Source organism: Flagellimonas algicola (genome assembly GCF_005937185.1).
In the GTDB taxonomy this organism is placed as follows: Bacteria; Bacteroidota; Bacteroidia; order Flavobacteriales; family Flavobacteriaceae; genus Flagellimonas; species Flagellimonas algicola.
In genome coordinates this window covers 115,343-173,013 of the sequence record NZ_VCNI01000002.1, presented here as the reverse complement: position 1 = coordinate 173,013, position 57,671 = coordinate 115,343, and the positions used below count along the sequence as shown (strand labels likewise).

The window sequence follows — 57,671 nt, the reverse complement described above, 5'->3', positions numbered from 1 at the left end:
TTAAACTTCGAATCTTCAGATAGAGCAACCTCCTTTTGTGGACATACTATTTTGCAAGATGATATATTAATTATCGAAGATACCTTGGAGGATGAACGTTTTTATGACAATCCCATGGTTGTAAACGAGCCAAACATCCGTTTTTATGCAGGTCACCCTTTATCTAGTGTGATGGGAAACAATATCGGTTCGCTCTGCATAGCAGACAGCGTACCCAGAAAACTCAAGCATACGGAGTTGTCCATTTTCAAGATGATGGGAAAGTTGTTGAATGAAAGGATTCGCATGTATAAATTGGTAGATCTTCAAAAGCAAATAAGAGCGTCCAAGAACCATTTGGAAGAGCTTAATAGGGAACTATTGGAATCCAATCAGTTTTATAAGAATTTGTTTGGTCAATATATGAGTGAATCCTTGCTGCAAAAAGTGGTGAAAAATAAAAAGGAAACGCAGTTGGGTGGGGAGGAACGAGATGTGACCGTTTTGGTAAGTGATATTCGTGGTTTTTCACCAATTTCTGAAAAGTATAGTGCAAAAACCGTTATTGAGGTCCTGAATATCTATTTTGAAGAAATGATAGATATCATTCATCAACACGATGGTTATATCAATGAAATATTAGGGGATGGCATTTTGATGATTTTCGGTGCACCGAACGAAATCAAAAATTCTGCCCTTAATGCGGTTCAATGTGCTAGAGCAATGCAAAAAGGGATGAGGAAGGTGAATGAAAAACTTGGAATTAGAGGTCTGCCAATTTTGCAAATGGGCATAGGCATAAACAGTGGAAATTTGATTGTGGGCAACATCGGTTCCAAACGTAGAATGAAATACGGCGTAGTAGGTGAAAATATAAACATCGCTTCAAGAATAGAAGCTCTTACCATTCCGAAGCAAATATTGATATCTGAGGCGCTTTATGAAAAAATCTCAGACGCTATACAGCCCATTGGAAGCATTCGGACTAAAATCAAAGGGTTTCATAAATCCATAAAAATATATGATGTGTCAGAAGTTAATGAGCATTAACATAGATAGTGCTTTACTGGGATATGGTAATTTTAATCACCGTCGCCATTTCATCTATGGTATTTTCAGGCATCGTTATGGAAAGTCCGTTTTCCGATAATTCCCATTCAATCTTGCTTTCACTTCCCAATACTGTCACAGTTTCTATGGCAGGTACGTCCAGAACTTTTTCTTTGGCAAAAGATTCCAACATAATTTGCTGGTCCGGAGTGGTCTTGCCCATTACCATAGCATAAATCGTATAATCCTTTGTGGTATACCGAACATCTTTACTCGAGTATTTAATTTTGTGAAATAGGTCATGATTTTCGAAGTGACCTGTAGGTTCTTTAGTGGGTCCTTCACCAAAGGTGTACCAAGCTTCCGTGCCATAAATGGCTTCTCCATATTTTTTTAACCAATCTCCCATTTTCAGGAGACCTACCACCTGATTGTTTGGGATGGTACCATCTGCCTTGGGAGAAATGTTCAAAAGCAGCACTCCATTTTTACTCACTATATCAATGAGCATATGAAGGATATCCTTGGATTCCTTAACACCAAGATCTTTGGTATAACACCAACTACCATCACTAATGGTGGCATCCGTCATCCAGGCCTTGGTTCCAATAGTGTTCTTCCGGGATTGCTCCAAATCCTCCACACTCATGTTCAAGGGTAGGTCGTGCTGTTTTCTCACAATTACCGCTTCTTGGTCTTTTTGGTTTGCCGCGTTAAGGTAATAGGCTGCAAACTCCTTTCTGTACGCTTCCGGAATGTCTCCAAGCACATAATCAAACCAAACAATATCGGGGCTATAGTTATCAATTACCTCCTTTAATTTTCCCAACCAGACCTCCTTATACCATTTCTCATGTTCTATATTTCCATACATCAACTGAAGGTCTGGGTCAGCCGAAGTAGGAGGCATACCCTCAAAATATGGAAAATGACTTATGCTAATATCTTGACCAATGGTGGTGGCCCGCTGCAAGTTTTTGGCATGGTGAAATGCGGTAATGAATTTGAGACCTTTTCCCTTGATGGATTTTTCCAGTTCACCTGTTATGTCTCTCTTTGGACCAGTTGTCATGGTGTTCCAAGGGGTAATTTTACTGTTCCACATAGCATAGCCATCATGGTGTTCTGCAACAGGCCCCGCAAATTTAGCACCTGCATCCACAAACAGCTGTGCCCATTTATCTGAATCAAACTTTTCTGCTTTGAAGAGCGGGGCAAAATCGTGATAACCAAATTCTGAAGGGTGACCATAGTTTTCCAAATGATACTTGTACACAGGGTGATCCTCAAAATGCATATGTCTGGGATACCATTCGTTGTCAAATGCAGGCACAGAATAAAGTCCCCAATGGAAATAAATCCCCAATTTGGCTTCCTTAAACCAGTCAGGAGCTTCGTTATGACCACCTAAGGAGGACCAATCTTCACTATAACTTTCTTGGGTTTTTGACATCTCGGGTTCCGAAGATTGATTCTCATGTCCTACATCTTTGCAAGAAGTGATTGATAATAGAATGCCAAGAAGCAAGATTTTTGGTAAGGCTAGTTTCATGATTTGACTGGTTTTTGAATACGGATGAAGTTTGCCAATGCGTCCTTCATGCCATTGTTGATTATACGTTTTAAATAGCTTGACACGGTCCCATGAACACCTTCAATTTGGTTTAGGTCCAGTCCCCAAAATTCCACTTTGGATAGTGTACCTAGAACAATGTTGTCCAAATTATCCGATGCCCATTGGTGCTTAAAAAATTCGAGAATCTTTGGGTCGTCCTTCAACGGAATTGCTTCCCCATCCCTTTCCCCTTTATAAAAGGCTATCAGGGAAGCAAGCGAAAACAGCAAAGGGAGGGGTAGTTCTTGTTTTCTCTTGATATATTCCAAGAGTGAGGGCAAGACCCTAGTTTTAAATTTGGAAACGGAGTTGAGGGAAATACTTATAAGTGCATGTTGCAAATACGGATTTCTAAATCGGTCCAGGACATCATTGGCGAATTGATGCAATTCATCCTCCGGTAAATCTAGGGTAGGACAAATGCATTCAAAAATGGCCTTTTGCAAAAATCCTCCTACCACGGAATCTTCCAAAGACTCCCTTACATGGTCAATCCCGTACAAATATCCTACTGGAACCAAGCTGGTATGCGCACCATTGAGAATCCTTACTTTTCGTGTTCTGTAGGGTTCCATATTGTCGGTAAAGACAATATTCAGTCCGCTTTCCTTTGATGGAATTAGGTTTTCGAGAAATTTAGGTCCTTCAATGACCCAAAGATGAAATTGCTCACCTTCGACCACTAAATTATCCGTATACCCAAGTTCTTGGGTAATGGTTTCCATTTTGTCTTTGGGATACCCGGGCACAATTCTGTCCACAAGGGTGTTACAGAAAACGCAATGGTCGTCAATCCAAGTTTTGAAATCTGCGTCCAGTTCCCATTGTGCTGCATATTTATGAACAATGCGTTTTAGATGGTCACCGTTCCTATCAATGAGTTCGCAAGGAATCACAATCAAACCTTTTTCCGCATCCCCATTGAATATTTGAAATCGCTTAAATAACAAAGCGGTCAGTTTGCCTGGAAAACTGTTTTGCGGAGTATCTTCCAATTGGTCGTTGGGGTCAAATGAAATTCCAGCTTCGGTGGTATTGGATATGATGAACCTTAAATCCGGATTTTCGGCATTGGCCAAATACCCCTCGAAGTCCTTGTATGGGTCAATACTCCTTTGAATACAGTCAATTATGTCATGCTCACTAAGGACTTTTCCATTTTTAATCCCGTTGAGGTACAGGGTATATAAACCATCCTGCTGGTTCAGCAGATGGACCAATCCTTGTTCAATAGGTTGAACCACCACCACGCCTGCATCAAAAGCAGATTTTTTGTTCATCTCATGGATCATCCAGTTGGCAAAGGCCCTTAAAAAGTTGCCTTCTCCAAATTGCAGCACTCTTTCGGTGTAGGTTGGTACAGATACTGTGTTTCTATTTAGTTGTTTCATGAATAGCTCTTATAAAGAAATCCCTCTTTTCCAAGGAATGAAATCATTATGGCCTTTTACTACCGATTTAGCTTCAACCAAGCCGCTAGCCACTTGGATTATATGGTCCAGTATTTTCTCCCCCATGGATTCAATAGTGTCTTCGCCGGTAATTACCGTCCCGGCGTTCATATCAATAATGTCGTTCATTTTTTGGTACAGCTTGGTATTGCTCGAAAGCTTTAGAACTGGTGCAACCGGGTTTCCTGTTGGTGTTCCCAAGCCCGTTGTAAACACAATGATATTGCACCCCGACCCTGCAAGGCCTGTGGTGCTTTCCACATCGTTCCCAGGGGTGCAGAGAAGATTCAATCCTGGTTTGGTTATTTTTTCCGCATAATCCAACACCTCCACAACAGGAGAGGTTCCCCCTTTTTTGGCCGCTCCGGCAGATTTCATCGCATCGGTAATGAGGCCATCCTTGATATTTCCAGGAGATGGGTTGCTTTCAAAACCGGAACCTACGGCGATGGCAGATTCTGAATATGCCTTCATTAGGGACGCAAATTTTTTGGCATCCTTTTCATTTTGACATCTATCTATAAGATTTTGCTCGACCCCGTTCAATTCCGGGAATTCAGCTAAGACTGGTGAGCCACCCAAGGCCGTCAACAAATCAGATGCATAACCTAAGGCGGGATTGGCAGAAATGCCTGAGAATCCATCCGAACCACCACATTCCAAACCGAGGGTAATTTGGCTCAAAGGCGCCGGTTCGCGTTGAATTTTGTTGGCTTCCATGAGTCCAACAAAGGTTAATTTAACGGCCTCTGCAATAAAATCACGTTCACTTTTGCTTTGTTGTTGTTCCAGATAGGACACGGGTTTCGCACCGTTGGGGTTTATGGTTGCAATGGCTTTTTGCAGCATTTCAATCTGGGCATTTTGGCATCCCAAACTCAGTACGGTTGCACCTGCAACGTTGGGGTTACTGATATAACCGGCAAGCAGGTTGCAAAGTACTTGGGCATCTTCACGGGTTCCCCCACAACCCCCATCGTGCCGTAGGAACTTAACCCCGTCCACATTGGGGAACAATCTGTTTTTTGATGTTTCTTCCCTAGATAGGACAACAGGAGTATCCAAAATTTCTCTGGCAGTTGCGCCTTTTTTGTACTTCGAAATCAAGGCATCGGTATCTACGCTGTAATCCTGCTTGGTTTGATAGCCCAGTTTTTCGAGTAAAGCAGCTTCCAAAATGTCAATATTCCGGTTTTCACAAAAAGTCAAGGGAATCACCAGCCAATAATTGGCCGTACCATAGCTACCATCCGCTCTGGGATATCCCAGGAAAGACCGTTGTTTAAATCTGGAAATATCCGGTGGGCTCCATGCGATTTTTTTTGTGGGAGTTCCATAATTGGCCGAAGCGTGCACGACATTTTGTGTTGTGATGGCCTCTCCTTTCTTGATTGAAACCACAGCTTTACCAATCAGCACTCCATACATGTAGATTTCATCTCCTACATTAAAATCTTGTGAAGCAAACTTATGTTTGCTCTTGACATTTTCCCGCAGTACCGTGGTGCCTTCATCCAAGTCTATGGACATTCCTTGGGGCAGGTCGTTTATGGCAACAATAATGTTGTCACGCGGGTCAATCTGCACATAATCTTTTGCCATAATGTTGTTCTATTTGAAATGTCCTGTATTCCTAATGGACAATCATTTATTGTTAAAATGTACCACAGCTTTAATAGTGCCATATTCCGGATCTAACCAACGGTCAAAGTTGGTAATCATTTCAGTATATGGGACTTTATGAGTGATAAAGGACGCCGTAGGGAATTGGCCCATTATGTTGATCACTTGTTCAAAATCTTCCATGGTGGCATTACGACTACACATGATGGTAGCTTCCTTAGCATGAATTTTGGGATGATTGTAAGTAAGATCGCCGTTGGACAATCCCACGAGAACAAACCTTCCTCCATGGGCCATATACTCTGGCCCGTTTTCCAAAGGGAATTTAGCACCTGTGGCGTCAAACACTGCGGTGCAAAGATTTCCATTTGTGATGGCCTGAATTTTTGCTAATGGATCTTGAGAGGCGTTGATGGCATAATCGCAGCCAATGGTGTTCTTTACGTATTGGAGTCGCCCTTCATTTATGTCCATTGCAATCACTTTTGCACCCATGATCTGGGCCTGCTTTAGAATTCCAATACCTATGGGGCCACACCCCATTACAGCGATGGTTTCGCCACGCCGTAGCTGTGCCCTTCTTAAAGCATGGGCGGCAATGGCCAAGGGCTCAATGATGGCTATTTCGTCATCTGTCAAATTTCCAACAGGCAATAGAATATTTGAGGGAACCACAATTTGCTCTTGCATTCCACCATCCGTATGTACCCCAAGGACGTGAATGCTACTACAGCAATTGCTCTTATCATTGGTACAGGCTATGCAGCTGCCACAACTGAGATAGGGCATTACGCCAACTTTATCGCCAACTTTTATGTTCTTGGAATTCGCACCAATTTCCAACACCTCTGCGCATAATTCATGACCTAGAATTCTAGGATAGGTGAAAAATGCTTGATTACCTGTGTACGCATGCAGATCAGTGCCACAAATTCCAACACTTTTAATTTTTAGCAGCGCTTCATTTTCCTTGCGTACGGGAACGCTTTTTTCCTTTAGCGCAAATTGGCCAGGTTTCTCACAAACTATGTAATGCATATGCTTTTAGGATAACACCAAAATAATAACAATGTAATCGATTACGCAAAAGTAAATAAATATAACTATCCCGCATCGAATCCTGTTAAAGACTTTCAGAAAAAAGATGGAAATAGCCTGATTTGCAAGTTACAAGACGGTTAAATAACTTAAAAGTATCTGGGATGAAATCCACAGCACATTGGTTTTTTGCTATTTTTCCCAAATTTGATAATGCCCGTCCCTAATCTTCATCTTAAAACCAATCTCTTTTAAAATTCCCTCACATTCCTGGGCTTCTTCTTGGGTTAGGATTCCGGCAAAAGGGTGTATCTCAAAAAAGATGTGTTTAAACGCTGCAATCTCCTGTTTAAAATTGCGTAGTAGGCTCAGTTCCCCACCCTCTATATCCATGACCAAAGTGTCAAAGTCGATGTTGTATTTTTCTTTAAGCTGCGTTATGGTAAGACCTTTGATCTCGGTTTTTACGGGAGTTTCTCGTTTGGTGCTTCCGCCCACAATTAGCTTATGGATATAGAAGATATTGCTCTCATTGGGAGAGATAATGGAATTTTCCAAATGAAAATGACACGCATTGGCTTCCCTATTTTTTTCAATCCATGGGATGAGATTGGGATTGGCCTCAAGTGCCACATGTTGATCTTTTTGGGCAAGAATGTTGTTGACAAGGCAAGAAACATAGCCCAAACAGGAACCCAGTTCAAGAACTCTAGCGTTTGGTGACAGGTATTTTGAAAGGTATTTGGCCTCTTCTTCTTCATATAAATCCAGGGCAAAACGGCCTCGGAATTTAAAATCGGTAAGGTCAAAAGGAATATGCAGTACCACCCCAGCATTTTTATAGGTCTTGGTGAAAAGGGAGAAATAGATACCGCCAAAAAGCAATCGGATTTTCTGAATTCTTCGTTGAATCTTGTTTTTTGCATAATCCAACCAAGCGGGGGTTCCTTTACTCATGTATCAAAAATTTCTGTGCATACAGTTGGTAAACCAAATGACATAACTTGGGTTTAAAGGTACAATAACTAACATAATTGCCTTCTGATGGTACCTCCTTTTAAGTCATTTATATGGATTGAGATGGATGTTCAATGCCCCTATTTCCAGAAGTTCAAATTGTCAAAATTAAAATCGTCGTTTGGCACGTCTAACCTAAACCCAATGATGTTTAGATTTTCATCTATTTCAAACACCACCTCTCCCAAGGGCAAAAAAGGATCCTTGAATTTTATCTTAAACCTTAATTTGTCTAGATAATAAAGCTTGCCGGATAGGTTGTCCTTACTTGGCAATAATTCAAGGATGGCATCTGAATTTACCATTTTCACTTGGGCTTGCCCATACACTTTGTCTTCATACAACCCTTCATATCTTTGGAAATCCGTTGGAATATTGGGGGCAATCTGAATGCTTTGAGGATTATCCCAGCTATAATTGAAATAGGTGAAGTACTTTCTATTTTCGGACCAATCCGTTAGCTCTGGTTGTATGAGATAGCTGGAAATCATGGTTACCAACCCTTCGTTGATCATGGTAATTTTATTGGTTAGGACTACAATACCAATACCATGTTCCGGATAAAAGGTTACCATGGATTTATACCCAGGCATTCCACCCCCATGATAGAGTACTTTTTGCGAATCATCATAATCTATATACCATCCAAATCCATAGCTTCCGGCACCTTGATTGTCCAAGGGTATTTTCGGGCTTGTCATGGTCTCAAAGTTATTCTGGGAGATTACCACTTTCTTGCTCAATGTCCCCTCATTAAGGCACATTTGAAGCCAAAGCAACATATCTTCAATGGAGGAATTAATACCACCTGCCGCGACCGCATTGTCCAAACTCACGGGTACAATGGGTTTGTCCGCAATATGTGGTCGGACATATTTTGAACTTTTGACCAATTCTGAGTATTTGGCAGAGCTGCTTTGCATTCCAAGTACATCAAAGATTTTGGTTTTCAGAAACTCATCTAAACTCAATCCGCTGACTTTTTCAATAATTCTTCCCGCAACCAAATACATGACATTGTTGTAATTAAAATCCAATCGGAAAGAACTTTTAATGGGGTAGTACTGTATTTTTTCAATAACTTCTTGGGTAGTGTGGTTTGTGCCGTACCATAGTAAATCGCCATCAAATGCCCTTAACCCAGATCTGTGGGCCAATAGATCGCTTATTCTTATTTCTTTAGTAATCCATGGGTCACTGAGTTTAAATTCCGGTAAATGTTTGATTACTTTATCGTCCCAGTTCAATTTACCTTCGTCCACAAGTATTCCCACTCCCGCGGCTGTAAATGCTTTGGTACAGGATAGAATAGGAAAAACAGTTTTGGTATCTATAGCGAGACCTTGCTCCAAACTTGTATAACCATATCCCTTTTTGAAAATAACCGAGTCCTTGTGTATAACACCAATAGCAAGCCCAGGTATATCATATTCATTAACTAGTTTGGATATATATGCATCCAACGAATCTACAGCTATCGACTGACTCCATATGGAAATGGGCAATAGTAGGAGCAATGTTTGCAGTAACTTCATTTAAACTGTTTTGGTTGAAAGGCACCAAGCATGGTTATGTTCCGGATTGATATCACGCTATTGATCATATGAATTCTGAATCATTTTTGTTGAGACTTATTTAAACCATCTTTTCCGTCGGTTAACCAATGTAAAGAAAAGCGGGTAAATACACTTTCCTGATATTCGTCTTTTTCAAAGAACAGGCCAATATCCCCATTGTCCAAAACGGTCATCGAAGAGTAGGCCGAACTCCCAGCATAAATGGTCTTCCCATTAGACCAGCTCTTTCCCTCATCATAACTGATGTGCACTGTTAGATTTTTACGCTCATCCTTGTCGTTGGCGTGAGCAAACAGCAATCTGTTTTTGTCGTCCCCATCCTTCTTGGAGCTATATCTAATGATGCTTGCGTTACAACCCGGATCCACCAAAGTAGCATCTGCAACAGAAGTCCAAGTTTTACCTTTATCTGAAGAGGTATGGACATATCTAATGCCCTTGCCATTGACACGGCTATTGACCATCCAAGAACCATCGTCCAGTTCCATTACCTTGGATTCATCTCCAGGAGAAATGGGGGTATCAATCAGATACCAACTTTTCCCGTGGTCGTCGCTTCCAAAAAGATGAAGGCCTTTTTCCAAGTTCACCAGGGTGTGCAAAAGTTTGCCACTCCGGGTTTGAATGCCTCGGCCGGAAGTGATAAACTTAAAATCGTTATGCCAGGCCGATTTTGAAATCTGGGAAGTGATGTCCGTATGGGAGCTCCAAGTTTTACCGTTATCAGTACTCTTGATGTATTTTAAATAATAGATATCTTTTTCCTTATCCAAATCCATAAAATTGAAGAACATAAAAATTGAACCGGTCACCTTGTCCACCATTAAGGATGGATCCGAAGCCGATTGCCCTAAGGGATAATCCACCACGCTTTCAATTTGTGTCCATGAATCCCCGTTGTCTGTACTACGTCTAATAACGATATTGATATCCTTGCTCCATTTTAGATCGCCACAGGATGGTACTCTTTCGTCTATGGCAGCAATCAAATCCCCATTGGGTGCTGTTATCAATGCTGGGATTCTATAGCATGCTATTTCCGCCTCGTTTTTGGAATCAAACAAGTTCTGAAACTGGAGAAACTTAGGGTCAGTGGCAATTTTTTCACCCTGGGTCAGAAATTGAAGGCTCTTCCTTAGAAAAACTTGCTGGTTTGCACCGGTTATTGGGATATGTCCGGTATTGGGGACGACCCACAATTCAGATTGGGGCAGGTTTTTATGTAGGGTAAGGGCAGGTTCAAGGCCGAGGATTTCATCGCCATCTCCTTGAACGACCAAAGTCCTGATGTTCATTCCTCTCAAATCTCCATCTTCTAATCCTATACTATAGTTAAGATTGGGATTAAACAAGGCCTTAATCTGATTTTCTCCTCGGAAATGGGTTCTGTTCAGTTCTTCAATGAATGTAGGTGGGAGGTTTTCATAAGAGAAAGTGGTATCCGGCATGTTATTTCTACCATCATAATGGTGCGAAGCTCCAATCAAAACCATCGATGCCAATCTATCCGGATGTGAGCTGGCCAATTCCAAGAGCGTCAAACCTCCATAACTTAATCCAATGGCATGTACTTTTTGGATTTTCAGCGCATCCAAAAGCGCCAAAACATCCTTGGACGCTTTTTTTATGCTGAAATCGGAACTAAGCTGGGAGGATTTTCCATGTCCGCGAAGATCTAGTGCGTGCACTTCAAAATGCTTGGCATAGCTTGGAATGTAATCGGACCAAAACTTGGACGATTGCGTCCAGCCATGGAGTAGTAGTAGTGGCTCTCCACTTCCATAAACCTGATAGTGGATTTCAGTGCCATTGACCTTAATGGTTTCCGATTTTTTGGGTTTTTGTCCTAAACAGCACCCGGAAATCATCGCAAGCAATATGTAAACCAAAAACTTGTGCATATTATTTAGAATGCCGCTGTGGATTTTATTGGATCACGCTTCATAACAGCATCACTAGGGTTTGCAGTTAATTTTCGTAAATATCGTATTCGGCAGAAACGGCTTTCATGAGTTCGACATCTGCAAAATCACTGTCTGACATCTGGGATAACCTTTCCAAGTATTCATCAAACCGCCCGTTTTTAAAAATGGTGAGCATTTTGCCTCCTTTTTCGCATTTGGCAGCATGCCAGACATGGGGTGGGGCGGTAATGGTGTCACCTGCCTTGGCCATAATGGTCTCATCGTCAAAAACAAACTCCACTTCGCCTTCTAGAATATAAAATACCTCAGTCATGATTTTGTGGTGGTGCCTGGGCAAATAAAATCCAGGTTTTAGGGTATCCTCCACAAAACAAAGTTCTCCCTGGGTATGTTTGGAAGCCAGTTTAACAAAACAATGGTCTTGGGAATAATTATAGTTTTTGCCCTCTCCGTTTCGGATGATTTCTTTTGTTTTCATTTTTGGATTTTAATTTAATGATTTGTAGTATCATTTGTTTGGTTTTTGCTTTTGTTGGGGCCATTTTATTTTTACGGCGGATATATTGTCCAATTCCAACCTGTTGGCGGCTAATTTTTCAAAGCCATTTTTAAGATAAAAATTTAAAGGGGAATGGTAAGATTCTCCATTTTTCTTTTTGTCCCTGTTGTGGTCAATTACCCAACCGTTCAATTCGTTCTCCCTTTGTTTGGCAAGCCCCAGAATTTTGGTGCCAATGCCTTTTCCGTGAACCTCCGAGTTCAAAATTATTGCAAACCACTTTTCATTCTCACGTTCAAAATCAAAATACCAGCCCTTGATTCGTTTGTTCTCGTCAATCAACAATATGTGGGATGGATCTTTTAGATTTTCGAGGTACGCCTCAAATGCTGCAATGGACTTGTATCCTAGTTTTTCTGGATATTCAATGTTCCACAACGCCATAAGCTGAAGTTTTTCAGACATGGATAAGGAAGAACGTTGGATGAATTCCATTTTTTGGTATTTGGTTCAGTTGGCCGTAGCTATTTCTGCTGTGATTTCCCCGTGCGCTGATTGTCGGTATAGATTATGGCCAATTTTCTGTGCCGCTATTTTATTTTATAAGTATTTTTTGATCACTTTTTCCACGCGTTTTCTTTTGGTTTCTTTCTCAATATCCTCAAGTCTTGAAGTTAGTGTTTTTACAAACCGATCTTTGTTTTGGTCGTTAATTATTGGCATTGCCCTTTCGGCATACATTGGGAGTTGATTTGTGGCGCTTTTCAAAAGTTGTTCCAACAGTAAAGGGAAGGTGTTTTCCTCATATTCTTCAATAGCGCACAGTTTAATCAAAATATTTACAGCCTGGTCTTTGCTAATTACAGAACCTTTGTCCGAAGCTTCAAGAATGGTCGGTAAATAGTTGTATATCTCTTTTGGTTTTTCGTTTGCTATGGTACCAAGTGCGGTCATTGCTCCCCATTGAAGTCGGTTATTTTTACTGTCCAAATGCGAAACAAATTCGTCAATGTAGTTGGCAATCAGCTTTGGGTCTTGTTCACCAATTTCGTAAAGTACTTTAATGCAATCGTTTTGAATGGCTTTTGTATTGGTTAAATTGTCAACCAATTCTTTTATGGCCTTCTTGTCCTGTGCAAGTATAATTTCTTTGGCTAGTTCTTGATTTGGAACTTCGTCTCTTCGATTGCGGGAAGAGGCTAACTTATTTATAATGTTTATTTTGTTTTCCATCTTTCGAGATCAGGATTTATAAGTGCTTGCAGATGGCGGTATTGGCTATTCTCTGGCAACGTTAATTTTCAACCCCAGGTAGCAACTTATAAAGCATCAAGCCACTAATCCACCCTCCCAGAATTCCGGTGGTCAATCCTACTGTTAGCCAGAATATCATGTCATTCATTGCATTTTGCATATTCATATCAAGATTAAATGTGTTGAAAATTAAAAATAGAATGACCTCACCTATAAAACTTGCTATTGGAAAACTCAAAACTGCAATGAGCCATATCCATTTATTATTTGAAAAAGATATCTTATTAAACCACAACCCACTGCCTAATACCAAAAATCCAAACAAGATATCCCAATCTAATCCACCTGGAATAATAGTTTGATAATATCCAAACCAGAATAAGCTTATAAAAGCAATTATCAACAGAAAAATCTTTCTTGTAGATATTGTAAAATAATTTTTAAGTACCGATTTCTGGAATAAAAATAATATCAGTCCAACAATACCTAATGCGACGCTATGGGCAATGAATTGATTTGTATTCATGTCACGCGTATGGTTCCCGGTTATTCCATGTCCCACAGGTGTATAAATGAGATACCCAATAAAAAATCCCAATGTATTTACGGAAATCCACTTTTTGAGGAAAAGTTTTTTATTCATAGCTATTGATTTAATGCTGCCTAACGGTCTCGGCTATGCTTCCATACACATTTATCGTTGGGATGATTTACAGCCATTATTGTTGTGCGTTTTTCTATCTGACTTCATGATGAAAGACATTCGTTGTCACGATTTTCCAATTTCCATCTAGTTTTTTCAGTCCGTAGCCCACACTTCCTCGCACTTTTAAAGTGTCTCCTGATTTATTGATTCGAACACTATAATACTCCATTAAATAGGAAGCGGAATTTTTAGAAAGTAAATTCACATACTCATTTGAGGTATTCCATTCTAGGATTTTTTTGGTATCCTGAATAAAATTTTCCCAAATGTCACTGACTGTCTTATAATTTCCCCAGTACTCTCCATCTCCGAACAAGACATGGTTGTCTTCGTCTGCATAATGTAACATAAGCCCAGAATGATCTAGATTAGTGAGATCGTTTATATGACAACGATACATTTCGAAAATTTCTGTCTCAGGTTCAATTTCTAATGAATGTTCGATTCGTTCCTTACAACTTCCAATAAAAATAATTCCTAAAAGAATAAAAGAAAGTCTCATAACAAATTGATTCTGGTTAAAATTCACGACAACGGTCTCGGTTATGTTTCTGCCCAGTCATTTATCGCCGGGATGAGATGTGGCCATTGTTATTTATAGTCACTTGTTTCCTTTTGTTGAGCTAGAGGAAGGATTAATTTTTTCGTCAAGAATTTTTACCACAATAGCTTTCAAATCATCATAATGAAAATTCTCGTTAATAAATCCAAAAGTAGAATGAATACCATTTCTGTCCATTCCAACCGCATATCTAGGACCTCCCATTTCCAAAGAAATAGGTGAGTTTTCCGTTTGAATTGTAAACTCCGTTTTTCCACTTTCTTTATTAGTCACATAAAAAACATGCTTGTAATATAGCTCTCCTACTTTATCTGCGAACCTTTCAAACGCATAAATATGCTTGTCGTTCCAAGTAAACTGGTCAAAGCAAAATTCCTCTTTCATAGGGTCGGTTAAAACACCATGTTCATAGGCCTCATACAACTTTGCTTTCAACATCTTGACTTTATCATATTCCTTTTTTCCATAATAGACTTGAATTAATTTGGAATGAGTATGAAAGTCGTTCGGGGTCAGTTCGATAAGTTCTGAAAAGGCTCTTTCGGATTTATCGTATTTTTTGTTCAGATATTCATAAAGCCCAATATTGTAGAGGGCATTTAGATATGAATCGGATGTCTCGGAAATTGTTTGTTTTGATATATAGTAAGCTTCCAAAGCCTTATCCGGTTGATTCAGCTCCGTATAAATTTGTGGAATCATTGTAAATGGTCGGTCAATTGGCTTATCTTTTTCAATGGCTGTCTTGTAAGCCGAAAGCGCTTCTTCATATTTTTTTTGACTTACATAAGAATCACCTAGTCCGCTAAAATAATTTGAATTGGTTGAATCGATTTTGATTGCTTTATTAAAAGATTCTATGGCTTTGCCAAACTGCCCCATATAGTTAAATGTCATTCCTTTAATGAAATAAGTGTCAGGGTCGGTTTTGTCTTTTTGAATTGACAAATCCATCAATTCCAATACTTTATTGTCATTGGCTTTCATGTAGTAAGCCATTGCCACATAGTAAACTGCCTTTGCGGGATATTCACTAACTTTTTGTGAATGCTCGGCAATAATTAAGTCATATTTTTCGTCCTCATAAGCTTTTCCCAATTCTGATGTAACTGCTTCTTGGGCATATATGCTCAAATTCAAAAAGCAAATTGTTAATATTCCAAATATCTTCATAATTGTAATCAACTCGTTTACCTCCCCAATTTACCCCATTTACTCAAAAATCCTTCCCCTATTTTCAGATATTTCCCACCATTTTATTTTAAAACGTATATTTATCACGTCAACGCATTCTGAGTATAAGCAACGCCAGTTTGGTCACGTAACCAAAACACATAACCTATGGCAAATCAGAATGAACAAAACCACTGCCCGCATTGCCATGCGGCACTTGCGCCCAAAGGCGCAGCCCCATTTTCCCAACCCTCCCCAGCACAACAAGCACTCCTGGAGTATGTAAGCCCTTTAGACGGCCCAGATAGGGTTAAAGCCCTAAAATTGGTGCACGATATTGTGGTCTACCACTCCGAGGAAATCTTGGACGGGGAAGAAAAACGCGCCCTCTACCAAGTAAAGGTGCTTTGGGACCTGATCGAGGAAACTTTTGAGGAAGAGTAACAAAAAAAGGGGAAGCTGTGCTTCCCCTTTTTGTTTTACAATGGTGGTACTTTAGCAGCACCCACCGTCACTCTGGCAATTTTCAGTAGCGGTTTTACAGCTACACTGGCCACCGCAACATTTGTCTTGATTTTTCATGTCTTAATGTTATGAAATGTTATTGAAATTATTTTCACCCCTATAGACGGGGCCTTAAAAAAAAGACGCAAAAAATCAGCAGCTGCAATCTTTTTCTTTGGCAGCTATGATGTTCCCATACCGATCCGCCTCAATGGCACAACATTGGTTAAAGAGTTGGTTCAATTGTTTCCGGGCACGCTGCATGCGGGATTTGGCCATGGAATACGTAAGGTCATTGCTGATCGCGTATTCTTTCTGCGGTTGGTTTCCATAGGTGGTCTTCCAAAGAATGTCCTGGTACTTTTCCGGGAGCTGCCGTATAAACGGTTTTAGACATTCTGTAAAATCAAGGGTATTGGCATCTATCTCTTCCGGGAGCGAAATATCAAAATTCAGTTCTTGGGTGTTAAGCTTGCGTTTACGGTAATGGTCAATGATGGAATTTCGTGTAATCTGGTAGATCCAGCTTTCGATCTTGCTATTGTCATTAAGTTTGTGAACCCCCTTATGGATTTTGATGAACACCTCTTGCAAGATATCCTCTGCGGTTTCCTTGCTGTTCACCCGGGCCTTGATAAATCCCAGAAGTTGTTGGTTAAATGCTCTCCAAATAGTTTCTGTCATTGGGTTTTTACAAATAGGGACGGGAACTTTCCAAAAAGATGCAAAATATTTTCCAAAATATCCTGTTCATTGGCGTTCCTTGCTAAATTAACTCAAATTGAAGCTGTTGGCAAGGATTGTTCCAGAGCTATTGCCAGTTTACATTACTTTATTTGAGCTGGTATTAGCACTCATAACCCTTATCATTCAACATTAAAAATTCAGCATTGAAAATTGGCAGCAAAACTGTAGCACCAATTAACCTTAGTTTTATTATTGATAAATCCGAATATAGTCCACCACCATAGGGCTTTCGGTAAATTTGGGATCAATATCCGGTTCTATGGCAATATTGAATATGACATAGTAGTCCATATCAAAGGGCCAGGTATCCCCATTTTTCACAACTGGGTTATAGGTGTAGTGCACCTTCCCGTCCACACTGAAGGTCATTTTTTCTGAGGTCCATTCCATCACATACACGTGAAATTCGTCGGATGCTAACTCTATGTGTTGCCCTCCCAAATTTTCCACCGTATGGCCAAAACTTGATCCGTTGTGTACGGCACTCTGCACAAAATCCTGGTTCTTGCCCCAGTGTTCCATAATATCAATTTCGCCACAATGCGGCCAATCTGTGGTACCAAATCCTTGTTTTTCCCAATAGGCGCCTGCTTCGTTGATGTTCTTGTTTAGCATCCAAATGGCAGGCCAGGTGCCCACGCCTTTGGGTACTTTCGCCCTCACTTCCACCTTTCCGTAGGTAAAGGCAAATTTGGAATTAAGCCTAGCTGAGGTGTAATGCTTGGTTTCACCCTGATCTTCAAAAGTTTCTTTTTTGGCCATCAAATACAGATGTCCGTCTTTTTGATAGGTATTGGACTCCCGGTCCGTGTAATGTTGAATGAGTCCACCCCACCAACTACCGCCTGGGGGCAATTGCGTCTGTAGGAACCATTTATCGGTATCAATGGCCCCAGAGCCCTCAAATTCGTCCGACCAAACCAGGGTATCAAATGCTGTTTTATTGGTTGATAAACCGGCCCAAATAAGGTAGGACAACAGGAGAATAATACTTAAGGATATGGCGATAATTTTGGTTTGAGAGGTCATATGGTCAATAGTTCTTAACCCTCAAGGTAGCCCTTTTCCTGACACACTTTGCCTCTTGACCATAGGAAAAATCGATTCAGCTATATTCAAAAAGTTGCTCAACCGGTTTTCGCACCTTGGCCATATGTTGGGAGGCATCCTCTCGACTTCGATAACCAACGGGCACTACCACGGAGGCATTCAGGCCTTTTTGGTGCAATCCCAGGATTTGATTGTATTTCCCGGCCTCAAAACCTTCCATGGGGCAGGCATCAATGCCCAACTCGGCACTAGCGGCCAACAAATTAGCCATGGCAATATAGGTCTGGTTTTTGGACCAATTAAACTGCTCTTTCTTGGATTTTTCGCCCAATTTGGCCTTCATAAAATCCCCATAACCGGAAAGTTGGACTTTATCCAGACCTCTTGTATTAGCAGTGAGTTTAATAAACCCATCAATGTCTTGTGGATCCACTTGATCTTCATTACAAAAAACAAACAAATGCGAAGCATCCGTGATTTGTGACTGGTTCCAAGACACCTCTCGAAGTTCTTTGCGAAGGGATTGGTCTTCAATGATCAGTACCTTATAAGGTTGGAGCCCATACGAGGAAACTGAAAGTTGGATTGCCTCTTTCAGGAGTTCAATATCCCCTGGGGACACTTTTTTGTTGGATTCAAATTTTTTTGTGGCATAGCGCCAATTTTGGTGATTTATAAATTCCATTTTCAATCTTGTTTTAGTTTATAGTTCTGCATTAAAAAATCCACGGTAAAGCCCATTTTCAGGTACATGTTTTTCGCCATTGGGGAAGCCTGAAGCGTAGCCCATTCCAATCCATCTTTGATGGCTTTGTTCAGGATGTTATACATGATCTCGGTGGCATAACCCTGTTTTCGCTTTTCTGGAATAATACCCAGGGCGTGTACTCCGGCAATTTTTCCGATTTTGTATAGAATGATGGTGCCTACAAGTTCCTTATTGTGGTACACCAAGTAGTAGGGAACTTTGTCCAGGGTCTTTTCCAGCGTTCTGGCTCCAAAATCATAACCAAAGGCGGACTGAAAAGCTGTGCTCCACAAGGCAGCTTGCAAGCCAGTCTCCACACGTTTAAAATCCAAAACTTTCTGAGTGGCAAACAAGGACTTTAATGGCATACTCATTCCCGTTTGGTTAAATTGAAGTTCAAAACTTCGTTCAGTCAATAAGGGATTGTCCGTTGTGTTTGTATTAAAGTATGAGAAGGTCAATTGTGGGTTTTGTTCCATTTTATCCCGAAGTTGTGAGATCAGGTCTTCGGACAGCGGAGCCTCTGTCCAAATTTTATTGGGCCATTCAGAGCCTTGAATAAAGGAACTGAGTATGGTATTGTCCTTTTCGTATCCGATAAACTGTTGCCCGGCCAGCTTCCAAAGGCCGGTCAAATTTTCAATGTTTTCTGTTGTCTTTTTCATTTTGTATTGATTAAAAGGATGCCCAGGGTCATTGCTAGGGCGCCAACTAGTCGTTTTGTTGTGATGGGCTCAACAGGCAGGTTGAGCCAACCAAAATTCCCGGCGATCAGGGAAAATACCAATTGCCCGCAGAGGCCCAGCGCAATAATTTTGGAGATGCCAACCTTTGGGATGGCATAAAAATATAGACTAATGCCCGCCATGCTAAAAAGTCCTCCAATCCACCACAAATACCATGGAATTTCTGGAATGGAGAACATTTGGAAAGAGGGCTTGCCCCAAAAAAGGATAAACAATATTCCAAGAACTGCACTGCTCAAAGATGTGAAGATAACGGCAAGCACGGGCTGCTTTAAAAGGGAGCCCAATTGGGAGCTAAATCCCGCCTGGACAGCCAAAAATACGCCTCCCAACAATGCCAACATATATAATCCTATAAGTTTCATGCAGCAAAGTTGGCAAGGAATAAACAACTATTCCTTTACATATGTTGAGGCGGGTCTTTTTCTCTAAATTTTTTTCGGATTCTGCTCAATTGGGTAGGGGTAATGCCCAAGTGCGAAGCAATATAATGTAACGGGATTCGCTCTTCAATTCGAGGATGCGCAACAATAAAGTCCTGATATCTTTCTGACGCTTCTTTCATTACGATCTCAATTTCTCGTTTTTCTTTGTCCACCACCCAGTTTTTTTCCAAATAGGCAACGTAAAAATCTTTTAAGTCGGCATGTTGTTTTAATAGGGACTGATATTGGGCATGTTCAAAAGTGAAAACTATACTGTTTTCAACAACGGACAGAGCAAAGTTGGAAGGTTCATTTTTTAAGGCGGAAACGGTGGAACCCACAAAGTCACCTTCCAGAAATATGTTTTTGTGGTAAACGGTCCCATCCGCGCTCAAATAGTATGATACAATGGACCCTTCCAACAATATATGGATGTGTCTGGATATTTTACCGATATCCAAAAGGAGGTTGCCCTTCTCCAACTGTTGGTATTCACCCAATGAGTAAAGGGCCTCAAAGGACACATCCGAAATGGGATGGTACCGCTCAAATACTTGTTTGATATGCGATTTAAAATGATCCATTGGAACAAGTTAACAAAGATTTGACTCCCTTAGAACACCTGGACAATGACTTTTTTAATGAAGACTGGAATCCTTAAACTGCCAAAGCACGTTTACAATTTGCCATTTACCGTTGAGCTTGGCAATGTGCATATAATCAATCCAATCATCGGCAATAAGTTTTACCGAGGCCGTTTTGTCAAAGACATCCAGTATCACCACGTCTTTCTTCGGATTTTCTGGGAATTTGTCCCCATTTTGGTTGTAGGTCGCGGCCAGCAAAACCATGGCATCCGTAAAGGTTTCCCGTAAATACTCTTTTTTGGCGAATTTGTCCGTCCAAAAGGTGCGTTTAACCATTCTGGGGTGGGCGGCCCGTTCAAATTGTTCTGGTTTTACGTTGTGTTGGGATTCAATATAATCCAGAGCGGCTTGCTTAATGGCCAAGGAATCTTGTTGGGTCTGGGCGCTGAGGTAGCCCATACTTAGGGCAAAAAGGGCCGTAGCAAGACATAACTTTTTTTTCATTTGATTTCGTTTTTTGATAATTTGTTGATGCTGATGTAACCAACCTTTAAATACAAGGTCTTTAAGGGGACAAAATCTGGAAATTATGATCAATTTTCCCCAAAACTTAGTTAAAATTCTAGTGGTGATTTGGTTGCCATGGTTGGCCACTGCCCAAGTTCAGGATAAGGTAAGGGATCATACTACTTATTTGGCCTCGGATGAGCTAGGAGGGCGTGGCACGGGAAGCGAAGGGATTCGTAAGGCAGCTGCCTATATCTCCCAGCAATTTGAACAAATTGGGTTGCAAGCGCCCTATATGGACTCTTTCTTTCAAAATTTCCCTTATCCCGATTTGGAGGAAAAGGAATCCAATGTGGTGGGCTATATTCCAGCAGCAAGCACAAGTAAAAAATCCGTAGTCTTTACCGCCCACTATGATGCCTACGGAATCCGGAAGGAGGAGGGGCAGCATGATTCCATTTATAATGGAGCATTGGACAATGCGGTGGGTGTTGCTGCTTTGATAGAACTGGCCCGTATGTTCAAACAGGCATCCCCGCCTATACGCAATGTGGTCTTTGTGGCCACTGCCGGGGAGGAATTTGGGATGTATGGCAGCCAATTTTATGTAGAAAACTCCCTATTTCCCAAAGAGGATATCATAATCTGCCTAAACATTGATGGGTTTAACGTTAGTGGTCCTCGTGAGGATTATTTTGTTTTCCCCAAACAAGGGGTGGATTTTGTGGGCAAGGTTGAAGCCGTCCTCAATTGACATGGGTGGCATTACATAAGCCCTGGCTGGGAAGATGAATTGAACACCAACTTTGATACCGTCTCCTTCTTGCAAAAAGGAATTCCTGCGCTTACCATTTGGACTGGAAATCGCCTTAAAGGGGGAGGCAGGCGCAACCCATTCAGTTTGGGGGCATCCACACGCCTCAAGATGAAATCACGGACAGCTGGAATTGGAATGGCGTGGAAGATCATCTGGAACTTTACATGATTCTAGCAAATTACTTTTTGGAAAACCCGAATGGAATTAATGTAACGGACGTAAAACTATTTGATAAATAAAGGAATTTTATGATTCCTAACTTTCAACTACCTCACCTTTTTTTTTAGGGTTATCCTTAGCAACACCTTCCATGCCAAGTTCAGGGATGACCAACAATGGGGTTTGCGTATGGAAAGCCGTACGCTTCACAATGGGTTCACGGGTCATTTGCTCCATATAGCTGTGCTGGTAATTGAGCATGGCCAATAAATGAATGTTGAGTTCCTGGGAAAATAGTTCCAAAGTTTTGGAAACTGAATTGAGTTCGGACACGGTGTGCACATAGTGCTCCATGCCCTCCAAATACCTACGGAGCATGTTCAGATTAAATTGTTGCAGTTCTGAAAGGGCTTTGATACCATATTGCACATGCACAATACGGATGGTGGCTTGGAACATTTGGGCCAGCTCCAGTAAAGGGCTTAGTTCCGAGGTGGAATAAAAACGATTGAAATCCGTGGCAAAAGCTATTTCAGTGGGTGTGATAAACTCAAAGTGCTGTGGAATGGCCAACACCGGGCATTTTTTGGTGCTCTTGATAATCCGTACTGTATTGCTGCCCATAAAGACCTCTTCAATTCCAGAGGCTCCTTTGGTACCGGTAATGATCAGTTGTATTCCATAAGTATCCACCAAATCCTTAATCTCCTCTGTCAAGAGGTTAAAAGAAGAAATGGTCTCAAAGCTGTGTTGGGAATTGCGGTATTTGCTCTTTATCCGATCTACGGTCTTTTGCAGCCCTTCTTCCGAAGCGTCCCGAACCGCATCCACAATACGAACCCCATTGACCATTTTAGCCATGAACCTTCCACTGGGAATAACGGGGGTATAGGTGTTCAAGAGATAAAAGGTGCATTTCTTGTTTCGGAACAATTGCATGGCATAATCAATGGCATTCCATGCATTATCTGAAAAGTCGGTAGGTATTAAAATTTTCTGCATTCGGATAAAAATAACGATAGCGTAAAATTACCGTAACGCAAAAAGGGATACTATGACAATTATCAGTTTTTGGAACAAGGGCAGTCTAGAAGCCTTCTACAAGCTCTACGAGCTTGCGTTCGTTCTTGATGCCGATTCTTTTACCTGAAGTATGGATAAATCCTTTTTTCTTGAATTCTGAAATAATCCGGATGGCAGATTCGGTAGCTGTGCCCACCACATTGGAAATATCTTCCCGAGAAAGGGTTAGGGCCAAAAAGCCTTCTTCGTCTTCCCCAAAATTGTTCTTCAAGTAAAGAATGGCTTCCGCAATACGCTGCTTAACCGTTTTTTGGGACATGTTCACGATCACATCATCGGCTTCCTTGAGGTCATGGGCCATATGTCTCAGCACTTCCAAAGTAAAATCTGGATTTTTATGAAGTGTATGTGTAATGCTCTCCTTTGGAATAAAACAAACTTCCATATCATTTACAGCAATTGCGGAAAGATTGGTTGTTTCTTCTGCAATTACCGAGCGCTGACCAATAACCTCGCCTTTGGTGGCCAGTTTCACAATTTGATCCTTGCCATTGGCACTGAGTTTGGAAAGCTTGGAAACCCCATCTCGAACGCAATAAACCCCGTTGAGTTTATCACCTTCGTCAAAAATGGATTCCCCTTTCTTAATTTTCTTGGTGGTTTTGGTATCGGAAACCTTCTTCAACTCCTCTTTGCTCATGGCTCTCAATGAGTTGAACTGTCTGATGATGCAATTTTCACACCTGCTTTCCATAGTGTCTTGCTTTACATGCTGATACAAAATTAGTGCTTAACAATTGATCTAGAACTGATAAATGTCATATTTTTAATAAGATCGGTGTCCCAAATTTGCAAAAGGTAAAGCAAATGTAAATGGCAAATATGACATGTTATCATTGTGGTGATGACTGTGGCAGGGACAAGGTGCGTTTTGATGAGAGGGATTTTTGCTGCCATGGTTGCAAAACTGTCTATGAAATATTTACCTCCAATGGCCTTTCCAACTTCTACGAAATTGAGGCCAAGGCTGGGAACACCCCTAAGGAAGTAAGAAGCAAGTACGATTTTCTGGATAATCAGGAAATTGTAAGTAAGCTTGTGGAATTCAATGAGGAAGGAGTGCAGGTAATTAACCTAAGCGTGCCGTCGATTCATTGCAGTTCCTGCATTTGGGTGTTGGAAAACTTAAACAAGCTTCATCCGTCCATTTCAAATTCCCAAGTGGATTTTCCCAAAAAGACCCTTCGGGTCACCTATTCTTACGTGAACTTCTCGCTCAAGGGTTTGGTTTTGATGCTGAGCAGTATTGGGTATGAACCCTATATCTCCCTGGACGAATACGACAAAAAGGAAAAGAGGAAAGATCGTTCCTTGATCTATAAGTTGGGGGTGGCGGGTTTTGCCTTTGGCAATGTGATGCTTTTGTCATTTCCCGAATATTTTGAACTGCCTGCCGGCGAGGCAGGGGTGGAGGAATTCTGGCTGGAGCAATATAAACCCGTTTTTCGCTGGTTGATGTTCGCCTTTTCCTTGCCAGTGGTGTTTTATGCTTCGCAGGACTATTTTATATCAGCCTACAAGGGCTTGCGCTCCAAACTTTTGAACATTGATGTACCCATTGCCCTGGGTGTTCTCACTTTGTTTTTGAGAAGTACGGTAGATATCATTTTTGATTTGGGCTCTGGTTTTTTTGATAGCCTAACCGGACTGATCTTCTTTTTGCTCCTTGGTAAGTTCTTCCAACAGCGAACCTACTCCTTTCTTTCTTTTGAGAGGGACTATAAATCCTATTTTCCCATTGCCGTTACCCGTCTGAATCAGGATAAATCCGAAGAAAACATCCAAATCTATAAGGTAAAAGTGGGGGATAGGCTCTTGATCAGAAGCAACGAGATCATTCCTGTGGATTGCATGTTGATTAAAGGGTCTGCCCAAATCGATTACAGTTTTGTCACCGGGGAATCCCAAGCAGTGTTTAAGGAATCCGGAGAAAAACTCTTTGCGGGAGGAAAGCAACTCTCCGGACTTTTGGAAGTGGAAGTGCTTAAATCGGTATCCCAAAGTTACCTCACCCAGCTCTGGGGCAATTCGGTGTTCTCTAAAGACAAGGCGAGTGCCTTCCAAACCTTAACGGATAGCATTGGCAAACGATTTACAGCTGGCGTATTGACCATAGCCACTTTGGCAACCCTGTTTTGGTTGGTGTACGAGCCTAGCATGGCTCTAAACGTTTTTACCGCGGTTTTGATCATTGCCTGCCCCTGTGCCATTGCCTTGGCGGCTCCCTTTACCTTGGGGAATATGCTACGCATATTTGGACGGCAAAAATTGTATCTGAAAAACACCAACGCAATAGAGCGATTGGCAAAGATTGACACAGCTATTTTTGATAAAACGGGAACCCTCACTACAACAAAAAAGGATGCAATTTTATATGAGGGTGTTGAACTTACCACAGAAGAGATCGCCTTGCTCAAGACTACGCTAAGAGCATCCAACCATCCATTGAGTAGGTCATTATACGGGATTTTACAATCCAACGCGATTATGACGTTGGACGAGTTTCAAGAACATACAGGCAAGGGGATTGAAGGTAGGGCGAACCAACATTCCATCAGGATTGGGTCTGCGGGCTATGTGGGTAGGGATTCCATTCAGACTTCGGCCGATACAGCCGTTTATGTAAGCTCAGATGATGACTTTAAAGGGCGTTTTGTTTTCAAGAACAGCTACCGGGAAGGCATTTCCACGGTGTTTCAATCGCTGGGAAGTTCTATGCAAATAGGAGTTTTGTCTGGGGATAATGATGGGGAACGCAAACAACTACAAAAAATACTTCCGGTAAGGACCCAGATGCACTTTAACCAGAAACCGGAGGATAAACTGCAGCATATAGAGCATTTACAGAAGGAACATAAGGTACTAATGGTTGGGGACGGACTCAATGATGCTGGGGCCTTGGCCCAAAGCGATGTGGGCATTGCGGTCTCAGAGGATATCAATGTGTTTTCACCAGCCTGTGATGGGATTTTGGACGCCTCCCAATTTAATAAACTGTCCACTTTTATGGAGCTTTCAAGAAAATCCATTCAAGTGATTAAAATGAGTTTTGTGCTGTCCCTCTGCTATAATCTGGTGGGGCTATATTTTGCGGTAACTGGTCAATTGCAACCTGTTATAGCAGCCATTTTAATGCCCTTGAGTTCCATTAGCATTGTTTTGTTCACTACCTTAATGACCAATGCTCTTGGACGCAAACTAAATCAACCAACTAACTAAGTCATGAGCAAGAAATTAATTAATGGACTACGAGAGCGAATTGAGCCAAATGTATTGGCTATCAGTATTGGAATTGTGTATTTGTGGTTTGGGACCTTAAAATTCTTTCCACATATGAGTCCTGCTGAAGATTTGGCAAAAAACACCATTCATCAATTGACGTTTGGACAACTTTCAGATGGTATTGCCATTAATTTACTGGCATTTTGGGAAGTGTCCATCGGCATTATGTTGGTATTCAATCTTTGGAGGAAAGGTGCGGTTATTATCACCTTGGTTCATATGATATTGACCTTTACTCCACTATTGCTGTTCCCTATGGATTCATTTCAAAATCCCCCATGGATTCCGACCCTTTTGGGACAATATATTGGGAAGAACTTGATCATTGTAGCGGCGCTTGTTACCCTATGGCGGCAAGCCCAAAAAAAAGAAATATATAAATCGCTGTAAAAACTGATATATGTCATTTTTTGCCAATGGGCCTGACAGTAGTTTTACAGCCAAATTCAGGTAGGTATGAGTGTTATTTATGTGTTGTTGGCCATTAGCATTACGGTTGCGCTGGTCTTCTTTGTCGCATTTGTATTGTCCGTCAGAAGTGGGCAGTACGATGACGCCTATACCCCCTCTGTCCGAATGCTTTTTGAAGACGAACTTTTGGATCAAGAATCCAATTTAGATACAGACAAAGCAGAAATCACGCAAACTAAAAGAACAAACCAATAAATATGGAAATACAACAATTTCATTACGACAACAAAATCGTACAAAAGTTTTTATACGCCACCATGCTATGGGGTGTTGTTGGAATGTTGGTGGGCCTCCTGCTGGCATTTATGTTTTTGTTCCCCAACATCACCGACGGCATTTCATGGTTGAGTTTTGGGCGTTTACGCCCCTTGCACACCAATGCGGTAATTTTCGCCTTTGTGGGGAACGCCATTTTCGCCGGGGTGTATTATTCTACCCAACGGCTGTTAAAAACCAGAATGTTCAGCGATGCGCTGAGTAATATCAACTTCTGGGGATGGCAATTGATCATTGTGGCAGCAGCCATAACACTACCATTGGGGTACACCACCTCCAAGGAATATGCAGAACTTGAGTGGCCTATAGATTTGGCCATTGCGGTCATCTGGGTAGTCTTTGGTTGGAACTTGATTGCCACAATTTTAAAGCGTAGGCAACGCCACTTGTATGTGGCCATTTGGTTCTATCTGGCCACCTTTGTAACCGTAGCGGTATTGCATATCTTCAATAGTTTGGAGTTGCCGGTATCTGCCTTAAAGAGCTATTCGGTTTATGCTGGGGTTCAGGATGCACTGGTGCAGTGGTGGTATGGACATAATGCGGTAGCATTCTTCTTGACCACGCCATTCCTGGGACTGATGTATTATTTTGTTCCGAAGGCAGCGAATAGGCCTATTTATTCCTATAGGCTTTCCATAGTTCACTTTTGGTCCTTGATTTTTATCTATATCTGGGCCGGGCCACACCACTTGTTGTACTCCTCACTGCCTGACTGGGCACAGAACCTAGGTGTTGTATTCTCCATCATGTTGATTGCTCCTTCTTGGGGTGGTATGATCAACGGATTATTGACACTTCGTGGTGTTTGGGATAAAGTAAGAAGTGATGCTACTTTGAAATTCATGGTGGTTGCTATCACGGGTTACGGTATGGCCACTTTTGAAGGACCTATGTTGTCCTTGAAAAACGTAAATGCCATCGCCCACTTTAGCGATTGGATTATTGCACACGTACACGTGGGCGCCTTAGCTTGGAACGGCTTCTTGACCTTTGGTATGATCTATTGGTTGGTACCCAAAATGTTCAAGACCACCTTGCACTCAAAGAGCTTGGCCAATCTCCATTTCTGGATTGGCACCTTGGGAATCATTCTTTATGCTCTGCCCATGTATGTGGCTGGGTTTACCCAAGCCTTGATGTGGAAAGAATTCAACCCAGATGGAAGCTTGGTGTACGGTAACTTCCTGGAGACCGTTACCCAGATCATCCCTATGTATTGGATGAGGGCCATTGGGGGAACCATGTTCATTGTGGGGATGCTGATTATGATATACAATGTGATCGTAACGATTAGAAAAGGAAGTAGCGTGGAGGATGAATTGGCCGAAGCTCCAGCCTTGGCCAGAGTGTCCAAAAGACGTGTGGCTGGTGAAACCTTCCACAACTGGTTGGAAAGAAGACCAGTACAATTGACAATTTTGGCCACGATTGCCATATTGATTGGGGGAATCATCCAAATTGTCCCCACAATTCTGGTGAAATCCAATATCCCAACCATTACCAGCGTAAAACCGTATACACCATTGGAATTGGAAGGACGTGATTTATACATCCGTGAGGGCTGTGTGGGATGTCACTCCCAAATGATCAGGCCGTTTAGGAGCGAAGTGGAACGTTACGGTGAATATGCCAAGGCTGGGGAATTTGTTTATGATCACCCATTCTTATGGGGTAGTAAGCGAACCGGACCTGATTTGCTTCGGATAGGAGGTAAATACTCCGACAATTGGCATTTGAACCATATGTACGACCCACAAAGTACTTCATCTGGATCCATAATGCCGGCATACCAATGGTTGGTAAGAAATGAACATGATAGAAGTGATGTTCAAAGTAAGATGGAGGTCATGGTTAAACTAGGGGTTCCGTATACGGAAGAGGATATCGCTAATGCACAACAATCCATGGCGGAGCAGGCAAAGGCCATTGAAAAAAATCTCTACACCGATCCAGAATTTGCCAAAACCTATGAAGCTGACAAGAAGTATGCAGCGGACAACGGGGAAGATTTTGTGGAGATGCGAAATCGTGAAATTGTGGCTCTGATTGCCTATCTGCAGCGATTGGGAACAGACATCAAGATGCAAGACACTGAAGAACTGATATCACAAAACCAAGAATAAAAGAATCAGGATGATAGAGTCAAGACATAAGAATCAAGAGACAAGAACTCTTAGCTTGAATCTTGGCTCTTCCGTCCAAAATCTATACAAGCTATGTTGAAATTCGTAAAAAACCACATGGAAACCATAGACGGGGTAGCTAGTTATCCCATGATATCGCTAATGATCTTCTTTGTGTTCTTTGTGGCCTTGTTTTGGTGGGTATTTACCGCTACCAAGGAACATATCAAAGAGATGGGCGAACTGCCTTTAGATAACGATCAACCTAACAAACTATAATATTATGAGCACAAGAACACCTTGGTGGATCCGTATTCCAGTAATCTTCTTTCTAATCTTTGGATTGATGGAATACTTTATAGATTCAGGAGACAAACCCGCAATTATCGAATATCCGATCACTCAGTTTTTCCTGTTGTTGGTCTTAATGATTTTAATTGCCATTGAGCTGATATTGAAGTCCATTGAAAACGTAATGTTCCAAACCCTTTCAGAGGAAGCCAAAGCCAATTACTTGGCTTCAAAGAGCAAAAAGATGGAATGGGCATGGGCTAAAAATGTATACAAGCGCTTGACAAAGAGCCGCGAAATTGAAAGGGAAAGTGAAATCATCATGGACCACAATTACGACGGTATCCGGGAGTTGGACAATGTTTTGCCTCCTTGGTGGGTGTATCTATTTTATGCCACCATCATCTTTAGTGTTGTTTATTTGGTTCGCTTCCACATTATTGGGGACTATGACCAAGCCATGGAGTACGAACAAGAGGTGGCTGCTGCCAAGATTGCCATAGAGGAATATAAGAAAACAGCAAAGGATTTGGTGGATGTCAATACGGTGGAATTTCTATCGGATGCTGCTGACCTGAGTGCTGGTAAACAAATATTCACAGACAACTGTGTGGTGTGCCATATGGCTGATGGAGGAGGAGGAATTGGCCCCAACTTGACCGATGAATACTGGATTTTGGGAGGAGGTATCAAGAATGTCTTTAATACCATTTCGGAAGGTGGTCGTGATGGCAAAGGGATGGTGGCATGGAAGCAAAGCTTAAAGCCTGCCGAAATGGCCCAGGTAGCCAGTTATGTACTGACTATGGGAGGAACTACTGCGGCCAATCCCAAGGCTCCGGAAGGGGATATCTGGATAGATCCGGATGCTCCCGCGCCCGCAGAAACCGAAGAAGCTCCTAATGCGCAAGTTTCGGATTCCACGGATGTTGCCATGAATGAATAGTTGAAAACTTAACTCCTCCTTTATGGGGGAGACGTCCGAAGGACAGAGGCGGACAAACAAACTTGCAATGGAAGAAAATTTCAGGGATTCCATAGGAACCATTACCGAAGAAGGAAAAAGGGCGTGGATTTATCCCAAAAAGCCAAGTGGCCGATTTTATGCGTATCGCAAATATGTGAGCTACGGTCTATTGTTGTTTTTGTTTGCCTCTCCTTTCATCAAAATACAAGGACACCAGTTTCTGTTGTTCAATGTACTCGATCGGAGGTTCAATATTTTTGGATTTCCCTTTTGGCCCCAGGATTTTCATTTGGTGGTGATTTCCATGATCATTGCGGTCATATTTATCGCTCTTTTTACCGTGGCTTACGGTCGGATATTTTGTGGATGGATATGCCCACAGACCATTTTTATGGAGATGGTCTTCCGTAGAATTGAGTACTGGATCGACGGAGATAGAGGTGCCCAGACCCGTTTGGAAAAAGCTCCATGGAATACCAAAAAAATCTGGAAACGTTCTTTAAAATGGACCATCTTTTTTATTATTTCCTTTTTGATTGCCAATGTGTTTCTGGCCTATTTGATCGGGAGCGATAAATTGATTGCTTATGTTACGGATGGACCAATGGCGCATTTGGGTACAATGGTACCCTTGCTCATTTTTACGGGAGTTTTTTATTTCGTCTTTGCATGGTTCAGGGAACAGGTATGCATCATAGCCTGTCCCTACGGAAGACTTCAAGGTGTTCTGTTGGATGATAAATCCATCATAGTGGCCTATGACCACAAACGTGGAGAAGGGGAAGCGGGCCGTAAAAAATTCAGAAAGAACGAAGATCGAGATGCCTTGGGTCATGGCGATTGTATAGATTGCTTTCAGTGTGTAAATGTATGCCCAACTGGAATTGATATCAGAAACGGAACCCAACTGGAATGTGTGAACTGTACGGCCTGTATTGATGAGTGTGACCATATCATGGAAAGCATCAATAAACCCAAAGGCTTGATCCGATATGCCAGCGAGGATGAAATCAATAAGAAGGAAAAGTTCAAGTTTACGGCCAGAATGAAAGGCTATACAGCCGTTTTGTTCATCTTGACGGGAATCTTGATCGGAATGCTGTTCCTTAGAAATGAGTTGGAGGCCAATGTTCTAAGGCTACCTGGGCAGTTGTATGAAAGAAAGGAGAACAACATTATCAGCAATGTATATACCTATAAGTTGGTCAATAAGACCGCCAAGGATGTTGAGGATGTTAGTTTTAAATTATTGTCCCATAAAGGTGAAATAAAAATGGTCTCCCAAGATCAATTTGTGGTCCCTGCCGAAGAGCTGGCAGAGGGAACATTGTTTATTGAAATTAATGCATCGGCATTGACTGGGGACAAGGACAAGCTCAAAATAGGAGTTTATAGTGGGGATAAACTTATAGAAACCACGGTAGCTCAATTTTTGGCACCAAGAAGTTATAATTAGGCGTAAGATTAAAAGCAAGAGAAATGAAAATCAATTGGGGAACAGCAATCGTATTGAGTTTTGTGGCATTCATTGCCTTCATTCTATATTTTGTGGTTCGGATGAGCACAGATGATAGGGCCAACCACGATTTGGTCACAGATGATTATTACAAGCAGGAACTGGCCTATCAGAAAGAGATTGATGCATCCAACACCGCGGCTAAAATGAACGCCCAATTGAACATTGAAAAAACTGGGGAAGGTTTGAAAATTAGCTTTCCGGAAAAGTTTGATTATAAAAAAATTGAAGGCACTGTGTCCCTTTACAGACCGTCCAACAAGCATTTGGATACTGACTTTCCTTTAAGTTTGTCCAATACACATTTGCTCATACCTGACAATAGCTTGGTGGGCGGTCGCTGGGATATAGCCATAAAATGGTCGTATGAAGGTAATACCTTTTTACACAAAGAAAAATTGACCTATTAGATCATGTTGGTATCTGCGTTGGCATTGGGATTTTTGGGAAGCTTGCACTGCTTGGGCATGTGTGGTCCCATTGCCTTTATGCTGCCGTTGGATCGGGAAAGTAAGGCCAAAAAAATAGCCCAGCTTTTTATATATCACTCCGGAAGATTACTGGCGTATGCCAGTATTGGTGTGCTGTTTGGGTTTTTGGGCAAGGGACTTTCCCTTTTTGGGATGCAGCAAAAGTTATCCATTGGAATGGGCGTTTTAATGATTCTTTTGGTCTTGGTGCCCACTAAGATTTTTGATGCCCACAAACTGTCTAGGCCTATTTATACCCTTTTGGGAAAAATAAAATCTAAGTTAGGTAAGGAACTTCAAAAAAAGACCCCGGATGCTTTTTTAACCATTGGCTTTTTGAATGGGTTCCTACCCTGTGGATTGGTGTATATGGCCTTGCTAGGCGCAATAGCCCTGGGCAACGCATGGCAGGGTGGACTGTATATGATGTTGTTTGGGGTGGGAACTATACCCTTAATGACCACCGCGGCCTACTCCAGTTCCATTTTGAGCACCCCAATGAAATCCAAAGTACGCAGATTGATTCCGGTTTTTGTGGTGTTGATCGGGGCACTTTTCATTATCAGGGGGATGGGACTGGGAATTCCCTATGTTTCCCCAAAGCCGATGAATGCCCATATGGAATCAACAAATATAGAATGTCATCAACCTTAGCTATAAAAAAATACAAGTGAAAATAACATCAGCAGAAGAAGCAGTTGGCTTAATAAAATCAGGAGATCGTGTTTTTGTTCAAGGTGCCGCCATGACCCCCAATGAACTTGTGGATGCCCTTTGTGAACGTCATAAGGAACTGGAGAATGTGGAGATTGTTTCCATTCATACCGAAGGAAACGCCTTTTATACCGAGGAACCGTACAGCAACTCTTTCCATCTAAATTCTTGTTTTGTGGGCGGGAATGTTCGGAAAAGCGTAAACAATTCAAAATCTGGATATATCCCCATTTTTTTAAGTGAGATCCCATGGTTGTTTAAACGCAATATTTTGCCTTTGGATGTAGCTATTGTGCAGGTATCCCAACCGGACAAACACGGATATTGTTCCCTGGGAGTTTCTGTGGATGTGGCCTTGCCTGCGGTAAGGACCGCGAAGAAAATCATTGCACAAATCAATCCTTATGTACCGCGTACACATGGAACGGGAATTGTACATATTGATGAAATTGAATTTGCGATTGAGATAAATCGTCCTATACATGAACATAATCCAGGTATTATCTCCGATTTGGAGCATGAAATTGGAGCCAATGTGGCCTCTTTGATAGAAGACGGAGCCACGCTACAAATGGGTATCGGCAATATTCCCAATGCGGTTTTGGACAATCTAAAAAACCACCAACGTCTGGGCATCCATACCGAAATGTTTTCTGATGGGGTACTACCCTTGATTGAGCAAGGAGTAATCACCGGGGAGAATAAGGCCGTAAAACGTGGCAAGATTGTAAGTTGCTTTGCCGTGGGTTCCCGGAAACTTTATGACTTCATTGATGATAATCCCATCTGTGATTTTAGGGATTCTGGTTACACGAATGATACGGCTAGAATTCGTCGTAACCCCAAGGTGACGGCCATTAACAGTGCCATCGAAATTGACCTTACCGGTCAAGTCTGTGCAGATACTATTGGGAGCTATCAATTTTCTGGGGTTGGTGGCCAGATGGATTTCATTAGGGGAGCATCGCTTTCTGAAGGAGGTAAACCCATTTTTGCCATGTCAGCTGCAACCAAAAAAGGAGTTTCCAAGATCGTGCCTTTTCTCAAGGAAGGCGCAGGTGTAACGACCACCAGGGCTCACGTACATTATGTGGCCACGGAATATGGGGTGGTCAATCTATATGGAAAAAATTTACAACAGCGGGCAAAAGCTTTGACTTCCATTGCCCATCCTGATCATAGGGAGGCTTTGGACAAAGCGGCATATGAAAGATTCCATCAGTAGCTAGTATTAAAATATACAGAATAAAAAAAGGGGAGTTAAAAACTCCCCTTTTTCCATCATGTAAAACCCAATCAAATACCAATCAATCAAATTTTAAAGGTTACAACAGCCGTATTGGAATGATTGGCAATATTTTCACCTATACTTCCCATAAAGAAGTGGGACAATCCTTTTCTACCATGGGTGGGTATACCAATTAAGTCAGCAGCTACTGACTCACTATAATTTAATACTCCTTTTTCTACGGTATAGTCATTGTAAATTTGAACCTCCAACCCAACTTTGGCGAGATTCAGGAATTTGGATATTCGGTTATAAGCATCTTCCGTACTCAAGAATTCATCACCAGGGGTATTGATATACACCGGATACAGTTGGGATTTTAAGAGTTTGGCCATTTCTATTGCTTTTTGGAGGGCAGGAACACTTTCCTCCTTAAAATCGCAGGCAAAGACAAATCGTTCGGGCCTAAATTTTTCAATATCCCCTTTTATGACCAAGACGGGTATATCTGAAGTTCTGACTACGCGTTCGGTATTGGAACCAAAAAAGATTTCTTGCAAACCATCCGTTCCATGTGATCCCATAACTATAAGCTCAGCATTGTGCTTCTCTGCAACATCACTTATCTCACTAAATACCTTGTAATGCTTAATTATGGGTATGATGTTGACGCCTTTTAAATAAGGCTTATCCAAAAAGTCATTAAAGCGCTTTTCACCAATTTTGATCAGATGAACAATTTGTTCTTGGGACACATATCCAGAATCGGCCATGATAGCTGGTGAGAGTTCCAACATGTGGAGTACCAAAAGTTCCGATCCATGTGTTTTGGCAAGACCGGCCGCTACTTTTAGAGCTTGTTCGCTTTGCTTCGAAAAATCTACAGGTAAAATAATACTTTTCATCTGATTTAATTTTAATGGTTAAACGGTCATGGAAAACAGTCGGGTCTCTGGCTTTTTGCGATGTAGTTTTAAGTCAAAGGCCATGCTGATATTCCGAATAAATGGTCTTCCTTTAGGAGTTACTTTTATCTGGTTGGCGCCAATATCCACCAATCCATCCAACTCCAATTCGGTAAGGTTCTCAATGATTCTTTCAAAATCTATGGTTTGTGTTTCTCCCATTTCCCATGTAGTCTCAAACTGGCACATGAGATTTAGGATATGTCTTCGTATAATTTCATCTTCCTCGTTCAACACATGGCCTCTGAAAATGGGAATTACCCCATGAGATACCAGGTGTTGGTATTCTTCAATGCTTTTTACGTTTTGGGCAAATCCATACCAGCTATCACTAATACTCGAAACCCCCAGCCCAATCATAAGTTGGGTTTTGGAGGGAGTGTAGCCCATAAAGTTTCTATGGAGTGTTCCATTTTCCAATGCGTGGTACAAACTATCCGTAGGCAAGGCAAAGTGATCCATTCCCACATCTTTATATCCGAATTCGGTCAACATATTTTTTCCAAGCTCGTACTGCTGTTTTTTTACGTCTGAAGTTGGCAGGTCAGTTTCCTTGTATCCGCGTTGTCCGTTGCCCTTCATCCAAGGAACATGGGCATAACTATAGAAAGCAATACGGTCTGGTTTCAGCGCATTGGTCATGGTAACTGTCTGTCTTACATCCTTAAGCGATTGAAAAGGCAGGCCATAGATAATATCATGTCCAACTGACGTGTATCCAATTTCTCGGGCCCATTCGGTAACCTTCTTCACATTCTCAAAGGGTTGAATCCGGTTGATGGCTTTTTGCACAGTTAAATTGTAGTCTTGCACACCTAAACAGACTCTTCTAAACCCCACATCAAAAAGAGCCTGTAAGTGTGCTTTGGTTGTATTATTTGGATGTCCTTCAAAACTAAATTCTGGATGTGCTGCTTTGCTTCCCAATCTCAGGATTCCCTTGACCAACATTTTTAAGTGTTCCGGGGAGAAAAAAGTTGGGGTGCCTCCACCCAGATGAATTTCTTTGATGATAGGCCTGGAACCTAAAATATCACAGTATAATTGCCATTCCTTAAGAACCGATTGTATGTACGGAAGTTCTACTTCATGTCTTTTTGTTATCCGTTTGTGGCAACCACAAAAGGTACACATGCTTTCACAATAAGGAAGGTGGATATATAGACTAATACCCTCATTTTCTGATTCTTTATACGCCCTCAGAACGCTATTTTTCCATTGCTTTCCGGAGAAGGTTTCGATGTCCCAGTAGGGTACCGTTGGATAGCTTGTATATCGCGGGCCAGGGACATTATATTTTTGGACTAGATGACACATAGGGGTTTACTATTTATAGTTCAAAATTACCCCTGGGCATGCTCAAAAAACATGATAAATATCAGTAAGGAACCAAATTGGACTGACAAGTATCATGTTTTAACAGTAGCTGGGATTGTAGTTTTATACCCTACGGATCAAAGACATTTTATTGTAAAATGGGTGAACATATTCCGGATAGCAAGTTTGATCAAGAAGAGCGCAAAGCTTTTGTGCAGCATCTGCTGGATGACCTTAAAGCCTTGGAGCAAATCTTGGGCAATAATCTTATAGAGAGTGATGTGGTCCGTATTGGGGCTGAACAAGAGTTGTGTTTGGTAGATGAAGATTACAGGCCTTCAGGGGAGTCCATTCAACTTTTGGATGCCATCAATGATGATCATTTTACAACAGAACTCGCGAATTACAATTTGGAGATCAATCTAGATCCTTTTGAACTTAAAGACGATTGCTTCTCCAAAGTGGAGTCCCAATTGACCAATATGTTGGATAAAGCGAAATCCAAAGCAGAGAAACTGGGAATCAAGATCATCTTAACCGGTATTTTGCCCACCATCAGTAAAAATGAATTGGGGATAGATTTCATGACCCCAATTCCCAGATATCATAAATTGAACGAGGTGCTTACCCAATGCAGGGGTGATCATTTTGCGTTAAAAATCAGGGGCGTTGATGAGCTGACCTTACGTCATGATTCTGTGTTGTTTGAGGCTTGCAATACCAGTTTTCAACTGCATCTTCAGATTCCCCAGAAAGATTTTATTCCAAGCTATAATTGGGCTCAGGCCATCGCAGGGCCTGTACTGGGGGTGTGCAGTAATTCTCCTTTATTGATGGGGAGGGAGTTGTGGAAAGAAACCAGAATTGCCTTGTTCCAGCAAAGTTTGGATACCCGAAAATGGTCCTACGCTCTAAAAGAGCAAGTGGCCAGAGTGGGTTTTGGCAACCATTGGCAAAAGGAATCTGTGGCCGAGATTTTTAAGGAAGATATCTCTACCCACCGAATTCTATTGACCAAACCCATCAACCAAAACTCTTTGGAGCTTCTGGAAAATGGGGCGATTCCAAAACTTGAAGCCCTAAATCTTTTTAATGGGACGGTGTATCGTTGGAACAGACCGTGCTATGGTGTAGGCAATGGGAAACCCCATTTAAGGATTGAGAACAGATATATCCCTTCAGGCCCTTCAGTTATGGATGAGATGGCCAATTTTGCCTTTTGGGTAGGACTAATGGTGGGCAGGCCAAAGAAATATGACGACATGTCCGCAATCATGGACTTTAAGGAGGCCAAACACAACTTTATTAAATCTGCCATAACCGGTAGACAAACTGTGTTCTCCTGGTTGGGAAAAACGGTGACCTTAAAAAAATTGATTTTTAAGGAGTTTCTTCCGATCGCTAGAAAAGGCTTAATGGATTATGGGGTGGATTCCAAGGATGTGGAACGCTTGCTTGGGGTAATAGAAAATCGCACAAAAACGGGAACCGGAGCGGAATGGCAAGTGGAGAATTTTAGGAGATTGCGAAAGGAGATGAAGTTGGATTCGGTTTTGGTCAAGTTGACCGAGGCGATTCATGAAAATCAAAAGAAAAACATCCCCGTTCATGAATGGGGTATGATCAATGAGAAGCAATCGGCCACAGAGCCCTATCTCTGGGTAGGGCAGATCATGTCTACTCGGCTTATCAAACTTTATGAGAATGATTACGCCAATCTAGCCGTATCCATAATGCAGTGGAACAATATTCATCACATTCCTGTGGAGAACAGTCACGGGGAACTTTCGGGGCTTTTGACCTGGAGCCATATTGCCGAGTTGGAACACCATAAGGAGGAAAATAATGCCCTTGTTTCGGATTTTATGATACATAAAGTGGTCACGGTGCAGCCACGGACCAAAATAGAAACTGCCAAAAAACTTATGGAGGAATATCAAATAGGATGCTTGCCTGTTTGCGTGGGCTCCCATCTCGTAGGAATCATAAGCAAGGTTGATTTATAGCTATGGCAAAAGTATATAGCAATGCTCTACAGGAAACCTTGGAAGTTGATCGCATCATCGGACATTTAAAAGGGGATGAAGATGGCCCCACTTTGGTTTTTTTTGCCGGCATCCATGGCAATGAACCTGCGGGAGTTTTTGCCTTAAAGCATGTAATCCGTGAACTGAAACTTCGTCAGGCACCAATACAGGGACAACTCTACGCCATTGCTGGTAATCTGCAAGCCTTGGAGCAAAAGGCACGTTTTATGGAAAAGGATCTAAACCGGATTTGGACAGTGGAAAACCTACAGCAAACGCTTCAAAATGATGATGGGATTTCCAAGGATGAACAGGAAATGCGGGAACTTCATGAACTGTTGCGAGCAATTCTCGAGCAAAATCAACCGCCTTTTTATTTTATTGATTTGCATACCACTTCCGGTGATACCTCGCCTTTTATGGTTTTAAATGATAGTTTGCTCAACCGAAAATTAGCGTCCCAATATCCCTTACCTACAATTTTGGGAATAGAGGAGTATTTGGTGGGGGCTTTGTTAAGCTATATCAATGAGTTGGGTTATGTATCCCTTGGCTATGAAAGTGGTCAACATGATGATGTTGTATCGATCAGGAACTGTACGCATTTTATCCACTATACTTTAGGTATTACCGAGCTGGTTGCATATTCCCCAGCCGAGGTGGCAAAATTGAGGATGGAGATAGCCAACTCCAGTGTGGTCTCAAGCAAGTTTTATGAGATTTATTACCAGCACGAAATCCAAAACAGGGGTCAATTTGAGATGCGGCCTGGGTTCAAGAATTTCCAAAAAATTCCTAGAGGTACGGCTATAGCTATGGACAATGGTAACGATATCATGACCCAGAGGAAACGACAGATTTTCATGCCTTTATACCAAAAGTTGGGCAATGAGGGATTTTATTATATAAAGTCCATTCCTCTGGTGCTGTTATGGATTTCCAAGGGATTGAGAAGGTATAAAATGGACCACTTGCTGGTTTGGCTCCCTGGAATCCAATGGAGTTCAGGGCAAAAAGATGGCCTGTTGGTGGATCAGCGTATTGCCAAGTTTTTGGCCAAATCCTTTTTCCATTTATTGGGGTATCGGACCCGTCAATTGGATAGGACACATTTGGTGGTGAAAAGTAGGGAAATGGCTTCTAGAAATTTGGAGTATAAAAGTTCTGGATGGTACTAAAAAAAACTCCTGTTTAAAACAGGAGTTTTTCAAGTTAGGTGTCTATAGCATTTTAAAGGTAATTGGAATAGCGTAGGTAACCTTGGTGGGCTTACCTCTTTGTATACCAGGCTTAACCTGTGGGAGGGCAGATATAATCCTAACGGCCTCCTGTTCCAATAACCTGTCTGGCCCCCGTTGCTTTATATGGGCAACCCGACCGTTGGAATCAATCACGAACTGCACAAATACTTTCCCGGTTATTCCCATTTCGAGCGCTGTCTTTGGGTATTGGAAGGTATTTCTAACATGCTCTTGTACCTTTTGGTTAAAACACGCTTTACGCTCTTCCTCAGTGCTTAAATTTTCGCAACCCGGAAAAACTGGTACGTGTTCTATCAATGCAAATGGGATAATTTCTTCTTCTTCTACTTCACCAACATTCACATCGTCAATGGCTATGACCACATCCTCAATATAGGCATCCTGGTTGCTCTCGGTACTTTCAATCAGGGTTTCCTCAATGTCTTCAACGTCTTCCACAATTTCAATCACATCAGGAGCTGATGGTGGAGGGGGTGGCGTTGTCGTACGAACCATTTCGGTAATGGGGACATCTTCTTTAAGATCGTCCATCACTTGAACCACTTCCGAAACGTTCGTTTCCTTGTCGTAGGTCTTGACCTCTAGAGATTGCCATGTTACAAACAAAACCGAGGTCAAACCTATCATAAAATAAAGGCTGCTATTGCGGCCAATATCTGCATTAGGGCTCTTTTTAGGTTTCATGACTTAACGTATTTAACTGAAATAAAATTAGACAGCTACTTTGTCAAAAAACATGATAATAGTCATGATAATTATAAATATGATAATTGAATAGGGGTATTCTTGGTTATTTTTCAATTTCAGCCGAATCTTGACTAGTAAAATCCGTGGTGAAAGTAATCCCCATGAGAATGGCGTTATGGTGTGAAACCTGAAAGTGGTTTTTCAAATAGCCTAATTCAATCTTCAAATCTGGGGATAACTCCCTACCTATACCGACATAGAATCTATTTTGGTTAAAAAAGACTCCATCCAGATTTACAAAAACTTCGTTGTTCGATTTTACAAAGGTCTTCCCATATATAGGTCTTTGGAACTGTAACCGATAACGAAACCGATTATTAAAATGCGTTTGGCCAGAATTATGGATCCAACGGTTTTCAAGTCTCCACCGATGTGACAAGGAATTCAGATTGAATTTATTCTTCCAAGTAAATTCCTCGTATGTCCAGTATTGGAAGGTCAAGGATGTTTCACCAGAATCCAAATACGATTTGGAATTAACGTAGGCTATACCTCCGGTAAGGATGACGGAATTGCTCAAGTGATAAGAAACACCTGTCCTAACAAAAGAGAAATCGTAAACTTCAAATGGCTCGTGATGCCTTAAAATTCCCGCCAGGGGAATGCTCCATTTCTCGTCAATTTTATTGGTCCCCGAAAACTCCAGCCAAGAGCCCGAACCATGCTCATCAAAAGTTTGGGAGCTAAGCACACTTTGCAAAAGAATACAAGAAAGGAGGAATAAAAGGCGGATAAACCTCATGGAGTTAGCTTAGGAGATTGTAATGCAAAGGTTGGTTTTTAAACATGCCCAAAATATGATACTTGTCAGGTACACTTGCAGTTTTGTCCTAAGGTTAAATCCTTTGCCAATAACAGAATGCTTTGATTACCTGGTACATTTTAAACAAACTAGCTGGTGAATAAAACACCAAACCTGATTTCTATCATGTTTTAGATGAATGTCCGGTTCTAATTTTGAATCAAAGATTTTAAGTCATCTAAATTTTATAGGTATGAGCATTCAGAAAATTTTAATCCCGTTTGATTTCTCAGAGGCTTCCATAAATGCATTGGAATATGCCACCGTTTTTGTTGGGCCAACGCGTAGTATAGAACTTCAGGCCCTTTATGTTTCGGCTATGCCGATAACCGAAGGTCAGGAGAAAACCCTGAAATTGGATTTTGGGAAGGTTGTACAATCCTTCAATGCCAAGATCAAAACACCACCCACCTTTAATACTGTTACTGGTAATCTCATTGAATCCATTTTGGAGTGGAATAATACCAATGGCTCTGATCTGATATTGATGGGAACCATGGGGGACAAGGTTACGGATGAGGCCATAACCAACACCTCACGTCTGGTTCTGGAGGCCAATTGCCCTGTAATCTCCATTCCCTTTGGAACTCCGATCAAAGAGCCAAAGGATATTGCGCTGGTGATGGGTCGCGAAGAAATTGATGATAAGGAAGTATTAAAGACCCTATTGGATGTAGCAAGGACCTTTGACGCTAGAGTGCATGCCTTGACCATTTACAGGGAATCGGTTTATGCCGAAGAGTCCATCGTAGACAGCACAGAGAACCTTTTGGAGTATTATTTGGAACATTTTTATGAGGAACACGCCTTTAGTAAAAATCAGGATGTGGAAGAGGGCATTTTGGAATATATAAACAAAAAGAACATTGATCTTTTGGCTATTCTGCCTAGAAACCATACCCAAATGAGTAGCCCATCTGAAGGGAGATTAACAAAATTGTTGACCCTTCACTCCGAGATTCCTGTTTTGACCTTGGATTGATGATTGTCCCAAAATAGAAGCGATGATCACACTATTGGTAGTATTAGGTATTACGATCATTCTGTTTGTTTGGGGAAAGTTTCCACCGGATGTGGTGGCTTTAATGTCCATGCTGTCCCTGTATTTGTTGGGAATCCTGGACATACAAGAAACCTTGTCCGGGTTCAGCAATTCAACAGTGATCATGATTGCGGCCTTGTTCATTATTGGAGAAGGACTTTCAAGAACGGGATGGACAGCCGTGGCCGGACAGCGATTTGTAAAATGGGCCAAGAGCAGCGTCCCCAAACTGCTGGTCATTGTGACCTTGGGATCCAGTTTACTGTCCGGATTTGTAAGTAATACAGGAACTGTAGCGGCCTTGCTGCCGGTAACGGTAACCGCAGCCTGGAATGCAGGAACACTGCCATCCAAATTATTGATGCCAGTGGCATTTGGCTCCAATACGGGAGGCTTGCTAACCCTAACTGGGACGCCTCCAAATATTATTGCCAGCAATGCTCTGGTGGAAAACGGATTGGAAGGATTTTCATTTTTTGAGTTTGGATTGATCGGCCTTCCGCTGCTTTTGATATCCATTCTCTATTTCAGATATGTGGGCTACAGATTGTTGCCCAGTCATAGAACCAAGAATAGACCTATGGCATTGGATGAGGAAATGCATAAATGGATTGAGAACTACAGTATTGGGGATAACCTATACCGACTGCGTATTAGGTCCATGTCTCCCTTGATCAACTCCAAGGTTGGGGATTGGGATTTTGAAGAAGCCCATAATGTCTCCCTCATGCGATTAAAACGTAGGCATCCCCATCCGCTTCAAAGTATACATCAATTTGTGGAATTACCAGACCCCCAGACCGAGATGAGGTACCACGATATCATCACGGTGAAGGGAGAAGCCGAGGATGTGGACAAGTTGGTACTGAAATTTAGTTTGGGGGTAATTCCATGGAAACCTGAAAAAGATTTGCTTAAAAAGGAACTGATCAACCAAGAAGTTGGGATGGCCGAGATGATCATCACCCCTAAATCTGTTTTTGTGGGCAAGACCCTCCCGCTCGGGCATTATCTAAGTCAAGCAGGGGTTCAACTCTTGGCGGCTTCCAGAAACAGCAGACCGCTAAGCGGAAAAATTAAAATTGAAGCTGGGGATGCTTTTGTGATTCGAGGACCCTGGGAAAATATGGAAGCTTTGACTTCCATGTATGAAAACTTGGTCATTTCGGGAAGTCCCGAGGCACTGTCCAAAAATGTGGATGTGATAACCCCCAAAAGTTATATCGCTTTGGGGACCCTGGTGTTGATGATTGCCCTTTTGGTATTTAAAATTTTGCCCGGTGCCATTGCAGCCCTTGCCTGTGCCGGAATTATGATGTTGACAGGCTGTGTACCCATAAGTAAGGCCTATAAAGGGATTAGTTGGACCAGCGTGGTAATGATTGCCGCAATGATTCCCATGGGACTGGCTTTGCAGAAAACAGGAGTGGCCCAAATGGCCGCAAATAGTTTGGTTGATTTGCTGGGGAGTATACACCCGACGGCACTATTGGCAGGCATATTTTTGTTGACCACAACCTTTAGCCAGACAATCAACAACTCGGCCACGGCCGTTTTGATGGCACCCATAGCCATAATGGCGTCAACCACCTTGGGGGTGTCTCCCAAGCCTTTTATGATCGCTGTGGCCATAAGCGCCTCAACGGCATTTTTAACTCCTGTGGGGACCACTACCAATGCAATGGTGCTGTCTTCTGGGGGATACAAGTTTACAGATTATATAAAAGTAGGAGGGCCACTGCTGCTCCTGTTCTTTATAGCAACACTAGTACTGGTTCCTTTGATATGGAACTTTTAACCTTAAAATAGAAATTATGGACGAAGTCATGGAAACAACCAAAGATTTAAGCAAATATGGCTTACAGAACGCTACGGCACATTGGAATTTAAGTGCTGAGACCTTACAAAAGATAACTGTGGAAAAAGGAATGGGTGTGGAGTCAGAAAATGGCACCCTGTCCATAAACACAGGAAAGTTTACCGGACGATCTCCAAAAGACCGTTTTTTGGTAAAAGATGATTACACTAAAGATAGGATTTGGTGGGGCCGAATCAATAAGCCCATTTCTCCTGAAAATTTTGACAAACTTTACGATGAGGTGGTGAACTACCTTTCCGATAAAGAAATCTATGTTCGGGATGGAGCGGTATGTGCCGATCCAAAATACCGCACCAACGTGCGTACCATTACAGAATTTCCTTGGTCCAATTACTTTATCAAGAACATGTTCTTGAGATTGAACGAAGCAGAATTGGAAGATTTTGAAGAGGACTGGCTTGTGCTATGTGCACCGGGCTATGAGTGTCCAAACCCAAAAGAGTTTGGAATCATTGCAGGAAACTTCTCTATTTTGAACTACACCAAAAAAATTGCCCTTGTTGGAGGTTCGGAGTATCCAGGAGAGATGAAGAAGGGTGTTTTTACAGCCTTGAATTTAATTCTTCCTGTGGATAAAAATGTGCTACCCATGCACTGTTCCGCCAATGTTGGAAAAGATGGGGATACGGCCATTTACTTTGGACTGTCTGGAACAGGTAAGACCACACTTTCCGCCGATCCAGACCGAAAATTGATCGGGGATGACGAGCATGGCTGGACAGAGGATAACACGATCTTCAATTTTGAAGGTGGCTGTTATGCGAAGGTCATCGATTTAACGGAGGAAAAAGAACCCGATATTTACAGGGCCATTCGACCAGGAGCACTTCTGGAAAATGTAGTTTTCAAAGAAGGAACCAAGGAAGTGGATTACTTTGATAGTAGCATTACCCAAAACACAAGGGTGAGTTATCCCATTGATCATATTGACAATATCCAGACTCCTTCCTATGCTGCCAATCCCAAGAACATATTCTTCTTGACATGTGATGCCTTTGGGGTATTGCCTCCAGTGTCCAAGTTGAGCCCTGGTCAGGCAGCATATCACTTTATTTCAGGTTACACCGCCAAGGTGGCTGGGACCGAGGCTGGTATCAATGAACCTGTACCCTCTTTCTCTGCTTGTTTTGGTGAACCGTTTATGCCTTTGCACCCAGCGGTTTATGCCGAAATGTTGAGCAAAAAAATGAAGGAAGCCGGGGTGAATGTTTGGTTGATAAACACCGGATGGAGTGGAGGTCCTTATGGTGTGGGTTCCCGAATCAAACTAAAATATACCCGAGCCATGATTTCTGCCATTTTGGAGGGAAAATTGGACGAAGTTGAGTTTGATGCCCATCCCGTTTTTGGGTTGCACATGCCTAAATATTGCCCTGGGGTTCCTACGGAAATATTGGATCCCATGAACACATGGTTGCAAAAAGGGGCTTATGTGAGCAAATCCATTCAGTTGGCGCATTCGTTTCATATTAACTTTGATAAATTTGCTAGTGAAGCATCAGAAGAAATCCTTAACGGAGGTCCCTTGATTGATTCGCACCATAGCTTGGATCATCATTTTTAATAAAAAAACAGTGTGAGCGAAACAAATAGATTTCAAATAGAACATCTTGGAGCGCCAAATTATAAATCTCCCCTGCAGTTAAGCACTGTCAGGGGAGATCATATCTTTAATTTTGTCAGCGAATCGGATCGGTTGGTCTTTGATATTTCCATGGACCAATACGCCCATTGCCTTTCTACTGGTGAGGAACCTAATTGTTTGGAAAAGGCGGGCCCGCGTCAAAATATCTTTTTTGACCCCAAGGAAACCACGGCGGCCATAGTTACTTGCGGAGGTCTCTGTCCGGGAATCAACAATGTGATACGTGGGGTGGTTATGGCCCTCCATTATTTCTACGGAATAAAACGCATCATGGGAGTGCCTTACGGGTATGAAGGCCTGAATCCCGAAATAGGCCACGGATTTGTAGAACTCACACCAGAAAAAGTCAAGGACATTCACCAGTTTGGTGGTACATTTCTTGGTTCTTCCAGGGGAGGACAGGATGTGTCCGTAATGGTGGATACCTTGGAGTCCAACAACATAAATATGCTATTTGCCATTGGAGGTGATGGCACCCTTAAAGGGGTGGACGCCATTGGCGAGGAAATCAAAAAAAGAGGTGCCAACATCAGCGTTGTAGGGATTCCAAAGACCATTGACAATGATATTGATTTGATCGACGAATCCTTCGGTTTTGAAACTGCTTTTGATGTGGCAAGTCCCATCATCAGGGACGCACATAATGAAGCTGCAGGAGCTTACAACGGCATCTCAATAGTTAAACTCATGGGGCGGGATAGCGGTTTTATTGCGGCATCCGCAGCTTTGGCCATGCCCGTTGTAAATTTTGTACTTATTCCAGAAATGGACTTTCAACTGGAAGGGGAATTGGGATTTTTAGGCGTATTACGGGAGCGCTTGGAAAGAAAAAAACATGCGGTCATTGTGGTGGCCGAAGGCGCCGGTCAGCAACTTTTTACCGATAAGAATAGGGTCAAAGATGCATCCGGGAACGTAAAGCATTCAGATATCGGGGTTTTTCTGAAGGAAAGAATCAAGGAGTATTTTACAGATATTCCGGTTACCATCAAGTACATTGACCCCAGTTACATCGTTAGAAGTGCTCCCGCCAATTCCAGCGATAGTGTGTACTGTAGTCGTTTGGCGTATCATGCAGTACACGGAGCCATGGCCGGGAAGACCAAGTTTGTGGCCTGCAAAGTGAACAACAAGTTTGTTTACATCCCAATTACAGAAGTCACCAAAAAACGAAAGAAAATAGATTTGGAAAGCGAATTTTGGTTTTCGGTTTTACAAAGTACAGGTCAACCTTTCCTCCTGAAATAGCCACATACAAAGACAAGCATCATACTTTACTGGTTTTTGGAAATGCAGATAGCAAATCTTACGCTATCAAATCCTGACAATTGTCATTTTTTCCAGATTATCCTGTAGCTAGCTTTATACTGATTTTAAAATTTAGCATTATGGTTGTCAACATTCAATATCAGAAAATGAAGTCCAGTGAATCCTTGAACAAATTATTGTTGAAGAAATTAGAACGTCTTGGGAAGAAGTATAGTTGGGTTATCAAAGCCAATGTACTGTTCAAGATGGAGCATGACAAAGCTGGGGAAGATAACATTTGTGAGATTGAATTGAGCGCTCCCGGCCCTAGATTGTTTGCCAAATCCAAATCACATGATTTTGAGAAATCCATGGCCGAGACCGTTGATGATTTAAAAAGACAGTTGGAAAAGAGACAAGGGGTCTTTATTAGACATTGACAGGTAATTCCTGAGGTACCGCAAAGTGAACCATTAAAATTAAGACGATGAAACCTAAATTGATTCTTTTATCATTAATCCTGATGACAGGATGTGCTTCCACCCAGTTGGTGGGAACCTGGAAGAATCCAGATATTGTCTTGTTTGATGCCTACAAAGTTCTAGTGGTCGGGATGAGTCAGGACGATGAAGTACGAATTGAGTTTGAGACCCAATTAACAAAAAAATTGGAGCAAACCGGAGTTGAAGCCATGCGCAGTATTGACCTTTTTGATGTGGAGTTTACTTCTTCTGAAAAATCGGAGGAAGAACTTTCCGAAGTAGAACAGCAATTGCTGGATAAGGGTTTTGATGCCATACTTTTCACCAAAGTTGTGGGAACGGAAAACAGACGGACCTTTAGGGAGCGTATGAACAAGTTCAATAACCTATATACTCGATTTAGTACGGATTATCTTGGACATCAGGATATGTATTATGACCCCGAATACTACGAGACCTTCAATTTGTACCATATTGAAACGGCTCTCTACTGTATCTGTGTGGATAAGGAACGCGAACTCATTTGGAAAGGGGACTTTGAGGTAACCGAACCCAGCAAGGTGAACAAAACCATTGACGCATACATCAGGCTAATGACCACCGCCATGCAAGAAGAGGATGTGATTTTTTAGGTGATTTCAAAAGCTTAATAATGCGGTAGACTAACCATCTGCCGCATTTTTTTATCCCAAAAGCCCCAAAAAGTCCAAAAGGATGCAAACAGGAATGGCTACCAAAATGATTACAAGGACAAATACCATAAGCCGTAAAAAGCCAACCAGCATTTTGTTGCCAAAAGAGATTTCATCAGTCATAGTAGTGTAATTTCCTTTCAATGTACGGAATTATTCACAGATGTTTTGCAAATCTCAGCGCTATATTCGACTAAATGTCAGCTTTTAAGCATGTGATGTACAATCCTTGGTATTATTTGGATTTGCCGCTCAACTTCCTGCCCAATTCCTCCAAGGATACGCCTTTGGTTTCTGGCATCTTAAAAATGACCCACAGGAGCTGCAATACCATCATAAAAGCAAAGAATAAGAAAATAGGCCAGGGATTATCCCGAAATATACCATTTTCCGCATCCAAAAATATGGGGGTAACGAGTGTTATCAAGGCTGCAAACACCCAATGGGTTCCTGTTCCCCAAGATTGGCCGTACGCTCGAACCTTATTGGGAAATATTTCAGAGATAAATACCCAAATTACGGCTCCTTGCCCCACTGCGTGTGACGCAATGAACATTAAAATGAAGGCCAACAGTACAGTTGAGTTTGCACCGCTGTAAAAACACCAACCTACCATGGCCAAGCTTATGATATAGCCAACCGATCCAATCTTCATTAGCTTTTTCCTACCCAGTTGGTCGATGAGTCGAATACCCAATAGGGTAAAAACCAAATTAATGACGCCGATGGATATGGAACTAAACAGGGATTCTTTGGAGGCCAATCCTGCTCTTTCTAAAATTTCGGGTGCATAATAGAGGATGAAATTGATTCCGGACAGCTGATTGAAAAAAGCAATTAGAAATGCGAGGGATAATTGTTTTTTGTATTTCCCAGAGAAGAGACTTTCCTTGGAGAACGTTTTGTCCAGCGCTTCCTTGATTTGCTTCAGTCTGGCTTGTGCCTGTTCTTTGGTAGTGATATATTCCAATGTTTTTAGCGCACCATTTTCATCTTGATGTTTGGACATGAGCCATCTAGGACTTTTAGGTACGGTAAGAACCATAAGGGTATAGGCCAAAGCCGGTATAGCTTCCACCCCTAGCATCCATCGCCAATCGTTGGCCCCGTCAAATCCCTTCAAGAAATAATTGGAGAAAAACGCAATGAGGATACCAAACACAATGTTGAATTGGTACATGGCTCCCAACTTCCCCCTGTTTTCTGCAGTCGATATTTCTGAAATGTAAATGGGAGCAGCCACCGAGGAAGCACCAACCCCAACTCCACCAATAAACCTGAAAAAGGAAAATAAATAGGGGTCATGCGCTACTGCTGAACCCAGGGCTGAAATAAAGTATAGAACGCCTATCCAGATCAACGTCTTTTTTCTTCCGAGTTTGTCACAAGGAATACCACCTAACAAGGAACCTAAAACTGTGCCCCATAAAGCCATGCTCATAATAAAGACACCATGAAAAATTGGAGAGGTATTCCAAAGTTCCTTGATTGGGAGATTGGCGCCTGAAATTACAACGGTATCAAAACCAAATAAAAAACCCGCTAGGGCAGCGGTAAGGGATATTCTAAATATGCGGCTGTTCATGATGGTTGGATTTTCCTAAAACTAGGAAAAAATTAAAGAATGGTTTCAATCAACCCCATAACCTTGGACGTGGCACCCACATTTTGTTTGATATATAAGGAATTGATTTCGCCAGTTTGCTTTCTATAACTTTCATCCAATACCAGTTGATCCAAAAGTGAATTGAATTCCAGCCCATTCTGTACTGCCCGAATACCTTTTTTATCAACCAAGTCCTCAGCTTCTTTGAATCCGTGATAATCTGGGCCAATAATTACGGGTATACCAAAAACAGCAGGTTCCAAGGTATTGTGCAGTCCGGTTGCAAAGGCACCTCCCACATAGGCTACATCCGCATAGCTGTAAATTTTGGTCAACAAACCAATGGTGTCAACAATGAGGACGTCATATATACTCAGGTTATCACCTGCCTTTATTTCAGAATAGCAAATCACCGCTTTGCTAAGGGACTCCCTGATTTTTTCGATATGGGCTGGCTTTATGGTATGTGGAGCCAATACAAATTTAACTTGCTGCGACGAGGCATTGATAAACGCGGACAATAGCTGCTCGTCCTCCGGCCAGGTACTTCCCGCAACTAAGCAAAGATGATCTTGCTTAAAGCCATCCATAAAATCCAATTGGTTATACTGTGCAAGTATTTCTGAGACGCGATCAAAACGCGTGTCTCCACTTACCATAACGTTTTGGTGGCCCAGGGATTCCAAGAGTAGTTTGGAATTTTCGTCCTGAACAAAAAAATGGGTAAATGCATTGAGGCTTTTTCGCATAAAACTGCCCCAAGGTTTAAAAAAGATTTGTCTTTTAGAGAAAATGGCAGAAACCAATAAGGTTGGAATATTTCTTTGCTTCAAATTACGTAGGTAGTTGGGCCAAATCTCATATTTGATAAAAATGGCGAGTTCGGGATTTAGACTATCCAAAAATTGTTTGGCGTTGGACAGTGTATCCATGGGTAGATACAGGATAAGATCTGCGAGATGGGAATCCTTTTTCACTTCATAACCAGAAGGGGAGAAAAAAGTGAGTACCAACTTATGCGAAGGATACGCCAATCGGATTTGTTTCAGGATAGGAACCCCTTGTTCATACTCACCCAAGGAAGCTACATGCATCCAAATCCATTTGTCATTGGTCTTGACTTGTGATTCAAGGATGCTTTTGGTTTTTTTTCGGCCCCTAACAAACAATTTCATTTTTGTGCTAAACAGGGCTACAAGATGCAGGCTCCACCAGGTCAGCCTTATCAATAGGTCGTAAATGAGGTGCAAGAGATTCATTTTCCGCTAAATTACATTCTTTCATCAATAGGCCATTATGGCATCTTAATTTCTTAATTTTGTAATTCAATTTATCTTAATGAAGAAAATACAGATGGTTGACCTAAAAGGTCAATACGAAGGGATAAAAAATGAGGTGAATTCTTCCCTCACCGAAGTCCTGGAATCCTCAGCATTTATCAATGGTCCTTATGTTCATTCCTTTCAAAAGGAACTGGAAGATTATTTGGAGGTAAAACATGTAATCCCCTGTGCCAATGGCACCGATGCATTGCAGATTTGTATGATGGGTCTGGGCTTGCAGCCTGGGGATGAGGTTATCACCGCCGATTTTACATTTGCGGCCACTGTAGAGGTTATAGCCCTGCTCAATTTAACCCCCGTCCTTGTTGATGTAGAACCTGATACTTTCAACATTGATCCCGAAGCCATCGAAAAAGCCATTACTCCCAAAACCAAGGCTATTGTACCCGTACACCTTTTTGGACAATGTGCCAATATGGACGCCATTATGGCTTTGGCAGAAAAGCACAATCTTTTTGTGATTGAGGACAATGCACAAGCTATCGGAGCCAGTTATTCCTTTGCTGACGGAACCAAGAAAAAGGCAGGAACCATGGGGCATGTGGCCTCTACCTCCTTTTTTCCATCCAAAAACTTAGGCTGCTATGGCGATGGCGGAGCCATTTTCACCAATGATGATGACTTGGCACATACTATACGGGGTATGGTCAACCATGGAATGTACAGAAGATATTACCATGATGTTGTAGGAGTGAACTCCCGTTTGGATTCCATACAGGCGGCGGTCCTAAAAGCCAAACTTCCAAAATTGGACGACTACAACAAAAAAAGAAGGGAGGCTGCCCAAAAGTATAACAAGGCCTTTCAAGGACAGCCAAACATTGTAATCCCAAAAATGGTACGGAATTGTGAAGGTATCTGTGATGATTGTGATTGTCATGTTTTTCATCAGTATACGCTTCGTATTTTGAACGAAAAAAGAGACAATTTAGTGCAACATTTGAACGATAACGGCGTTCCATGTGGGGTGTACTATCCAGTTCCGCTCCATCTGCAGAAAGCCTATGCTAATAATCGTTATGATGAGGCGGATTTTCCGGTCACCAATCAATTGATAAAAGAAGTCGTTTCCCTTCCAATGCACACAGAATTGGATGATGAACAAATTGCTTTTATCACCAACTTGGTCATAGACTTTGTAAATAACCAATAATAAAACGAGCATAAATTTTCATCATTTCAACTTCATCTAGGTAAATGATTAAAATTTATAGGAGTTCCTGAATGAATTCAAATTTTTTGAACCTTCCAGACGTTAAGCTGGCATTCAGATATCAAAAAATTTTAAACAGATGAAAATACTTGTGACTGGGGGACTTGGGTTTATTGGGTCCCATACCGTTGTTGAACTTCAAAATGAAGGTTTTGAGGTGGTCATCATAGACAATTTATCCAATTCATCCGAAGATGTTCTAGATGGTATAGAAGCCATTACCGGAATCCGACCCATTTTTGAAAAATTTGACCTTCGGGATAAATCTGATGTTCAGGATTTCTTTAAGAGGCATGCGGATTTGGAGGGGGTTATTCATTTTGCTGCATCAAAAGCAGTGGGAGAGAGTGTGGATAAACCACTCCTGTACTATGAAAACAACCTCGGGGTTTTGGTGTACATGCTACAAGAACTCACAAAAATGGATAAAGCCAATTTCATATTTAGTTCTTCCTGTACGGTTTATGGACAGGCAGACGAATTGCCCATAACAGAAGACGCCCCGGTAAAACCCGCGGAATCTCCGTATGGAAATACCAAACAAATTGGTGAGGAGATAATTAGGGATACCTGTAAAATTAGCCCGCAATTGGCGGCCATTGCATTACGCTATTTTAATCCAATTGGAGCTCACCCGTCTGTGGAAATAGGGGAGTTGCCCCTAGGAATACCGCAAAATTTGGTGCCGTTTATTACACAGACTGCGGTAGGGCTAAGGGAACAACTTTCTGTTTTTGGGGATGATTATCCTACCAATGACGGAACCTGTATCCGGGATTACATTCATGTTGTGGATGTGGCAAAAGCACACGTTGTGGCGCTACAGCGATTGTTGAATCAAAAAAATGAAGGCAATTACGAGGTGTTTAATCTTGGAACAGGAACGGGTAGTTCTGTCTTAGAGGTTATTCACAGTTTTGAGCGTGTTTCTGGCGAAAAATTGAACTACAAGATAGTGGATAGAAGACCTGGAGATGTAATCAAAGCCTATGCCGATACCACTAATGCAAATAAAGTGCTGGGTTGGAAAGCGGGATCTACGTTGGATGATTCCATGAAGTCGGCCTGGGATTGGGAGCGCAAGGTAAGAGGTTAATACCTGCAACAAAGAAAATCAAAAAGCCCGTCATTTGACGGGCTTTTTTTGATACATCCGGAAGGGGTTTTATGGCTTTAACGGAATCAATGCTTACATTTAAACGATAATCTTTTAGCTAACTCAAATATGAAAAACTTTCTTTTACTTCCAGCATTGCTTATAGGTTCCATCCTAATGGCCCAGGACACCTATCTCCATTGTGGTAAAATCGTGGATGTCCAATCGGGTAAAACCCTTTCGGAGAAAACCATCGTGGTTTCAGGAAAATCCATTAAGTCCATTCAAAATGGGTATCAGGTTGGTGGCGCGGAAGATAAAGTTGTCGATTTAAAAGATAAGACCGTTCTTCCTGGATTTATAGATATGCACGTTCATATCGAAGGAGAATCAAGTCCTAGCCGTTACTTGGATCGTTTCACTAAAAATGATGCTGATGTGGCATTTCAGTCAACAGTGTATGCAAAACGAACTTTGTTGGCCGGCTTTACTACTGTGAGGGATTTAGGAGGCTCAGGAGTAAATATTGCACTTCGTAAGGCTATAGCAAAAGGTTTAGTGGTAGGGCCAAGAATTTTTACTGCGGGCAAAGCCATTGGAACTACCGGAGGACATGCTGATCCCACCAATGGAATGAAAATTTCCTTAATGGGTGATCCTGGTCCAAAAGAAGGGGTGGTAAACTCTGCAGAAGATGCTAGAAAAGCCGTTCGACAACGCTACAAAGATGGGGCCGATGTCATTAAAATTACAGCTACTGGAGGTGTATTGAGTGTGGCCAAAAGTGGTCAAAACCCGCAATTTACTATAGAAGAAATCGAGGCTATAGTTGAAACAGCGAAAGACTATGGCATGCTAACAGCTGCCCATGCGCATGGTGATGAAGGTATGCGAAGAGCTATCAAAGCAGGCATAAAAACAATAGAACATGGTACGTTAATGAAAGAGCCCACTATGGATTTGATGGTAAAACACAACACCTATCTTGTACCTACCATATCTGCAGGTAAAGCTGCAGCACAAATGGCTGAAATTCCAGGCTTTTTACCTCCAATTGTTGCTAAAAAAGCTAGAGAGATAGGTCCGGTTAGCGAGAAAAATTTTAAGAAAGCCTATGAAAAAGGAGTGCCTATTGCTTTTGGCACTGATGCTGGCGTATCGCCTCATGGTGATAATGGAAAAGAATTTACGTATATGCATGAAGCAGGGATGCCAGTGATTGATGCATTGCGTTCCGCCACGATAACCAATGCAGAGCTCCTGGGTATGAAAAATGAACTGGGGCAACTAAAAAAGGGTTTTATCGCAGACATTGTTGCTGTTGATGATAACCCATTGAAGAATGTTAAGACCCTGGAAATTGTAAATTTTGTTATGAAAGAAGGGAAAATTTATAAGTCGGAATAAATCCTATTCATTAAGTTGGACGTAGTTACACTGTGGAATCCAATTTCAATACCAGTCTTGAGATAGTTGAGTTTGCTCAGCAGGAGCAGCTCTATGATAGCTTGCTCCTACAGCTTAGCAAGGATTTTGCGTTGGCAAATGCTCCCTTGGATTTTCCCAAGGAAATCGGTCCCAAGGAAGTAAAGTCCTTACTACATGAGAAAATCTACTTCCTGATTTTGGAAAAATTCCAGAACTATTTAAACCTGCTCTACATTGTGGATATCCCAGAGCAGGAAATCAAGAAGTTAACCACTCTTGATGCTGTGGATGCCTCTTCCGTTGTTTGCTTTTTGATCCTTAAAAGGGAGTGGCAGAAAGTCTGGTTCCGACATAAATATAACTCCTAGGCGCATTTTGTCAAATTAGGCCAAGTTTGTTGATGTACCAATGGTATTTGTTGTATTTTTGACTAAATTTTTGCATAGCTTTTGCTAGAAACTATCAATGGATAAATATTCCTTTTTAAATGCTGCGCACACTTCATTTTTTGCGGAGCTATACGATAAATATCTAACAAGCCCAGATAGTCTTGAACCCAGTTGGAGGGCTTTTTTCCAAGGTTTTGATTTTGGTTTGGAAAGTTCCTTGGATGAATTGGATTTGACCTCTTCAAACGGAATGGTGATTTCGTCCAACGGAGAGGCAGTGGCCCTTCCACAATCCTTGCAAAAGGAGTTTCAGGTGATCAAGCTGATCAACGGTTATCGTTCCAGAGGGCATTTGTTTACCCAGACCAATCCAGTGAGGGAACGAAGGAAGTATGAACCATCACTGGAGCTCACCAATTTTAACCTTTCCGATGCTGATTTGGACACTGTTTTTGATGCGGGAAAGATTATTGGGATAGGACCAAGCAGTCTTAAGAACATTGTTGCCCATCTAGAGCGGATCTATTGTGACGCCATAGGGGTGGAGTATATGTATATCCGAACCCCAGAACGGATTCAGTGGATTCAGGATTGGTTGAATGTAAATGACAATCATCCCAATTTTTCTCCGGAGCAAAAGAAAAATATCCTTAGAAAGCTTAACGAGGCCGTTTCGTTTGAAGGGTTTTTGCACACCAAATATGTAGGGCAAAAGCGCTTTTCCTTGGAAGGTGGCGAGTCTTTGATTCCCGCTTTGGATGTCATTATGGAGAAAGCGGCTGATGCAGGAGTGAAGCAGTTTGTGATGGGAATGGCCCACCGTGGCCGATTGAATGTGCTGACCAACATTTTTGGTAAATCACCGAAAGATATCTTTAGCGAATTTGATGGCAAGGATTATGAAGAGACCATCTTTGATGGGGACGTAAAATATCACTTGGGATGGACCTCACGACGGGAAACGGACTCTGGAAAAGTGGTCAATATGAATATTGCCCCAAACCCATCCCACCTAGAAACCGTAAATGGAATTGTTGAGGGAATTGCGAGGGCAAAACAAGACCGTCATCACCAAGAAAATGTATCTGAAGTACTTCCAATTTTAGTGCATGGCGATGCTGCTTTTGCAGGGCAGGGAGTGGTTTATGAAATTATACAAATGGCCCGCTTGGATGGTTACCATACTGGGGGCACCATTCATATTGTGGTCAACAACCAAATTGGGTTTACCACAAATTATTTGGATGCACGATCATCCACCTATTGTACCGATGTAGGTAAAGTGACCTTGTCGCCGGTATTGCATGTAAATGCGGATGATGCTGAGGCAGTGGTGCATGCGGCAACTTTTGCACTGGAATATAGAATGCGTTACAAACGCGATATTTTCTTGGATTTGCTAGGATATCGAAAGTATGGACACAACGAAGGGGACGAGCCCAAGTTTACCCAGCCCTTATTGTACAAGTCTATTTCCAAGCACAAAAATCCAAGGGATATCTACGCAGAAAAATTGATTGCGGAAGGAATCATAGACAAGGATTATGTCAAGAGTTTAGAGGCCGAATATAAGAAAAACCTGGAGGAGGATTTATTGGATTCCCGTAAGGTTGAAAAGACTGTGATTACGCCTTTCATGCAAGATGAGTGGGAAGGTTTTGGACAGGTAACCGAAGACGCCATGTTGGGGGATATTAAAACCTCTTATCCACAGAAAAAACTTGATGCCATTGCCAAGAGTATCACAGCATTGCCGGAAGGGAAGAAATTCCTGCGAAAGTTGGAGCGATTGGTAGGAGCCCGGAACAAAATGTATTTCAAAGACAACCAACTGGATTGGGCCATGGGCGAGCTTTTGGCCTACGGATCTTTGATAGAGGAGGGGTATGATGTACGTATGACCGGTCAGGATGTGGAACGGGGAACCTTTTCCCACAGACATGCCGTTATCAAGACCGAAATGCATGAAGAGGAAGTTACACTGCTCAATGAATTGGGAGAAAATCAGAATGGGAAATTCCATATTTACAATTCCTTGCTTTCAGAATATGCAGTAATGGGGTTTGATTATGGCTACGCCATGGCTAGTCCAAAAACCTTGACCATATGGGAAGCCCAGTTCGGGGATTTCAGTAATGGAGCTCAAATTATTATAGATCAATACCTGTCTTCCGCAGAGGACAAATGGAAACTGCAGAATGGTCTGGTACTTTTATTGCCCCATGGATATGAAGGTCAGGGTGCGGAACACTCTTCCGCCAGAATGGAAAGATATCTTCAGCTTTGTGCCAAGGATAATATGTAT

At 41.9% G+C, this 57,671-nt stretch carries 55 protein-coding genes (2 of these 55 running past the window's edge); 26 read left to right on the top strand and 29 right to left on the bottom strand.

Features of this window, described 5'->3' with window-relative positions:
* Nucleotides 1-1,029, top strand: partial view of an adenylate/guanylate cyclase domain-containing protein gene (locus FGG15_RS09700; RefSeq protein ID WP_138835712.1) — the 3' portion only. 192 nt of this gene lie to the left of the window's left edge; only the last 1,029 of its 1,221 coding nucleotides appear in the window; its start codon lies beyond the left edge, outside the window; its stop codon occupies nucleotides 1,027-1,029.
* Nucleotides 1,030-1,042: 13 nt separating this feature from the next.
* Here the strand turns inward: FGG15_RS09700 and FGG15_RS09695 are convergent, their stop codons facing one another.
* From FGG15_RS09695 to FGG15_RS09635, 13 genes are all read right to left on the bottom strand, one after another.
* On the bottom strand, nucleotides 1,043-2,581 hold the full coding sequence (locus FGG15_RS09695; RefSeq protein WP_138835711.1) for an alpha-L-fucosidase: 1,539 nt from the start codon (nucleotides 2,579-2,581) through the stop codon (nucleotides 1,043-1,045).
* Nucleotides 2,578-4,035 (bottom strand): tagaturonate reductase, encoded by a 1,458-nt coding sequence (locus FGG15_RS09690; RefSeq protein ID WP_138835709.1) that lies wholly within the window; start codon nucleotides 4,033-4,035, stop codon nucleotides 2,578-2,580. The genes FGG15_RS09695 and FGG15_RS09690 overlap by 4 nt, the downstream gene beginning before the upstream one ends.
* 9 nt (nucleotides 4,036-4,044) lie before the next feature.
* Nucleotides 4,045-5,697, bottom strand: coding sequence for a UxaA family hydrolase (locus FGG15_RS09685; RefSeq protein ID WP_138835707.1), 1,653 nt, complete (start codon nucleotides 5,695-5,697; stop codon nucleotides 4,045-4,047).
* Between the two features lie 42 nt (nucleotides 5,698-5,739).
* Nucleotides 5,740-6,756 (bottom strand): zinc-binding alcohol dehydrogenase family protein, encoded by a 1,017-nt coding sequence (locus FGG15_RS09680; RefSeq protein WP_138835705.1) that lies wholly within the window; start codon nucleotides 6,754-6,756, stop codon nucleotides 5,740-5,742.
* Nucleotides 6,757-6,948: 192 nt separating this feature from the next.
* Complete coding sequence (locus FGG15_RS09675) at nucleotides 6,949-7,713, bottom strand: FkbM family methyltransferase (protein WP_138835703.1); 765 nt, start codon at nucleotides 7,711-7,713, stop codon at nucleotides 6,949-6,951.
* A 140-nt stretch (nucleotides 7,714-7,853) separates the two neighbouring features.
* Complete coding sequence (locus FGG15_RS09670; RefSeq protein ID WP_138835701.1) at nucleotides 7,854-9,308, bottom strand: serine hydrolase domain-containing protein; 1,455 nt, start codon at nucleotides 9,306-9,308, stop codon at nucleotides 7,854-7,856.
* Nucleotides 9,309-9,388: 80 nt separating this feature from the next.
* Complete coding sequence (locus FGG15_RS09665) at nucleotides 9,389-11,251, bottom strand: alpha/beta fold hydrolase (RefSeq protein ID WP_138835700.1); 1,863 nt, start codon at nucleotides 11,249-11,251, stop codon at nucleotides 9,389-9,391.
* 67 nt (nucleotides 11,252-11,318) lie between these two features.
* Complete coding sequence (locus tag FGG15_RS09660; protein ID WP_138835698.1) at nucleotides 11,319-11,753, bottom strand: cupin domain-containing protein; 435 nt, start codon at nucleotides 11,751-11,753, stop codon at nucleotides 11,319-11,321.
* 30 nt (nucleotides 11,754-11,783) lie between these two features.
* A complete protein-coding gene (locus FGG15_RS09655) occupies nucleotides 11,784-12,269 on the bottom strand; it encodes a GNAT family N-acetyltransferase (protein ID WP_138835696.1) in 486 nt (161 codons plus the stop codon).
* Between the two features lie 105 nt (nucleotides 12,270-12,374).
* Complete coding sequence (locus tag FGG15_RS09650; RefSeq protein WP_138835695.1) at nucleotides 12,375-13,007, bottom strand: hypothetical protein; 633 nt, start codon at nucleotides 13,005-13,007, stop codon at nucleotides 12,375-12,377.
* A gap of 61 nt (nucleotides 13,008-13,068) precedes the next feature.
* Nucleotides 13,069-13,671, bottom strand: a complete 603-nt coding sequence (locus FGG15_RS09645) for a hypothetical protein (protein ID WP_138835693.1) — start codon at nucleotides 13,669-13,671, stop codon at nucleotides 13,069-13,071.
* Between the two features lie 94 nt (nucleotides 13,672-13,765).
* Entirely contained in the window at nucleotides 13,766-14,236 is a 471-nt protein-coding gene (locus tag FGG15_RS09640) for a hypothetical protein (protein ID WP_237561793.1), read from the bottom strand.
* A gap of 99 nt (nucleotides 14,237-14,335) precedes the next feature.
* On the bottom strand, nucleotides 14,336-15,436 hold the full coding sequence (locus tag FGG15_RS09635) for a tetratricopeptide repeat protein (RefSeq protein WP_161991947.1): 1,101 nt from the start codon (nucleotides 15,434-15,436) through the stop codon (nucleotides 14,336-14,338).
* Nucleotides 15,437-15,637: 201 nt separating this feature from the next.
* Here FGG15_RS09635 and FGG15_RS09630 point away from each other — a divergent pair, with 201 nt between their 5' ends.
* Nucleotides 15,638-15,913: a hypothetical protein gene (locus FGG15_RS09630; protein ID WP_138835688.1), complete on the top strand. Its 276-nt coding sequence runs from the start codon at nucleotides 15,638-15,640 to the stop codon at nucleotides 15,911-15,913.
* Nucleotides 15,914-16,126: 213 nt separating this feature from the next.
* On the opposite strand, the gene FGG15_RS09625 is transcribed toward FGG15_RS09630, so the two are convergent.
* From FGG15_RS09625 to FGG15_RS09595, 7 genes are all read right to left on the bottom strand, one after another.
* Nucleotides 16,127-16,657 carry a sigma-70 family RNA polymerase sigma factor gene (locus tag FGG15_RS09625; RefSeq protein ID WP_138835686.1) on the bottom strand — a complete coding sequence of 177 codons (531 nt, stop codon included), beginning with the start codon at nucleotides 16,655-16,657 and terminating at the stop codon, nucleotides 16,127-16,129.
* 252 nt (nucleotides 16,658-16,909) lie between these two features.
* Nucleotides 16,910-17,749: a glycoside hydrolase family 16 protein gene (locus FGG15_RS09620; RefSeq protein ID WP_138835684.1), complete on the bottom strand. Its 840-nt coding sequence runs from the start codon at nucleotides 17,747-17,749 to the stop codon at nucleotides 16,910-16,912.
* Between the two features lie 76 nt (nucleotides 17,750-17,825).
* Complete coding sequence (locus tag FGG15_RS09615) at nucleotides 17,826-18,455, bottom strand: NAD(P)H-dependent oxidoreductase (RefSeq protein ID WP_138835682.1); 630 nt, start codon at nucleotides 18,453-18,455, stop codon at nucleotides 17,826-17,828.
* Between the two features lie 2 nt (nucleotides 18,456-18,457).
* Nucleotides 18,458-19,183, bottom strand: coding sequence for a GNAT family N-acetyltransferase (locus FGG15_RS09610; protein WP_138835681.1), 726 nt, complete (start codon nucleotides 19,181-19,183; stop codon nucleotides 18,458-18,460).
* Entirely contained in the window at nucleotides 19,180-19,629 is a 450-nt protein-coding gene (locus tag FGG15_RS09605; RefSeq protein ID WP_138835679.1) for a DMT family transporter, read from the bottom strand. The genes FGG15_RS09610 and FGG15_RS09605 overlap by 4 nt, the downstream gene beginning before the upstream one ends.
* A gap of 35 nt (nucleotides 19,630-19,664) precedes the next feature.
* Nucleotides 19,665-20,273, bottom strand: a complete 609-nt coding sequence (locus FGG15_RS09600; RefSeq protein ID WP_138835677.1) for a Crp/Fnr family transcriptional regulator — start codon at nucleotides 20,271-20,273, stop codon at nucleotides 19,665-19,667.
* Between the two features lie 54 nt (nucleotides 20,274-20,327).
* Entirely contained in the window at nucleotides 20,328-20,780 is a 453-nt protein-coding gene (locus FGG15_RS09595) for a nuclear transport factor 2 family protein (protein WP_138835675.1), read from the bottom strand.
* Nucleotides 20,781-20,865: 85 nt separating this feature from the next.
* On the opposite strand from FGG15_RS09595, the gene FGG15_RS09590 reads away from it, so the two are divergent.
* Nucleotides 20,866-21,537 (top strand): M28 family peptidase, encoded by a 672-nt coding sequence (locus tag FGG15_RS09590; RefSeq protein WP_138835674.1) that lies wholly within the window; start codon nucleotides 20,866-20,868, stop codon nucleotides 21,535-21,537.
* A 318-nt stretch (nucleotides 21,538-21,855) separates the two neighbouring features.
* Here FGG15_RS09590 and FGG15_RS09585 read toward each other — a convergent pair whose 3' ends face one another.
* Both FGG15_RS09585 and FGG15_RS09580 read right to left on the bottom strand, forming a co-directional pair.
* Complete coding sequence (locus tag FGG15_RS09585; RefSeq protein WP_138835672.1) at nucleotides 21,856-22,761, bottom strand: universal stress protein; 906 nt, start codon at nucleotides 22,759-22,761, stop codon at nucleotides 21,856-21,858.
* Between the two features lie 85 nt (nucleotides 22,762-22,846).
* Nucleotides 22,847-23,536 (bottom strand): Crp/Fnr family transcriptional regulator, encoded by a 690-nt coding sequence (locus FGG15_RS09580; protein WP_138835670.1) that lies wholly within the window; start codon nucleotides 23,534-23,536, stop codon nucleotides 22,847-22,849.
* A 119-nt stretch (nucleotides 23,537-23,655) separates the two neighbouring features.
* Here FGG15_RS09580 and FGG15_RS09575 point away from each other — a divergent pair, with 119 nt between their 5' ends.
* From FGG15_RS09575 to FGG15_RS09530, 10 genes are all read left to right on the top strand, one after another.
* The gene (locus FGG15_RS09575) at nucleotides 23,656-26,061 is read left to right on the top strand and encodes a heavy metal translocating P-type ATPase (protein WP_138835668.1); all 2,406 of its coding nucleotides are present in this window, start codon (nucleotides 23,656-23,658) and stop codon (nucleotides 26,059-26,061) included.
* Nucleotides 26,062-26,064: 3 nt separating this feature from the next.
* Nucleotides 26,065-26,514 carry a hypothetical protein gene (locus tag FGG15_RS09570; protein WP_138835667.1) on the top strand — a complete coding sequence of 150 codons (450 nt, stop codon included), beginning with the start codon at nucleotides 26,065-26,067 and terminating at the stop codon, nucleotides 26,512-26,514.
* A gap of 66 nt (nucleotides 26,515-26,580) precedes the next feature.
* Nucleotides 26,581-26,790 carry a cbb3-type cytochrome oxidase assembly protein CcoS gene (ccoS, locus tag FGG15_RS09565; protein ID WP_138835665.1) on the top strand — a complete coding sequence of 70 codons (210 nt, stop codon included), beginning with the start codon at nucleotides 26,581-26,583 and terminating at the stop codon, nucleotides 26,788-26,790.
* 2 nt (nucleotides 26,791-26,792) lie between these two features.
* Nucleotides 26,793-28,997: a cytochrome-c oxidase, cbb3-type subunit I gene (ccoN, locus tag FGG15_RS09560; protein WP_138835663.1), complete on the top strand. Its 2,205-nt coding sequence runs from the start codon at nucleotides 26,793-26,795 to the stop codon at nucleotides 28,995-28,997.
* Nucleotides 28,998-29,090: 93 nt separating this feature from the next.
* On the top strand, nucleotides 29,091-29,276 hold the full coding sequence (locus FGG15_RS09555) for a CcoQ/FixQ family Cbb3-type cytochrome c oxidase assembly chaperone (protein ID WP_138835662.1): 186 nt from the start codon (nucleotides 29,091-29,093) through the stop codon (nucleotides 29,274-29,276).
* 4 nt (nucleotides 29,277-29,280) lie between these two features.
* On the top strand, nucleotides 29,281-30,234 hold the full coding sequence (locus FGG15_RS09550; RefSeq protein ID WP_138835661.1) for a cbb3-type cytochrome c oxidase N-terminal domain-containing protein: 954 nt from the start codon (nucleotides 29,281-29,283) through the stop codon (nucleotides 30,232-30,234).
* 67 nt (nucleotides 30,235-30,301) lie between these two features.
* Complete coding sequence (gene ccoG / locus FGG15_RS09545) at nucleotides 30,302-31,711, top strand: cytochrome c oxidase accessory protein CcoG (RefSeq protein WP_138835660.1); 1,410 nt, start codon at nucleotides 30,302-30,304, stop codon at nucleotides 31,709-31,711.
* A 23-nt stretch (nucleotides 31,712-31,734) separates the two neighbouring features.
* A complete protein-coding gene (locus tag FGG15_RS09540) occupies nucleotides 31,735-32,181 on the top strand; it encodes a FixH family protein (protein WP_138835659.1) in 447 nt (148 codons plus the stop codon).
* A 3-nt stretch (nucleotides 32,182-32,184) separates the two neighbouring features.
* Nucleotides 32,185-32,895 carry a sulfite exporter TauE/SafE family protein gene (locus FGG15_RS09535; RefSeq protein ID WP_138835657.1) on the top strand — a complete coding sequence of 237 codons (711 nt, stop codon included), beginning with the start codon at nucleotides 32,185-32,187 and terminating at the stop codon, nucleotides 32,893-32,895.
* A 16-nt stretch (nucleotides 32,896-32,911) separates the two neighbouring features.
* On the top strand, nucleotides 32,912-34,180 hold the full coding sequence (locus FGG15_RS09530; RefSeq protein ID WP_138835655.1) for an acetyl-CoA hydrolase/transferase family protein: 1,269 nt from the start codon (nucleotides 32,912-32,914) through the stop codon (nucleotides 34,178-34,180).
* Nucleotides 34,181-34,266: 86 nt separating this feature from the next.
* Here FGG15_RS09530 and FGG15_RS09525 read toward each other — a convergent pair whose 3' ends face one another.
* Nucleotides 34,267-35,088: a universal stress protein gene (locus FGG15_RS09525; protein ID WP_138835654.1), complete on the bottom strand. Its 822-nt coding sequence runs from the start codon at nucleotides 35,086-35,088 to the stop codon at nucleotides 34,267-34,269.
* Nucleotides 35,089-35,106: 18 nt separating this feature from the next.
* The gene (gene hemN / locus FGG15_RS09520; RefSeq protein WP_138835652.1) at nucleotides 35,107-36,465 is read right to left on the bottom strand and encodes an oxygen-independent coproporphyrinogen III oxidase; all 1,359 of its coding nucleotides are present in this window, start codon (nucleotides 36,463-36,465) and stop codon (nucleotides 35,107-35,109) included.
* Nucleotides 36,466-36,623: 158 nt separating this feature from the next.
* Here hemN and FGG15_RS09515 point away from each other — a divergent pair, with 158 nt between their 5' ends.
* Nucleotides 36,624-38,471 (top strand): glutamate-cysteine ligase family protein, encoded by a 1,848-nt coding sequence (locus FGG15_RS09515; protein WP_138835650.1) that lies wholly within the window; start codon nucleotides 36,624-36,626, stop codon nucleotides 38,469-38,471.
* 2 nt (nucleotides 38,472-38,473) lie between these two features.
* Nucleotides 38,474-39,670 carry a succinylglutamate desuccinylase/aspartoacylase family protein gene (locus tag FGG15_RS09510; RefSeq protein ID WP_138835648.1) on the top strand — a complete coding sequence of 399 codons (1,197 nt, stop codon included), beginning with the start codon at nucleotides 38,474-38,476 and terminating at the stop codon, nucleotides 39,668-39,670.
* 42 nt (nucleotides 39,671-39,712) lie between these two features.
* On the opposite strand, the gene FGG15_RS09505 is transcribed toward FGG15_RS09510, so the two are convergent.
* Together FGG15_RS09505 and FGG15_RS09500 are read right to left on the bottom strand one after the other, a co-directional pair.
* Nucleotides 39,713-40,438: an energy transducer TonB gene (locus FGG15_RS09505; protein WP_138835646.1), complete on the bottom strand. Its 726-nt coding sequence runs from the start codon at nucleotides 40,436-40,438 to the stop codon at nucleotides 39,713-39,715.
* Nucleotides 40,439-40,544: 106 nt separating this feature from the next.
* Complete coding sequence (locus FGG15_RS09500; protein WP_138835644.1) at nucleotides 40,545-41,243, bottom strand: DUF2490 domain-containing protein; 699 nt, start codon at nucleotides 41,241-41,243, stop codon at nucleotides 40,545-40,547.
* 253 nt (nucleotides 41,244-41,496) lie between these two features.
* Between FGG15_RS09500 and FGG15_RS09495 the strand changes: the two genes are divergently transcribed.
* The 6 genes from FGG15_RS09495 to FGG15_RS09470 all read left to right on the top strand — a co-directional run bounded on the left by FGG15_RS09495 (nucleotide 41,497) and on the right by FGG15_RS09470 (nucleotide 48,231).
* Entirely contained in the window at nucleotides 41,497-42,285 is a 789-nt protein-coding gene (locus tag FGG15_RS09495; protein WP_138835643.1) for a universal stress protein, read from the top strand.
* Between the two features lie 22 nt (nucleotides 42,286-42,307).
* Nucleotides 42,308-44,143 (top strand): SLC13 family permease, encoded by a 1,836-nt coding sequence (locus tag FGG15_RS09490; RefSeq protein WP_138835641.1) that lies wholly within the window; start codon nucleotides 42,308-42,310, stop codon nucleotides 44,141-44,143.
* Nucleotides 44,144-44,159: 16 nt separating this feature from the next.
* Entirely contained in the window at nucleotides 44,160-45,788 is a 1,629-nt protein-coding gene (gene pckA / locus FGG15_RS09485) for a phosphoenolpyruvate carboxykinase (ATP) (RefSeq protein ID WP_138835639.1), read from the top strand.
* A gap of 12 nt (nucleotides 45,789-45,800) precedes the next feature.
* Nucleotides 45,801-47,117: an ATP-dependent 6-phosphofructokinase gene (locus FGG15_RS09480; RefSeq protein ID WP_138835637.1), complete on the top strand. Its 1,317-nt coding sequence runs from the start codon at nucleotides 45,801-45,803 to the stop codon at nucleotides 47,115-47,117.
* 140 nt (nucleotides 47,118-47,257) lie between these two features.
* Nucleotides 47,258-47,557, top strand: a complete 300-nt coding sequence (locus FGG15_RS09475; RefSeq protein ID WP_138835635.1) for an HPF/RaiA family ribosome-associated protein — start codon at nucleotides 47,258-47,260, stop codon at nucleotides 47,555-47,557.
* Nucleotides 47,558-47,604: 47 nt separating this feature from the next.
* Nucleotides 47,605-48,231, top strand: a complete 627-nt coding sequence (locus FGG15_RS09470; RefSeq protein ID WP_138835634.1) for a hypothetical protein — start codon at nucleotides 47,605-47,607, stop codon at nucleotides 48,229-48,231.
* Between the two features lie 51 nt (nucleotides 48,232-48,282).
* Here the strand turns inward: FGG15_RS09470 and FGG15_RS20370 are convergent, their stop codons facing one another.
* The 3 genes from FGG15_RS20370 to FGG15_RS09460 form a co-directional block, all read right to left on the bottom strand.
* Nucleotides 48,283-48,414, bottom strand: a complete 132-nt coding sequence (locus FGG15_RS20370) for a hypothetical protein (RefSeq protein ID WP_262710830.1) — start codon at nucleotides 48,412-48,414, stop codon at nucleotides 48,283-48,285.
* Between the two features lie 112 nt (nucleotides 48,415-48,526).
* A complete protein-coding gene (locus FGG15_RS09465; RefSeq protein ID WP_138835632.1) occupies nucleotides 48,527-49,876 on the bottom strand; it encodes a sugar porter family MFS transporter in 1,350 nt (449 codons plus the stop codon).
* 32 nt (nucleotides 49,877-49,908) lie between these two features.
* Nucleotides 49,909-51,156, bottom strand: a complete 1,248-nt coding sequence (locus FGG15_RS09460) for a 3-deoxy-D-manno-octulosonic acid transferase (RefSeq protein ID WP_313790986.1) — start codon at nucleotides 51,154-51,156, stop codon at nucleotides 49,909-49,911.
* Nucleotides 51,157-51,235: 79 nt separating this feature from the next.
* On the opposite strand from FGG15_RS09460, the gene FGG15_RS09455 reads away from it, so the two are divergent.
* The 5 genes from FGG15_RS09455 to FGG15_RS09435 form a co-directional block, all read left to right on the top strand.
* Nucleotides 51,236-52,393 carry a DegT/DnrJ/EryC1/StrS family aminotransferase gene (locus FGG15_RS09455; protein ID WP_138835630.1) on the top strand — a complete coding sequence of 386 codons (1,158 nt, stop codon included), beginning with the start codon at nucleotides 51,236-51,238 and terminating at the stop codon, nucleotides 52,391-52,393.
* 139 nt (nucleotides 52,394-52,532) lie between these two features.
* Entirely contained in the window at nucleotides 52,533-53,549 is a 1,017-nt protein-coding gene (gene galE, locus FGG15_RS09450) for a UDP-glucose 4-epimerase GalE (protein WP_138835629.1), read from the top strand.
* 129 nt (nucleotides 53,550-53,678) lie between these two features.
* A complete protein-coding gene (locus FGG15_RS09445; RefSeq protein ID WP_138835627.1) occupies nucleotides 53,679-54,956 on the top strand; it encodes a metal-dependent hydrolase family protein in 1,278 nt (425 codons plus the stop codon).
* 32 nt (nucleotides 54,957-54,988) lie between these two features.
* Nucleotides 54,989-55,345 (top strand): hypothetical protein, encoded by a 357-nt coding sequence (locus FGG15_RS09440; protein WP_138835625.1) that lies wholly within the window; start codon nucleotides 54,989-54,991, stop codon nucleotides 55,343-55,345.
* 97 nt (nucleotides 55,346-55,442) lie between these two features.
* On the top strand, nucleotides 55,443-57,671 hold the 5' portion of the coding sequence (locus FGG15_RS09435; RefSeq protein ID WP_138835624.1) for a 2-oxoglutarate dehydrogenase E1 component. 567 nt of this gene lie beyond the right edge of the window; the window shows 2,229 of its 2,796 coding nt (coding positions 1-2,229); its start codon is at nucleotides 55,443-55,445; its stop codon lies off the right edge, out of view.

Bases quoted from the DNA above. Each gene is read 5' to 3' on its own strand.
- FGG15_RS20370 (WP_262710830.1), bottom strand. From the start codon at position 48,414: ATGACTGATGAAATCTCTTTTGGCAACAAAATGCTGGTTGGCTTTTTA.
- FGG15_RS09615 (WP_138835682.1), bottom strand. From the start codon at position 18,455: ATGGAATTTATAAATCACCAAAATTGGCGCTATGCCACAAAAAAATTT.
- FGG15_RS09575 (WP_138835668.1), top strand. From the start codon at position 23,656: ATGGCAAATATGACATGTTATCATTGTGGTGATGACTGTGGCAGGGAC.
- FGG15_RS09695 (WP_138835711.1), bottom strand. From the start codon at position 2,581: ATGAAACTAGCCTTACCAAAAATCTTGCTTCTTGGCATTCTATTATCA.
- FGG15_RS09640 (WP_237561793.1), bottom strand. From the start codon at position 14,236: ATGAGACTTTCTTTTATTCTTTTAGGAATTATTTTTATTGGAAGTTGT.
- FGG15_RS09570 (WP_138835667.1), top strand. From the start codon at position 26,065: ATGAGCAAGAAATTAATTAATGGACTACGAGAGCGAATTGAGCCAAAT.
- FGG15_RS09510 (WP_138835648.1), top strand. From the start codon at position 38,474: ATGGCAAAAGTATATAGCAATGCTCTACAGGAAACCTTGGAAGTTGAT.
- FGG15_RS09515 (WP_138835650.1), top strand. From the start codon at position 36,624: ATGGGTGAACATATTCCGGATAGCAAGTTTGATCAAGAAGAGCGCAAA.
- FGG15_RS09655 (WP_138835696.1), bottom strand. From the start codon at position 12,269: ATGGAATTCATCCAACGTTCTTCCTTATCCATGTCTGAAAAACTTCAG.
- FGG15_RS09675 (WP_138835703.1), bottom strand. From the start codon at position 7,713: ATGAGTAAAGGAACCCCCGCTTGGTTGGATTATGCAAAAAACAAGATT.
- galE (WP_138835629.1), top strand. From the start codon at position 52,533: ATGAAAATACTTGTGACTGGGGGACTTGGGTTTATTGGGTCCCATACC.
- FGG15_RS09590 (WP_138835674.1), top strand. From the start codon at position 20,866: ATGATCAATTTTCCCCAAAACTTAGTTAAAATTCTAGTGGTGATTTGG.
- FGG15_RS09535 (WP_138835657.1), top strand. From the start codon at position 32,185: ATGTTGGTATCTGCGTTGGCATTGGGATTTTTGGGAAGCTTGCACTGC.
- FGG15_RS09465 (WP_138835632.1), bottom strand. From the start codon at position 49,876: ATGAACAGCCGCATATTTAGAATATCCCTTACCGCTGCCCTAGCGGGT.
- ccoN (WP_138835663.1), top strand. From the start codon at position 26,793: ATGGAAATACAACAATTTCATTACGACAACAAAATCGTACAAAAGTTT.
- FGG15_RS09630 (WP_138835688.1), top strand. From the start codon at position 15,638: ATGGCAAATCAGAATGAACAAAACCACTGCCCGCATTGCCATGCGGCA.
- FGG15_RS09625 (WP_138835686.1), bottom strand. From the start codon at position 16,657: ATGACAGAAACTATTTGGAGAGCATTTAACCAACAACTTCTGGGATTT.
- FGG15_RS09525 (WP_138835654.1), bottom strand. From the start codon at position 35,088: ATGAAAAGTATTATTTTACCTGTAGATTTTTCGAAGCAAAGCGAACAA.
- FGG15_RS09585 (WP_138835672.1), bottom strand. From the start codon at position 22,761: ATGCAGAAAATTTTAATACCTACCGACTTTTCAGATAATGCATGGAAT.
- FGG15_RS09620 (WP_138835684.1), bottom strand. From the start codon at position 17,749: ATGACCTCTCAAACCAAAATTATCGCCATATCCTTAAGTATTATTCTC.
- FGG15_RS09500 (WP_138835644.1), bottom strand. From the start codon at position 41,243: ATGAGGTTTATCCGCCTTTTATTCCTCCTTTCTTGTATTCTTTTGCAA.
- FGG15_RS09670 (WP_138835701.1), bottom strand. From the start codon at position 9,308: ATGAAGTTACTGCAAACATTGCTCCTACTATTGCCCATTTCCATATGG.
- FGG15_RS09460 (WP_313790986.1), bottom strand. From the start codon at position 51,156: ATGAATCTCTTGCACCTCATTTACGACCTATTGATAAGGCTGACCTGG.
- ccoS (WP_138835665.1), top strand. From the start codon at position 26,581: ATGAGTGTTATTTATGTGTTGTTGGCCATTAGCATTACGGTTGCGCTG.
- FGG15_RS09685 (WP_138835707.1), bottom strand. From the start codon at position 5,697: ATGGCAAAAGATTATGTGCAGATTGACCCGCGTGACAACATTATTGTT.
- FGG15_RS09495 (WP_138835643.1), top strand. From the start codon at position 41,497: ATGAGCATTCAGAAAATTTTAATCCCGTTTGATTTCTCAGAGGCTTCC.
- FGG15_RS09605 (WP_138835679.1), bottom strand. From the start codon at position 19,629: ATGAAACTTATAGGATTATATATGTTGGCATTGTTGGGAGGCGTATTT.
- FGG15_RS09595 (WP_138835675.1), bottom strand. From the start codon at position 20,780: ATGAAAAAAAAGTTATGTCTTGCTACGGCCCTTTTTGCCCTAAGTATG.
- FGG15_RS09505 (WP_138835646.1), bottom strand. From the start codon at position 40,438: ATGAAACCTAAAAAGAGCCCTAATGCAGATATTGGCCGCAATAGCAGC.
- FGG15_RS09490 (WP_138835641.1), top strand. From the start codon at position 42,308: ATGATCACACTATTGGTAGTATTAGGTATTACGATCATTCTGTTTGTT.
- FGG15_RS09600 (WP_138835677.1), bottom strand. From the start codon at position 20,273: ATGGATCATTTTAAATCGCATATCAAACAAGTATTTGAGCGGTACCAT.
- FGG15_RS09610 (WP_138835681.1), bottom strand. From the start codon at position 19,183: ATGAAAAAGACAACAGAAAACATTGAAAATTTGACCGGCCTTTGGAAG.
- hemN (WP_138835652.1), bottom strand. From the start codon at position 36,465: ATGTGTCATCTAGTCCAAAAATATAATGTCCCTGGCCCGCGATATACA.
- FGG15_RS09660 (WP_138835698.1), bottom strand. From the start codon at position 11,753: ATGAAAACAAAAGAAATCATCCGAAACGGAGAGGGCAAAAACTATAAT.
- FGG15_RS09550 (WP_138835661.1), top strand. From the start codon at position 29,281: ATGAGCACAAGAACACCTTGGTGGATCCGTATTCCAGTAATCTTCTTT.
- FGG15_RS09555 (WP_138835662.1), top strand. From the start codon at position 29,091: ATGTTGAAATTCGTAAAAAACCACATGGAAACCATAGACGGGGTAGCT.
- FGG15_RS09680 (WP_138835705.1), bottom strand. From the start codon at position 6,756: ATGCATTACATAGTTTGTGAGAAACCTGGCCAATTTGCGCTAAAGGAA.
- FGG15_RS09475 (WP_138835635.1), top strand. From the start codon at position 47,258: ATGGTTGTCAACATTCAATATCAGAAAATGAAGTCCAGTGAATCCTTG.
- FGG15_RS09455 (WP_138835630.1), top strand. From the start codon at position 51,236: ATGAAGAAAATACAGATGGTTGACCTAAAAGGTCAATACGAAGGGATA.
- FGG15_RS09445 (WP_138835627.1), top strand. From the start codon at position 53,679: ATGAAAAACTTTCTTTTACTTCCAGCATTGCTTATAGGTTCCATCCTA.
- FGG15_RS09470 (WP_138835634.1), top strand. From the start codon at position 47,605: ATGAAACCTAAATTGATTCTTTTATCATTAATCCTGATGACAGGATGT.
- FGG15_RS09665 (WP_138835700.1), bottom strand. From the start codon at position 11,251: ATGCACAAGTTTTTGGTTTACATATTGCTTGCGATGATTTCCGGGTGC.
- ccoG (WP_138835660.1), top strand. From the start codon at position 30,302: ATGGAAGAAAATTTCAGGGATTCCATAGGAACCATTACCGAAGAAGGA.
- pckA (WP_138835639.1), top strand. From the start codon at position 44,160: ATGGACGAAGTCATGGAAACAACCAAAGATTTAAGCAAATATGGCTTA.
- FGG15_RS09650 (WP_138835695.1), bottom strand. From the start codon at position 13,007: ATGGAAAACAAAATAAACATTATAAATAAGTTAGCCTCTTCCCGCAAT.
- FGG15_RS09645 (WP_138835693.1), bottom strand. From the start codon at position 13,671: ATGAATAAAAAACTTTTCCTCAAAAAGTGGATTTCCGTAAATACATTG.
- FGG15_RS09540 (WP_138835659.1), top strand. From the start codon at position 31,735: ATGAAAATCAATTGGGGAACAGCAATCGTATTGAGTTTTGTGGCATTC.
- FGG15_RS09580 (WP_138835670.1), bottom strand. From the start codon at position 23,536: ATGGAAAGCAGGTGTGAAAATTGCATCATCAGACAGTTCAACTCATTG.
- FGG15_RS09690 (WP_138835709.1), bottom strand. From the start codon at position 4,035: ATGAAACAACTAAATAGAAACACAGTATCTGTACCAACCTACACCGAA.